Origin of the sequence: Spirochaeta isovalerica (assembly GCF_014207565.1) — a bacterium.
GTDB lineage: Bacteria > Spirochaetota > Spirochaetia > DSM-2461 > DSM-2461 > Spirochaeta_F > Spirochaeta_F isovalerica.
In genome coordinates, this window is the sequence record NZ_JACHGJ010000006.1 from 230687 (window position 1) to 288357 (window position 57671).

At 40.4% G+C, this 57671-nt stretch carries 54 protein-coding genes, 2 pseudogenes and 1 other annotated feature (2 of these 57 running past the window's edge); of the genes and pseudogenes, 26 read left to right on the plus strand and 30 right to left on the minus strand.

Annotation, left to right across the window (positions count from 1 at the left end; all coding sequences use genetic code 11):
* The 8 genes from HNR50_RS15635 to HNR50_RS15670 all read left to right on the plus strand — a co-directional run.
* On the plus strand, nucleotides 1–251 hold the 3' portion of the coding sequence (locus tag HNR50_RS15635; RefSeq protein ID WP_184747722.1) for a CheR family methyltransferase. 592 nt of this gene lie to the left of the window's left edge; 251 of the gene's 843 nt are visible here — the last part of the coding sequence; its start codon lies off the left edge, out of view; the stop codon is at nucleotides 249–251.
* Nucleotides 248–1294, plus strand: a complete 1047-nt coding sequence (locus HNR50_RS15640; RefSeq protein WP_184747723.1) for a protein-glutamate methylesterase/protein-glutamine glutaminase — start codon at nucleotides 248–250, stop codon at nucleotides 1292–1294. Before HNR50_RS15635 ends, HNR50_RS15640 begins: the two co-directional genes overlap by 4 nt.
* Nucleotides 1291–1770 carry a chemotaxis protein CheD gene (locus tag HNR50_RS15645; RefSeq protein WP_184747724.1) on the plus strand — a complete coding sequence of 160 codons (480 nt, stop codon included), beginning with the start codon at nucleotides 1291–1293 and terminating at the stop codon, nucleotides 1768–1770. Before HNR50_RS15640 ends, HNR50_RS15645 begins: the two co-directional genes overlap by 4 nt.
* A 13-nt stretch (nucleotides 1771–1783) precedes the next feature.
* On the plus strand, nucleotides 1784–2182 hold the full coding sequence (locus HNR50_RS15650) for a response regulator (protein WP_184747725.1): 399 nt from the start codon (nucleotides 1784–1786) through the stop codon (nucleotides 2180–2182).
* Nucleotides 2172–2627: a chemotaxis protein CheX gene (locus HNR50_RS15655; RefSeq protein WP_184747726.1), complete on the plus strand. Its 456-nt coding sequence runs from the start codon at nucleotides 2172–2174 to the stop codon at nucleotides 2625–2627. Before HNR50_RS15650 ends, HNR50_RS15655 begins: the two co-directional genes overlap by 11 nt.
* Nucleotides 2628–2696: 69 nt before the next feature.
* Entirely contained in the window at nucleotides 2697–3506 is an 810-nt protein-coding gene (locus HNR50_RS15660) for a hypothetical protein (protein ID WP_184747727.1), read from the plus strand.
* A 9-nt stretch (nucleotides 3507–3515) separates the two neighbouring features.
* On the plus strand, nucleotides 3516–4148 hold the full coding sequence (gene udk, locus HNR50_RS15665; RefSeq protein WP_184747791.1) for a uridine kinase: 633 nt from the start codon (nucleotides 3516–3518) through the stop codon (nucleotides 4146–4148).
* 61 nt (nucleotides 4149–4209) lie between these two features.
* The gene (locus HNR50_RS15670; protein ID WP_184747728.1) at nucleotides 4210–5061 is read left to right on the plus strand and encodes a hypothetical protein; all 852 of its coding nucleotides are present in this window, start codon (nucleotides 4210–4212) and stop codon (nucleotides 5059–5061) included.
* Here the strand turns inward: HNR50_RS15670 and HNR50_RS15675 are convergent.
* Nucleotides 5054–5782 carry an RNA methyltransferase gene (locus HNR50_RS15675; RefSeq protein WP_184747729.1) on the minus strand — a complete coding sequence of 243 codons (729 nt, stop codon included), beginning with the start codon at nucleotides 5780–5782 and terminating at the stop codon, nucleotides 5054–5056. The genes HNR50_RS15670 and HNR50_RS15675 overlap by 8 nt on opposite strands.
* A gap of 186 nt (nucleotides 5783–5968) precedes the next feature.
* Here HNR50_RS15675 and HNR50_RS15680 point away from each other — a divergent pair, with 186 nt between their 5' ends.
* From HNR50_RS15680 to HNR50_RS15690, 3 genes are read left to right on the plus strand one after another with little or no spacing between them, the layout of a single operon-like run.
* A complete protein-coding gene (locus HNR50_RS15680) occupies nucleotides 5969–6976 on the plus strand; it encodes an ABC transporter substrate-binding protein (RefSeq protein WP_184747730.1) in 1008 nt (335 codons plus the stop codon).
* On the plus strand, nucleotides 6964–7950 hold the full coding sequence (locus HNR50_RS15685; protein ID WP_184747731.1) for a FecCD family ABC transporter permease: 987 nt from the start codon (nucleotides 6964–6966) through the stop codon (nucleotides 7948–7950). The genes HNR50_RS15680 and HNR50_RS15685 overlap by 13 nt, the downstream gene beginning before the upstream one ends.
* On the plus strand, nucleotides 7947–8723 hold the full coding sequence (locus HNR50_RS15690; protein WP_184747732.1) for an ABC transporter ATP-binding protein: 777 nt from the start codon (nucleotides 7947–7949) through the stop codon (nucleotides 8721–8723). The genes HNR50_RS15685 and HNR50_RS15690 overlap by 4 nt, the downstream gene beginning before the upstream one ends.
* On the opposite strand, the gene HNR50_RS15695 is transcribed toward HNR50_RS15690, so the two are convergent.
* Together HNR50_RS15695 and HNR50_RS15700 are read right to left on the minus strand one after the other, a co-directional pair.
* Nucleotides 8707–9237 carry a nucleoside-triphosphatase gene (locus HNR50_RS15695; protein ID WP_184747733.1) on the minus strand — a complete coding sequence of 177 codons (531 nt, stop codon included), beginning with the start codon at nucleotides 9235–9237 and terminating at the stop codon, nucleotides 8707–8709. The genes HNR50_RS15690 and HNR50_RS15695 overlap by 17 nt on opposite strands.
* 7 nt (nucleotides 9238–9244) lie before the next feature.
* Nucleotides 9245–10582, minus strand: a complete 1338-nt coding sequence (locus HNR50_RS15700) for an MFS transporter (RefSeq protein ID WP_184747734.1) — start codon at nucleotides 10580–10582, stop codon at nucleotides 9245–9247.
* 106 nt (nucleotides 10583–10688) lie between these two features.
* Here HNR50_RS15700 and HNR50_RS15705 point away from each other — a divergent pair, with 106 nt between their 5' ends.
* Nucleotides 10689–11369, plus strand: coding sequence for a DUF554 domain-containing protein (locus HNR50_RS15705; RefSeq protein ID WP_184747735.1), 681 nt, complete (start codon nucleotides 10689–10691; stop codon nucleotides 11367–11369).
* On the opposite strand, the gene HNR50_RS15710 is transcribed toward HNR50_RS15705, so the two are convergent.
* The 3 genes from HNR50_RS15710 to HNR50_RS15720 all read right to left on the minus strand — a co-directional run bounded on the left by HNR50_RS15710 (nucleotide 11366) and on the right by HNR50_RS15720 (nucleotide 14729).
* A complete protein-coding gene (locus tag HNR50_RS15710) occupies nucleotides 11366–12643 on the minus strand; it encodes a hypothetical protein (protein WP_184747736.1) in 1278 nt (425 codons plus the stop codon). The genes HNR50_RS15705 and HNR50_RS15710 overlap by 4 nt on opposite strands.
* Before the next feature lie 81 nt (nucleotides 12644–12724).
* On the minus strand, nucleotides 12725–13117 hold the full coding sequence (locus HNR50_RS15715; protein WP_184747737.1) for a hypothetical protein: 393 nt from the start codon (nucleotides 13115–13117) through the stop codon (nucleotides 12725–12727).
* A gap of 118 nt (nucleotides 13118–13235) precedes the next feature.
* Nucleotides 13236–14729, minus strand: coding sequence for a sigma-54 interaction domain-containing protein (locus tag HNR50_RS15720; RefSeq protein ID WP_184747738.1), 1494 nt, complete (start codon nucleotides 14727–14729; stop codon nucleotides 13236–13238).
* Nucleotides 14730–14833: 104 nt separating this feature from the next.
* Between HNR50_RS15720 and HNR50_RS15725 the strand changes: the two genes are divergently transcribed.
* Nucleotides 14834–17998 (plus strand): EAL domain-containing protein, encoded by a 3165-nt coding sequence (locus HNR50_RS15725; protein ID WP_184747739.1) that lies wholly within the window; start codon nucleotides 14834–14836, stop codon nucleotides 17996–17998.
* A gap of 105 nt (nucleotides 17999–18103) precedes the next feature.
* On the opposite strand, the gene HNR50_RS15730 is transcribed toward HNR50_RS15725, so the two are convergent.
* On the minus strand, nucleotides 18104–19057 hold the full coding sequence (locus tag HNR50_RS15730) for a LysR family transcriptional regulator (RefSeq protein ID WP_184747740.1): 954 nt from the start codon (nucleotides 19055–19057) through the stop codon (nucleotides 18104–18106).
* 100 nt (nucleotides 19058–19157) lie between these two features.
* On the opposite strand from HNR50_RS15730, the gene HNR50_RS15735 reads away from it, so the two are divergent.
* Complete coding sequence (locus HNR50_RS15735; RefSeq protein ID WP_184747741.1) at nucleotides 19158–19316, plus strand: hypothetical protein; 159 nt, start codon at nucleotides 19158–19160, stop codon at nucleotides 19314–19316.
* On the opposite strand, the gene HNR50_RS15740 is transcribed toward HNR50_RS15735, so the two are convergent.
* The 3 genes from HNR50_RS15740 to HNR50_RS15750 all read right to left on the minus strand — a co-directional run bounded on the left by HNR50_RS15740 (nucleotide 19313) and on the right by HNR50_RS15750 (nucleotide 22238).
* Nucleotides 19313–19603, minus strand: coding sequence for a VF530 family protein (locus HNR50_RS15740; protein ID WP_184747742.1), 291 nt, complete (start codon nucleotides 19601–19603; stop codon nucleotides 19313–19315). The two genes, HNR50_RS15735 and HNR50_RS15740, sit on opposite strands and share 4 nt — an antisense overlap.
* Nucleotides 19604–19615: 12 nt before the next feature.
* On the minus strand, nucleotides 19616–20080 hold the full coding sequence (locus HNR50_RS15745; RefSeq protein ID WP_184747743.1) for a heme-degrading domain-containing protein: 465 nt from the start codon (nucleotides 20078–20080) through the stop codon (nucleotides 19616–19618).
* A gap of 106 nt (nucleotides 20081–20186) precedes the next feature.
* On the minus strand, nucleotides 20187–22238 hold the full coding sequence (locus tag HNR50_RS15750; RefSeq protein ID WP_184747744.1) for an alpha/beta hydrolase: 2052 nt from the start codon (nucleotides 22236–22238) through the stop codon (nucleotides 20187–20189).
* A 102-nt stretch (nucleotides 22239–22340) separates the two neighbouring features.
* Here HNR50_RS15750 and HNR50_RS15755 point away from each other — a divergent pair, with 102 nt between their 5' ends.
* The 3 genes from HNR50_RS15755 to HNR50_RS15765 are packed head-to-tail and all read left to right on the plus strand — an operon-like array spanning nucleotide 22341 to nucleotide 24664.
* Nucleotides 22341–23072 carry an IclR family transcriptional regulator gene (locus tag HNR50_RS15755; RefSeq protein ID WP_184747745.1) on the plus strand — a complete coding sequence of 244 codons (732 nt, stop codon included), beginning with the start codon at nucleotides 22341–22343 and terminating at the stop codon, nucleotides 23070–23072.
* 21 nt (nucleotides 23073–23093) lie between these two features.
* The gene (locus HNR50_RS15760; RefSeq protein ID WP_184747746.1) at nucleotides 23094–24221 is read left to right on the plus strand and encodes an ARMT1-like domain-containing protein; all 1128 of its coding nucleotides are present in this window, start codon (nucleotides 23094–23096) and stop codon (nucleotides 24219–24221) included.
* Between the two features lie 44 nt (nucleotides 24222–24265).
* Nucleotides 24266–24664: a bacteriohemerythrin gene (locus HNR50_RS15765; RefSeq protein WP_184747747.1), complete on the plus strand. Its 399-nt coding sequence runs from the start codon at nucleotides 24266–24268 to the stop codon at nucleotides 24662–24664.
* A gap of 7 nt (nucleotides 24665–24671) precedes the next feature.
* Here HNR50_RS15765 and HNR50_RS15770 read toward each other — a convergent pair whose 3' ends face one another.
* The 3 genes from HNR50_RS15770 to HNR50_RS22645 form a co-directional block, all read right to left on the minus strand.
* Nucleotides 24672–27434 carry a DUF1266 domain-containing protein gene (locus tag HNR50_RS15770; protein WP_184747748.1) on the minus strand — a complete coding sequence of 921 codons (2763 nt, stop codon included), beginning with the start codon at nucleotides 27432–27434 and terminating at the stop codon, nucleotides 24672–24674.
* 14 nt (nucleotides 27435–27448) lie between these two features.
* A complete protein-coding gene (locus tag HNR50_RS15775; RefSeq protein WP_184747749.1) occupies nucleotides 27449–28270 on the minus strand; it encodes a hypothetical protein in 822 nt (273 codons plus the stop codon).
* Nucleotides 28271–28551: 281 nt separating this feature from the next.
* Nucleotides 28552–28674, minus strand: a complete 123-nt coding sequence (locus HNR50_RS22645; protein WP_281389121.1) for a hypothetical protein — start codon at nucleotides 28672–28674, stop codon at nucleotides 28552–28554.
* A 419-nt stretch (nucleotides 28675–29093) separates the two neighbouring features.
* Between HNR50_RS22645 and HNR50_RS15780 the strand changes: the two genes are divergently transcribed.
* Both HNR50_RS15780 and HNR50_RS15785 read left to right on the plus strand, forming a co-directional pair.
* Nucleotides 29094–29531, plus strand: coding sequence for a hypothetical protein (locus HNR50_RS15780; RefSeq protein ID WP_184747750.1), 438 nt, complete (start codon nucleotides 29094–29096; stop codon nucleotides 29529–29531).
* Nucleotides 29532–29606: 75 nt separating this feature from the next.
* A complete protein-coding gene (locus tag HNR50_RS15785) occupies nucleotides 29607–29855 on the plus strand; it encodes a hypothetical protein (RefSeq protein WP_184747751.1) in 249 nt (82 codons plus the stop codon).
* A gap of 427 nt (nucleotides 29856–30282) precedes the next feature.
* Here the strand turns inward: HNR50_RS15785 and HNR50_RS15790 are convergent, their stop codons facing one another.
* Together HNR50_RS15790 and HNR50_RS15795 are read right to left on the minus strand one after the other, a co-directional pair.
* A complete protein-coding gene (locus HNR50_RS15790) occupies nucleotides 30283–33276 on the minus strand; it encodes a fibronectin type III domain-containing protein (RefSeq protein WP_184747752.1) in 2994 nt (997 codons plus the stop codon).
* A gap of 9 nt (nucleotides 33277–33285) precedes the next feature.
* On the minus strand, nucleotides 33286–33612 hold the full coding sequence (locus HNR50_RS15795; RefSeq protein WP_184747753.1) for a hypothetical protein: 327 nt from the start codon (nucleotides 33610–33612) through the stop codon (nucleotides 33286–33288).
* 445 nt (nucleotides 33613–34057) lie between these two features.
* On the opposite strand from HNR50_RS15795, the gene HNR50_RS15800 reads away from it, so the two are divergent.
* A complete protein-coding gene (locus HNR50_RS15800; protein WP_184747754.1) occupies nucleotides 34058–35029 on the plus strand; it encodes a YARHG domain-containing protein in 972 nt (323 codons plus the stop codon).
* Complete coding sequence (locus HNR50_RS15805; RefSeq protein WP_184747755.1) at nucleotides 35026–35943, plus strand: NADase-type glycan-binding domain-containing protein; 918 nt, start codon at nucleotides 35026–35028, stop codon at nucleotides 35941–35943. Before HNR50_RS15800 ends, HNR50_RS15805 begins: the two co-directional genes overlap by 4 nt.
* Nucleotides 35944–36552: 609 nt before the next feature.
* On the opposite strand, the gene HNR50_RS15810 is transcribed toward HNR50_RS15805, so the two are convergent.
* Entirely contained in the window at nucleotides 36553–37524 is a 972-nt protein-coding gene (locus HNR50_RS15810; RefSeq protein WP_184747756.1) for an exonuclease/endonuclease/phosphatase family protein, read from the minus strand.
* A gap of 353 nt (nucleotides 37525–37877) precedes the next feature.
* Nucleotides 37878–39048 (minus strand): annotated as a pseudogene (locus HNR50_RS15815) (IS3 family transposase).
* Nucleotides 38654–38770, minus strand: a sequence feature (AL1L pseudoknot). It overlaps the preceding pseudogene by 117 nt.
* Nucleotides 39049–39352: 304 nt before the next feature.
* On the opposite strand from HNR50_RS15815, the gene HNR50_RS15820 reads away from it, so the two are divergent.
* The 3 genes from HNR50_RS15820 (at nucleotide 39353) to HNR50_RS15830 (ending at nucleotide 41264) form a co-directional block, all read left to right on the plus strand.
* Nucleotides 39353–40543, plus strand: coding sequence for an RCC1 domain-containing protein (locus HNR50_RS15820; protein WP_184747757.1), 1191 nt, complete (start codon nucleotides 39353–39355; stop codon nucleotides 40541–40543).
* A 177-nt stretch (nucleotides 40544–40720) separates the two neighbouring features.
* Nucleotides 40721–41053, plus strand: a complete 333-nt coding sequence (locus HNR50_RS15825; RefSeq protein ID WP_184747758.1) for a hypothetical protein — start codon at nucleotides 40721–40723, stop codon at nucleotides 41051–41053.
* Between the two features lie 43 nt (nucleotides 41054–41096).
* The gene (locus tag HNR50_RS15830) at nucleotides 41097–41264 is read left to right on the plus strand and encodes a hypothetical protein (protein WP_184747759.1); all 168 of its coding nucleotides are present in this window, start codon (nucleotides 41097–41099) and stop codon (nucleotides 41262–41264) included.
* 159 nt (nucleotides 41265–41423) lie between these two features.
* Here the strand turns inward: HNR50_RS15830 and HNR50_RS15835 are convergent, their stop codons facing one another.
* Nucleotides 41424–42137, minus strand: a complete 714-nt coding sequence (locus tag HNR50_RS15835) for a phospholipase D family protein (RefSeq protein WP_184747760.1) — start codon at nucleotides 42135–42137, stop codon at nucleotides 41424–41426.
* Between the two features lie 322 nt (nucleotides 42138–42459).
* Here HNR50_RS15835 and HNR50_RS15840 point away from each other — a divergent pair, with 322 nt between their 5' ends.
* The gene (locus HNR50_RS15840; protein ID WP_184747761.1) at nucleotides 42460–43299 is read left to right on the plus strand and encodes a hypothetical protein; all 840 of its coding nucleotides are present in this window, start codon (nucleotides 42460–42462) and stop codon (nucleotides 43297–43299) included.
* Nucleotides 43300–43664: 365 nt separating this feature from the next.
* Here the strand turns inward: HNR50_RS15840 and HNR50_RS15845 are convergent, their stop codons facing one another.
* Genes HNR50_RS15845 through HNR50_RS15855 form a run of 3 tightly spaced genes read right to left on the minus strand, consistent with a single transcriptional unit; the run spans nucleotide 43665 to nucleotide 44559 of the window.
* On the minus strand, nucleotides 43665–43982 hold the full coding sequence (locus HNR50_RS15845; protein WP_184747762.1) for a hypothetical protein: 318 nt from the start codon (nucleotides 43980–43982) through the stop codon (nucleotides 43665–43667).
* A complete protein-coding gene (locus HNR50_RS15850) occupies nucleotides 43982–44419 on the minus strand; it encodes a hypothetical protein (RefSeq protein ID WP_184747763.1) in 438 nt (145 codons plus the stop codon). The genes HNR50_RS15845 and HNR50_RS15850 overlap by 1 nt, the downstream gene beginning before the upstream one ends.
* A complete protein-coding gene (locus HNR50_RS15855; RefSeq protein WP_184747764.1) occupies nucleotides 44419–44559 on the minus strand; it encodes a hypothetical protein in 141 nt (46 codons plus the stop codon). The genes HNR50_RS15850 and HNR50_RS15855 overlap by 1 nt, the downstream gene beginning before the upstream one ends.
* A 241-nt stretch (nucleotides 44560–44800) precedes the next feature.
* Here HNR50_RS15855 and HNR50_RS15860 point away from each other — a divergent pair.
* Nucleotides 44801–45879: pseudogene (locus tag HNR50_RS15860) on the plus strand (IS3 family transposase).
* 259 nt (nucleotides 45880–46138) lie between these two features.
* Here HNR50_RS15860 and HNR50_RS15865 read toward each other — a convergent pair.
* From HNR50_RS15865 to HNR50_RS15905, 9 genes are all read right to left on the minus strand, one after another.
* A complete protein-coding gene (locus HNR50_RS15865; protein ID WP_184747765.1) occupies nucleotides 46139–47110 on the minus strand; it encodes a hypothetical protein in 972 nt (323 codons plus the stop codon).
* A gap of 146 nt (nucleotides 47111–47256) precedes the next feature.
* The gene (locus HNR50_RS15870) at nucleotides 47257–48606 is read right to left on the minus strand and encodes a hypothetical protein (RefSeq protein WP_184747766.1); all 1350 of its coding nucleotides are present in this window, start codon (nucleotides 48604–48606) and stop codon (nucleotides 47257–47259) included.
* A gap of 45 nt (nucleotides 48607–48651) precedes the next feature.
* The gene (locus HNR50_RS15875; protein ID WP_184747767.1) at nucleotides 48652–49236 is read right to left on the minus strand and encodes a hypothetical protein; all 585 of its coding nucleotides are present in this window, start codon (nucleotides 49234–49236) and stop codon (nucleotides 48652–48654) included.
* Nucleotides 49237–49240: 4 nt separating this feature from the next.
* On the minus strand, nucleotides 49241–49912 hold the full coding sequence (locus HNR50_RS15880; RefSeq protein ID WP_184747768.1) for a DUF2290 domain-containing protein: 672 nt from the start codon (nucleotides 49910–49912) through the stop codon (nucleotides 49241–49243).
* Nucleotides 49909–51966: a DEAD/DEAH box helicase gene (locus HNR50_RS15885; RefSeq protein ID WP_184747769.1), complete on the minus strand. Its 2058-nt coding sequence runs from the start codon at nucleotides 51964–51966 to the stop codon at nucleotides 49909–49911. The genes HNR50_RS15880 and HNR50_RS15885 overlap by 4 nt, the downstream gene beginning before the upstream one ends.
* Before the next feature lie 27 nt (nucleotides 51967–51993).
* Nucleotides 51994–55194 (minus strand): type I restriction endonuclease subunit R, encoded by a 3201-nt coding sequence (locus HNR50_RS15890; RefSeq protein ID WP_184747770.1) that lies wholly within the window; start codon nucleotides 55192–55194, stop codon nucleotides 51994–51996.
* Nucleotides 55187–55720 (minus strand): hypothetical protein, encoded by a 534-nt coding sequence (locus HNR50_RS15895; protein ID WP_184747771.1) that lies wholly within the window; start codon nucleotides 55718–55720, stop codon nucleotides 55187–55189. Before HNR50_RS15895 ends, HNR50_RS15890 begins: the two co-directional genes overlap by 8 nt.
* Nucleotides 55717–56871, minus strand: coding sequence for a restriction endonuclease subunit S (locus tag HNR50_RS15900; RefSeq protein ID WP_184747772.1), 1155 nt, complete (start codon nucleotides 56869–56871; stop codon nucleotides 55717–55719). Before HNR50_RS15900 ends, HNR50_RS15895 begins: the two co-directional genes overlap by 4 nt.
* Nucleotides 56868–57671, minus strand: the 3' portion of a protein-coding gene (locus HNR50_RS15905) for a class I SAM-dependent DNA methyltransferase (RefSeq protein ID WP_184747773.1). The gene runs 732 nt beyond the window's last position; 804 of the gene's 1536 nt are visible here — the last part of the coding sequence; its start codon lies beyond the right edge, outside the window — the gene reads right to left on this strand; the stop codon is at nucleotides 56868–56870. Before HNR50_RS15905 ends, HNR50_RS15900 begins: the two co-directional genes overlap by 4 nt.

Below are 57671 nucleotides of genomic sequence, written 5' to 3' on the forward strand. Positions count from 1 at the left end.
TTCTTTTTAAGCGGCTCAATTTTATGAATGACAGCTTTCCCTTCAAGAACCGCTTTGATGTGGTATTCTGCCGCAATGTCATGATCTATTTCGATAATGTCACCAAAGAGACTCTGGTCAACAAATTCCACCGTTACATGCTTGATACTTCCTGGTTGTTTATCGGCCATTCGGAAACACTCGGCCGGAATAACAGCAACTTCAAGTATATTAAACCCTCTACTTATCTACGCGTCGGAGCCAATGGTTGAAGAACCGCATTAGAGTACTCATTATCGACGATTCCGCTCTTGCCAGAGAAATCCTGTCAAAGGGGCTCTCCCGGTATGAAGATCTGGAAGTCGTCGGGACAGCTGCTGATGTTTACGAAGGACGGGATAAGATCGTCTATCTCCAACCGGATGTTCTGACCCTTGATATCGAAATGCCCCGGATGGACGGCGTCGAGTTCTTAAGAAGGCTCATTCCCCAGTATCCCATTCCGGTTATCGTCGTGTCTTCTCTGACATCTGCAAATGCCAAAGTGACTCTCGATGCACTAGACTTCGGCGCAGTTGATTATATTCAAAAGCCATCGTCACGTTTCGGCAATAAACTGACCGATATGATGGATGAACTTCACGCCAAGCTGGTTCAGGCTTCGACTGTTGATGTCAACCGCATCAGGAAAAATTACAATTACAAAGTCAGCCGTCCGGGAACCGTTCTCACCGGAACGACCGGTAAAGTCATTGCTATAGGAGCCTCGACAGGAGGAACTGTCGCCATCAGGAAAATCGTCGAGGAATTCCCTCCCGACATTCCAGGTTCCGTCATCGTCCAGCATATGCCTGAGGGCTTTACGAAAATGTTTGCGGAAAAGCTCAATCAGTCATGCCGTGTGGAAGTTAAGGAAGCGGAAACCGGAGACAGAATTCTAATGGGACGGGTCCTGGTCGCTCCGGGTAACAAACAGCTCTACATTGTAAGACGGGGGGGCGATTATATTGTTCAGTGTAAAGAGGAAGAACGGATCAACGGGCATTGCCCGTCGGTCGAGCCTCTTTTTGATTCGGCGGCTAAACACTGCGGTTCCAATGCTATCGGCGTTATGTTGACCGGAATGGGAGCCGACGGGGCGGACGCCATGGTCAGGCTCAGGGAATCCGGAGCCAGGACGCTGGCTCAGGATCGGGAAACATCGGTTGTTTTCGGGATGCCCGGTGAAGCTTTTGCCAGAGGCGGAGCGGAAATCCTGGTTCCCATAGAAAAAATTACACAAACCATACTGCGTTTTCTCAAGGAGATGAAGTGAAGCAGCTGGAAGTGGGAATCGGCGGATTTGAAGTCTCGGCCGATAAAGACAGCACAATAAAAACATACGCACTCGGTTCCTGCGTGGCCCTTATCATTTATGATAAGGTAAATCATGTCGGCGGCATGATTCATATCGCCCTTCCCGATTCGGAAATCAACAGAGAAAAAGCGGAATCCCTACCGGCTTATTTTGCCGATACGGGCCTGCCGCTTCTCTTTAAAAAGATGAATGAAACAGGGGCGAAACGCTCTTCCAGCTGGATTAAGATGGCCGGCGGCGCCTCAGTGATAAAAAGCTGCGAATCCTTTGATATCGGAAAAAGGAACATTCTTGCCGTGCGGAAAATTCTCTGGAACAAAAAGCTGGGAATTGCCAAAGAAGATGTGGGAGGAGATTACAGCCGCACCGTCTCACTCAATATTGAAGACGGTACAGTAACTGTTAGCAATTCGGGCAGGAATTGGACATTGTAGACGGGAAGGGAAAATGGCATACGAAAGAATTTTGATAGTGGACGACTCAGCTACATCGAGAATGATAATCAAACGGTGTTTTCACATAGCGGGTTATGAAAAGTCGGAATACGCAGAAGCGGAAGACGGTCTGGCGGCTCTGAATTTCCTGAAAGATAATCCTGTGGATCTCATCGTATCGGATTTGAATATGCCCCGCATGGACGGCACGACTTTTATCAGGCGACTGAAAATGAAGGATAGCGCGGCCCATATTCCCGTTATCGTCATTTCCAGCATGGGCAACGATGCTGTTCGCGATGAACTGGAAGGTACGGCTGTTCTTTCGGTCATCAGAAAACCTCTGTCCCCGGCAAAAATCCTCGAAGCCCTGGGCGAAGGATCCGGAGAAGGAGAAGGCGATGAGTTTTGACCAACAGAAAATTATCAGGGCATTTAATGATGCTGTCATCGAAACATTCGCAGAGATGGCGTTTATCGATGTTGTTCCGGAACCTCACCGGGAAGGAAAAATCAGTTACACGGGAATCATGGGCCTGGAATTCAGCCGGCCCGGCAGGGGCCATATACTTTTTTACATGACAAAGGACTGCAAAAAAGAACTTGTCGAAAATATCTATGGAGAAGAATGGATACGGCTGAGCGATATGGAGATCGATGATTGTCTCCTGGAAATTCTCAATGTGCTGGCTGGAGATTTTCTAAAGAACCTCTTCGGAGAAAAAGATAAAGTCGTCATGTCATTTCCCAGGCTTTATTTCGATGAGGAGAATATTCCCGGCAACCCCGGTCAGTTCAGATTTGTGTACAATGCTGAAGGCGCTCTTTTTTTCGCCAGGCTCAGTCTCGAGAATTGATCATTTCTTAAGCTTCACAAGTCCCGGTAAATGGTATAGTATTGTCCGGAATATTTTAGAGGAGACACCATGAATCAGGACCAGGTAAAAGCACTTCTTCTTGAGCTCGACAGCGATGTCGAGGACTTTACGCTGATTTATTCCGGCAAGATGAGTAAAAAGGTCGATGGACTTTATCATCCGGAAAAGCAGGAAATCATCATACATAACAAGAACTTCACAGAGGATAACCCTCTGATCTATACGGCGATACACGAGTTCGCCCATCATATACAGTTCACCCGCAAGGATGTGGAAGTGACCAGCCGATCCCATACGGTTATGTTCTGGGACATTTTCCACAGACTGCTGATTAAGGCGGAAGAGAAGGGGATTTACAAGAATCTCTTTGCAACCGATGAGCGGTTTATCAAATTGACGGAAAAGATCAAATCCAAATACCTCCACACTAATGGCGAGCTGATGAAGGAATTCGGAAAGCTTCTCATCGAAGCCCTCGATCTCTGTCAGCAGAACCATGCCAACTTTGAAGATTACGTTGACCGGGAACTGGGTCTTAACCGGACGGCGGCCAAATCGATAATGAAAGTCTATGCCATGGATGTCAATCCGGAAATCGGTTTTGACAATATGAAAATCGTCGCGGGGATCAAAGAGGAAAAACAGAGGAAAGTAGCTGAAAAAGCCTTTGAAGAAGGTAAGAGCCCCGATATGGTGAAAGCGGAGATCAAAGAAGCCAAAGGCGAACCCGATGTCACTCTTCCCCGTCTTGAAGCCCAGAAAAGAAGAATCGAGAAAAGCATTCACAACCTGCAGCAGAAGCTGGCTGATGTGGAAATGCAGATAGATGAGTTCAAACACGAGCAGGGAGAGGATTAAGGAGAGATGATGAGCAGACCGCAGTTAATTGGAATTACAGGGGGATCCGGTTCGGGAAAAACGACTATCGTCAGGAAAATCTCGGAAATCATACCCGATTTCGTTTTCATCCCCCAGGATAATTATTACAAATCGGCGGAGTTCATCTCCAACAGCAACATCACGGCCTTCAACTTCGACCACCCCGAAGCCTTCGATACGGAACTGCTCCGCGACCAGCTCTCTGATCTGCGCACCGGTAAATCCGTCGATATGCCCCAGTATGACTTTGTGCACCACAGAAGAAAAGAAGAAACGATTCATGTGGAACCGAAAAACGTGATTATTCTAGAAGGGATCATGGTTCTGACCGACAAGAGAATACGGGATCTTCTGGATCTGAAGATTTATGTCGATACGCCCGATGATATCCGCTTCATCCGAAGGCTCCAGCGCGATGTCGAGGAAAGGGGGAGAACTTACGATTCGGTTATTAATCAATATCTGAACGTGGTGCGTCCCGGCCATTACGAGTTTATAGAACCCACCAAGAATTACGCTGACATCATCATCCCCGAAGGGGGATTCAATACAGGAGCCCTGCAGGTCCTCGCCTCTTTTATGAAAGATATTGCGGAGAACGGCAATATTTCCAATTCCTGATATGAGACCCGTGGCTTTTCACGGGTTTTTTTATAGGAATTTTTCCTATATCTTTATTTTTATGTCTCAACTAGACTATTTATTATTAAATAGAGGACTTGAGATGACAAAAACTTTTTATCTTTTATCGATTATCACACTGTTATTGCTTTCCGGATGTAATATTAGTGATAATTCAGACTCCGGCCTTTTTTCTTCAGGTCAGACAACAGATGCTTCAGCCAGAGTAGCCGATGTTAATCTTAACGGAATAAAAGTATCTTTTCGATCATCTGATATTGAGTTCTGGGCCTCAGAAGGTGACTTTACAAATCTTTTATCCCTAAAATACTCTGATGGGCAGGATCATGATCAGAATCTAGATCCGGATATGGAGTCCCAGATGAATGTATCTCTGGAAATCGGGCTTTCGGATTCTACAGATAATGTCGTTTTTATGCCGAATAATATACATTTTGATGATTTTATAGTATTTCCTGATTTTAAGGAAAAAATCTATGATATCGTAAGAATTGATATCGGTTCAGGAGCTATGACTTTTTCGAAAGACAACAGCAATATTTATATAGATAATAATTCAATTGCCAGGCTGGATTGTAACAGCATAGTTCTTATAGACCGGGATAGATTAAATGAAATCGAATATGTGCCGAGAGGAGGATCCCCGGATAATCTCTTTCTGACTAATTTATATGATTCTAATTCGAATAACATCGTAGATGTAGATGGCGCCCTTTTCATACCTTTCGATCCAATTGATCTGAGAGATATTGGAGAGATTCAAAGCTTTAAGTTTAAAATCGAATGGGATATGGATGATATCTTTACGAAATTAGAGAATGGAATCTACACTTTGAATAATAATGCGGACGGGACTCCCTTCGATTTTTCCTTTAGTATAGAAGTCAGATAGGTAACCTCTTTTTCAGATAAGCTATCTTCCTGAAAACTTTCTCCATATGCCGGGCTTCTCTCGGACTGAGCGTCGCCCGGGATAGAATATCCCTGAAATAAGCCCTCGTATCGAAGCGGTCCGGTTTATCGAAATAACCGATTCCCTCCAGCGTGTCGATTATGGTTCCGGTTAACCTGTCTACGGCATCCAGCTCCACCGGAATGAAACGCCCCACCTTTTCTTCGCTCTGCCGGTAGAAAACATAAGCGAGAACCTGAACGGCCTGTGCCAGATTAAGCGACGGATTAATCGGAGATGAGGGTATGTGGCAGGCTGTGGTGCAAGCGGCTAATTCCGATCCGTTGAGGCCGTTCTGCTCATTTCCGAATACAAGTGCAATCGTACCTTCTCCTGTCATGGAAGCTTTCTCCGCCAGTTCTTCCGGAAGGTAGGAAAAGCTTTTTCTTCTGTTGCCTCTCCGTCTCGTAATTCCGGCAGCCATGATTGTATGGTTCAGCGCTTCGGGCAGACTTGTGCAGAACTCCGCTGTATCGAAAATATGACCGGCATGTATGGCCATCCCTTTTACTTCCTTCAGGTTCAGCTCAGAAATATCACCAACAATGGCTAATCGGCTGAGGCCCATGTTCTCCATTGTCCGGCAGATAGAACCGACATTTCTTCCGCCTTCCGGCCGGCAGAGTACAATTTTTATACGATCGAGGAAAGGATTGCTCATGATTTTATGTATATCATGGAATGGTATTTTGTAACATAAATTTAAAATCTGAAAACCATTGTTTACGTCCGTGGATAATGGTGTATAATGGTTCCGAGGTCAATAACAATGAAAAAATTCTCAACTTTCTTACTTTTATTAATATTTCCGGCTTTTATCTGGTCTTCCGGCAAAACAGATCAGCAGATGGATAAACCCGGAGAGGAAGTTATAACCATAACTGATTCATCGGGCAACAAGGCCGTCTTCGATAGTCTGCCTCAAAGAATCACCTTTTCTGGCAAAGCTTCCAATCTTGTTGCGGATGTTCTCTATATGTTTCCTGAAGCTGCACAGAGAATTGTCGGCGTGGGTAATACGAACCAGTTCAGCGGACCCTTCGCCGCGGTACTCGATCCTGATTTTGAAGATAAGTTTTATTTTGAACACAGCGCCGGTCCCGAGCAGCTCGCCGTTTCCAGGCCGGATCTGGTCATATTGAAAAACTATCTGAAAGGCTCTCTGGGAGATCCACTGGGGCAGCTGGATATTCCCGTTCTCTATCTCGATCTGGAATCTCCCGAATCCTATGAAAAAGATCTGCAGGTTCTGGGGCAGATTTTCGGGAATCCCGACAGAGCCGATGAGCTCATCCGCTATTACAGAGAGGGTATGCGGTTCGTTACTGACCGGACCGCTTCCCTTGGAGATAAACCGGATGTCCTGTTCCTTTATCATTCGACAAAAGACGGAGTTTCAGCTTTTAATACGCCGCCGGAAGAGTGGATTCAAACGCGCATGGTCGAAATGGCCGGAGGCAGACCGGTCTGGGCGGACGCTCACTCAGGAAGCGGGTGGAACAAGGTCAATATGGAGCAGATTGCCGCCTGGAATCCCGATCAGGTTTATATCGTCGCCTACAAGGAAAATGTCGATGAGGTTCTCGATGAGATATATTCATCACCCCAGTGGAAAGAGATGAAATCCGCTCAGAAGGAAATGATAAAAGCTTTTCCTGTGGATTATTACAGCTGGGACCAACCCGACAGCCGATGGATTCTCGGGTTGAAATGGCTTGGGAAAATGATGCATCCCGACCTTTTTGAAGATTTGAATATCGAGAAGGAGGCAAGAAGTTTTTTCAAGGATCTCTACGGTCTCACAGATGAACAGTTTGAACGGGAGATTGCTTCCCGATTGGGATGGAAAGACTGAAAAAACTTTTTTATCTCTTTCTCATTCTCATTCTCCTGACTGCTTTTTCTCTTTTTGTCGGACGTTATCCCTCTCCCGGTGTCATGAATCCGAAGCTTCTTCAGACCGATGCGCTCGCATTGAAGCTGGTTATGAATCTCCGGTTGCCCAGGATTCTGACTTCCCTGCTCCTCGGTTCCGTTCTCGCCGGTTCCGGTCTGGTTTTCCAGATGATTTTTTCCAATCCTCTGGTTGAGCCCGGTTTTCTCGGAGTCTCCCAGGGGGCGGCTTTCGGTGCCGCTTTTTCCATAATCTTTTTCGGTTCCTCACTTATACTCATTCAGGGCTCAGCTGCTTTTTTTGCCCTTTCCGGTTTAGCTTTATCCTACTTTATCGCCAGGAGAATCCGTTATGGCGGATGGATTCTTAGACTCATACTCTCGGGTATTGCCATTTCGGCTCTATTCTCTGCCGGCCTGGGCCTGATGAAATTCGCTGCCGATCCCATGAGTCAGCTTCCGGAAATAACCTTCTGGCTTCTCGGCGGTTTATGGAGTGTCACCTGGAGAGACTTTTTCGTTATTCTTCCCGTATCGCTCATATCTCTCATTATCACTTTTCTTATGAGATGGAAGCTCAATATTCTCAATCTGGATGATGAAACAGCTTACTCACTCGGTGTCGCACCGGAGAGAGACAGAATCATTTTTCTTTTTACTGCCACAGCGGCCACAGCGGCTGTCATATCCGTGAGCGGTATCGTCAACTGGGTCGGATTGATCGTCCCCCATATCGCCCGCCGATATTTCAGAACCGATACGCGGTTCAGCATTCCCGCGGCAATGATGATGGGAGCTCTGTTTACCCTTATCTGCGATACGATCGCCCGGACTTTTTTTTCCGGAGAGATCCCGCTCGGCATTCTCACATCTCTTATCGGCGCCGTACTATTTCTTGTCCTTCTTACAGGAAAACAGACGGGAGTGAACCGATGACCGATCCCATAGTCAAGCTCGACCAAATTCGTTTTCATTATTCAGGCGGAGAGCGGGATGTTCTGAGGCAGTTATCTCTGGAAATCCGGAAAGGAGATATCGTCGCTATACTGGGTCCGAACGGAGTCGGGAAAACAACTCTTCTCCACCTCATACTGGGATGGCTGAAACCGGAAGAGGGATCGATCTCCGTCAATGGCAAGCCCATAAGCGAATACGGAAGAAAGGAAATGGGAAAAATGACCGGCCTCGTTCCACAGGATGAGCATATCACCTTCGATTACTCGCTTCTCGAATATGTCCTGCATGGCAGGTATCCCCATTTAAAATCTCTTGAAGCTCCCGGTCCCGAAGATAGAATCATTGCCCTCGAATCGCTGAAAAGGGTGGGTATGGATACTCTGGCCGAGCGGCCGGTAACCCATCTGAGCGGAGGCGAGAAACAACTTGTACTCATAGCCAGATCTCTGACCCAGGAACCATCGGTGGTACTCCTTGATGAGCCGATGAGCAATCTCGATATTGCCAACAAACGAATGATAATCAATGTATTGCGCTCGCTCAAGAAAGAAGGGGTGACCATACTTTTTACAACCCATGAACCGGAAATCGCCGCCACTCTCTGCGATTCGGTAATCCTTATGGGCCGGGATAAACATATCGAACAGGGCCCGGCCGATGCTATCCTGACAGGGGACGCGCTTAGCCGAATTTATGAAATACCAGTAGACATCGTAAGCCACGATGGCAGAAAAATTATAATGTGGTATTGAAAAGATCCGGCTCATTCCGGTTCATCCGGTTGATTTCAACAATCCGGCATCGGCTATTCCGGACATAATCCGTTCTGAATTCTTCAATCAGTTCCGGTCGTATTACAAGAAAAACGTCGACTCTGCAGGCCGCTTTGTCGAGCCGCGGAAGAATGGGATAAAAACCGGTTTTTTTGTTGAGTTCCAGCGGACCGATCTCGTCCAGAATGAAAGGGGATGTCTCGCTGTCCAGAGCACCGGCGAGCAAAGCCAGGGCTTTTGTAAAACCTTCTCTGCTGAAGAAAAAAGGTCCGAAAACAGGTCCGCGGAGATCTTTATCCATTCTGGCCAGTTCCCATTTCTCTCCTGACAAAACATTCATGGCCGAGAAACCGCATTTTTTTCCATGGCTATCAAAGACAGGCGGTGTAATTAAACCAGCAGGAGATCTATTGTCTCTCTTAAGGCGGTCTATAAAAGCCAGAAGGGCGGTTGTTTTACCGATTCCTCTGGGGCCGGTAATAATTGTCAGCATAAAATCCTTATCCCATTCCTCTTGTTCTTTCTCTCAATCTGAAAAGCTCACTGAGCGATTGTCTCAGGCTTTTTGCTCCCAGCCGTTCCATTCCGGCGGCGAAAAAGAGTGCCAGGGCCAGCAGAATGGTTAAAATTGAAAAGAGATATACATGACTTTGCAGGGGATCCACTCCGGCGGGATTCTGTAAATAATCCAGGAATACACCGGCAAGTGTGGCTCCAGCCGTTCCGGATATACCTGTGGCGAGAAACTGGAGGATTCCGAAATTCAACTGCTGTTCCGGTTCAATCATGGAAAAGAAATAGAGTTGGGTCGTATTGTCCGAACCATTGAGTCCCATGGTGGATGCATAAAAAATAACAATCAGGAAAATCCAGGAAAACCAACTGCCGATATAAGGCACGAAAATAATAGTCGCCGAAGAGAGGATCATCAGGATGATCCAGATCATGAGCATAGGCTTGGCACCGAGTCTATCGAGAAACTTGCGACTGATAAAACCCATCGATATGGCCCCGAGACTTCCGGCTACCGTGAGGAGTAGGACGTTTTTATCGGACAGGGCATAAACATCTTTGGCGTAGACCAGAATAAAGGGGCGCAGGATACCACCAACGAATCCGACAGTGAAGAGAGTCAGAAAATAACGGCGGAACTTCCGATCGCGGAATACCGACTTGAGGCTGTACATAAGCCCCTGGTCCCGATGTCCTTCGGGCCTCTTTATTTCGGGAAGCCGGGAGAGGGTGAAAACACCCAGATAACCCAAACCGATACCGATGGCAAAACTTATCATGTAGCGGCCTAGAGGCGCTTGTTCCCCTATGAAGAAAGCTACAATCAGGGAGCCGAGGAGAATGGCGATATCTGTCAGAATCCGCGACAGCGAAAGGTAGCTTCCTCTGTCCTCTCCCATGGAAATCTCCGTCAGAAGGGGGGAATAGCTGACCAGTCCGGCTCCGCGGAACATCTGAAATCCCAGATATCCGCAAACCACAATCCACAAAGCAGTATCAAGGGATCCCGGTTTATCCGACATGGCGATAAAAGGAGTGATCAGGATCGGACTGATGGCAATATACCGGACCATCCAGGCCAGAGTGAAAGCCCTGGCCATCCCCAGTCTCAGAGACAGGATTCTGCCGAGAGGCATGATAAAGTAGGAGATATAAAAAAAGCTCGATACAATGCCGACCATGGTTTTACTGGCACCCAGCCGGATTATAAACAGAATGATGACATTTCCCGCCAGAAACTGAAAGGAGAAGGTATTGATGACTGAAAAAGCCAGCCACCAGAATCGGCCGGTTTTTTTTTCTTCCGGGCTGTAGTATCCATCCATGGGACCAGTATAATAATCAATCGGGCGATTGTATATGAATAGATTTTGAAAAAAGGGATTCCTCTTTTTTCCTGTTTATGCCATTGTGATAGGCATGAATTTCCCTATGTTCGGTAACATTGTCAACGCTCTGGCCATCATCGCCGGAAGTCTACTCGGTCTTTTCCTTTTTCGCGGCAGAATGAAAGGGGAGATGAATGATTCTCTTATCAAGGCGACCGCGCTGGCAATTCTTCTCATAGGCTTGAAAAACGCCTGGGCGGGCGAGAATATGCTACTGATCATATTTTCACTGGTAATCGGCACTTTTCTGGGTGAGTTGATCGGTATTGAGCGCCGATTGGAGGATCTGGGGAAATTCGTGGAATCAAAGTTGAAAGGCGATAACATTGCCAGAGGATTCGTAACAGCCAGCCTGCTTTACTGCGTCGGTTCCATGGCCATCCTCGGATCGCTCGAAGGGGGATTGCGGAACCAGCATGATATCCTGCTGGCGAAAGCTGTGCTTGACGGCGTCATATCCATTATGTTTACATCCACCCTCGGCGCCGGCGTTATCTTCTCAGCTATTCCGGTCTTTATTTACCAGGGCGCCATCGTACTGGGAGCTGTCTTTGTGAAAGACCTTCTCACCGATCAGGTTATCGCGAACTTGAGCGGCGTCGGCGGACTTCTGATTGCTGCCCTGGCTCTGAATCAGTTGGAAGTCAGGAAGATCCGGGTCGGCAATATGCTGCCGGCGGTTTTTATTCCCGTCGTCTATGAGCTGATACTGAAAGCCATTTAGAGTTCCGTCAGATCGGGCGATTTTCCCTGAACGGCCCGATCCCATCTTTGCAGAAATTCCTTCCGCTTAAGAATCTTCGCGCCAAGAGCTGTTTTATAGGGCATATGGGGATGCCCCAGGTTCCAGAAGAATATGCCGGCAGATTCCAGTTTCCGGGCGAGCAGAACCATCTGCAATTTGCCGAAATTGTCGTATTGCTTTTCTCCTCTATGAAAGAAACCGCTGAGGCTCGTATAGGTCCTTCCAATCGTGTAACCCAGTTCTCCGGCAATAGCTTGATTATGGGGTCCCTCATGGAGAGATACGCCCCATATTCTGAAACCGGGATTCTTAACTTTTTCCTCTTCCGATGCCAGATTTCTTATCAGTTCTTTATAGGGAGGGGAAAGCCATGTCGAACCTTTCCACATCCTTTCCAGATTTTCCATAACAAGACCGGGGTCCGGATCGATTCTCAGGCGGATATTCTCAGTTTTCATTCTGCTTCCCGAAAGAATTTTCGCTGTTTTCCGATCGATGTGCAGATTCCTCCAGTCCAGCAGAGCATAAGCGGACTGCAGTTCCGGCAGAAGTTCAGTTTGATTGATTCTTTTACCTGAAACGGCTATAAAGCCCAGTTCGGCTTGTTTTCTGTAGAAAGCCGGAGACCAGTCCGATGAACGATAGTAAGTCAAGGCCGGATTGTCGGCCAGGTTGTCTCTGTGGGCGATTGATAGATTCTCTTCTGTCAGGTAATCATAACTGTCATCAGGAGCGAAATCAGTGTATTTCCATGTTTTGATCTGATGGGAAGGCCATGTTCTGTTAAAGAAATAGTTTTCCAATAAGCCGGGATTGATTAGCCAGCTCTCTGTCGGGGATTGACAGATTCCCGATTCATTTCTGATCTCATATTCACCAAGGCACAATTCCATTTTCGATGAATCGGTTTTCTTTAATGAATAATAGCTGCCTTTATTGTCTTTCTCGGTTGCCAGAAAGGCGCCGGGAATCCTGCAGGAGGGGGGAGAGGTCCGAAGGAAACTTAACAGATCTGCAGGAAGCATTGAATCCTCATCCATATGCAATTCGGCTAGATTCACTTCTGTTCCGTTTATGAAGCCTTCTGTCAGCTTGAGCTCGATTATCGCACCGGGAGGAAGCCTGTAAAAGAGAGCGGGAGATGAGGAATTTACCGCCCATTGGTAGCTGTCATCGAGATAATAGTGGATGATGGATATTCCCTCGACGTCCTCGATTGATAAAAAAGAAGCTTTTACATACCCGGTGTTCATGGAGGTATTGTACCGTATAAGAGGGGAATGTCAGTAAAAAAAATCCGCTCGGTTGAGCGGATTTGAAAATCTGTTTTGATATCAGTAGGTTTTTAATAAAGTACTTGTTCCCGAGAACGTATACTCTTCATCATAACTTGTTTCCGTGTCATCCCAATATTGATTATACAAAACAGCCAAGTCCGTATTTGGTGCGCCGTATGGTGTAATATAAATATCATATGCACCAGCTCTCGGAACGATAAAAGTTCCAGTTGTATATAGGTTTTGTAACATTGGGTCACTGTTATTGAGATAATCTCCAGCTGCTCTATCATATACGTAAACATTAATATACAAATAATCGAGGCTATTATTCCTTACCTGAATCGTTACGTATCCGTCAGGAGTTAATAACCATAAACAACCGGACAAAGAAAACAGCAATGCGCCGATCGCCAAAATTTTTACTAAAAAAGAAATTCTCTTTCTCATAATTCCTCCAAAGTGTTTTTATTCTATCATTATATATTCTAACGCTATATTTTCCATTTTCACCTGTAAAAATTTATAAAAAAGACTTAAATGAGCGAACAGGACCCCCGGGACACAATCATTTCAACCCGTACTTCCTGTACCAGTTGTCAAGGGTCTGATAATTCTCAATACCGAGGATTCTCGCCGCTTCGGATGTGTTGTCGTGGCTTTGCTCCTTGGCCAGCTTAAGCCATTTGACCTTATAATCATCGATTTTTCTGCCCAGATCAAAGCCAGGAGGAATATAGGTAAAATCTTCTTCACTTTCCTGTTCAGAGTCGAGCAAAAGAGAGCTTAAAGTTTCTTCTCCTGAAATAACAAGTGTTTCAGCCCAGATAATCAGCCGTTTCAGTGTATTCTTCAGTTCCCGGATATTTCCCGGCCATCGGTGTGACAGGAGAACTTTTACCGCGTCACCGCTTAATGTCCGCCTTTCCCAGTTCTCACCGGCCTCGCGGGTGAACTGATCATTTATCTCCGAGACAAAGGTTCTGATAAGCACCTCCAGATCTCCCTCCCGTTTACGGAGCGGAGGCATATTGATAATTCCCACAGCCAGCCTGTGAAACAGATCTTCGCGGAAACGGCCTTCACGTATTTCCTGCTGCAGGTTTTTATTGGTGGCGGCAATGATCCGGATGTCGACTTCTATATCCTTGTCGCCGCCGACCCGCCTTATTTTTCCGTTATTCAGTGCCCTTAGAAGCTTGACCTGGGAATTGAGTGGCAATTCTCCAATTTCATCGAGAAAAAGGGTTCCCTTATCGGCCTGTTTGAGGTACCCGTCGTGGTCCGCATCAGCTCCGGTGAAGGAGCCTTTCTTATGTCCGAAGAACTCTGATTCAACCAACTCTCCCGGAATGGCTCCGCAGTTGACGGGAATAAACTGTCCGCGTCTATCCGAAGCTTTGTGAATACCACGGGAAATGAGTTCCTTGCCGGTTCCCGATTCTCCGAAAATCAGAACCGGCACAGAGAAACCGGAGATTTTGACAGCATTGTGAACCAGATTTTTCATGTCATCACATTTATGTATGATATCTTCGAAATGCTTATCCCTGTCTACATCATCCAGTCTTCTGAATGCTTTTGAAATAAAATCAGCCTTGATATTGAAAGGTATGGAAACTTCATTCAGTCCCGATTCCCGGGAGGTCTCAATAAGTTTCGCGGGAAATTCACCCGATGAAAGAATAATCCAGATCGAAGCCATGGCAGGCGTTCCCGGACTCAGATGAAAGGTGCGGTTTTCCTCAGCTCTGTTATTTCTGAGTAGGGAAGAAACATTTTCATAAATGGATGTGAAGTCCGTCGGGCTCTTTAGATTGATATTCTGAAGTTCGATAACAATATCCTGAGGGAAGATATCTCTCTTTTTAAGCAGTTGAAACAGCCAGGGAATGTAGCTCCCCTCTTCGTTTTCCGGCCAATTGGAAAGTATCTTGACTCTTTTGTAACGACCGCTGAGTACTGCCTGTGCGAGAGGTCCCGGTGCCGCATCATTTTTCTCTCTGTAGCAGGTGATGTCTGTCCTGCCGATCCAGGAATACAAGGTCTCAATTTTATCCATATTTCACTATAGAATCAGATTTGCGGATATACAATGAGAATGAAAGTAAAAAATCGAACAACCCTTTGAAAAAAGGACTCCTTTTTATTAAAATTATGTAAAGTATGTTAAGAAAATTTGCAAACCTGTCCATAAAGACAAAACTTCTGTTAACAATCATTCCTCTTCTGCTGTCTCTCATTTTGCTCCGGCAGGTTTTTCTCCTTAGAAATATCAATAATACTCTCTCCAATGAACTGGAAAGCAGGCTGAATCAATCAAACGAACTTATTTATAATTTAGTGGATGAAACGTTTACCGGTTCTCTGAGAAATTACCTCAGAGGAATGATTGATGATGCGGTTTTCAGTTTTGAAGCTGTTTTTAAAGCTTATCTCAGGGGCTCTATTCCTTTTGAAACGGCAATGAAAAACCTGAGTCAGGGACTTTCCAACAGAGTTGTAGGCGATTCGGGTTATTTCTTTGTAATGGATAACCAGGGAAAGATTATATATCACCCATTTGAAGAATATATCGGGGCAGATTTCAGTTCTCTGGATTTTATCGCGGAGCAATTAAAAGTTCGCGAAGGTTACAGAGAGTACGTCTGGCAGAATCCCGATGAGGATGCTCCCAGTGAAAAAGCCATGTACACCAAATCTTTCGATACTATGAACTGGATCATCGGAATTGCCGCCTACAAGGAAGAATTTCCCGATATTATTGATTTTGAACATATGGGAGAGGGACTATTTAACAAAGGAAGCGGTGCCGACTCTTTTTTTATTCTCAATGCCGATGGCGAAGTTCTGCTTCATCCGACTCTGGCCGGCCAGAATATCGCCGATATTGGCCGTTTCCGGGGGATGATGAAAATCTTTTCGGATTACAGAGATGATAAGGTCTTATCCGGAAGCATGGATCTCGGGATAGCAGATCCCGATACCGGTAAAAATACGCGGTTCCGCCTTTCCTATTCCTGGATCCCCGTTTTTGACTGGGTCATAGTATCAGCTATGTCAATCGATGATTTTTACAAACCGCTTCGGGATTTAAACTTCATTTTTATATTTTTTGACTTCCTGCTGCTCTTGCTTGTCGCCGGTTCTCTCTCCATTCTGTTCTCCTTCGTTCTTAAACCGCTCAAAGATTTCACTTCCGATCTTCTCGAACAGGAAGAATTCAGGAACAAACATTTCAGGGGGAAAGGTGATGAAGTCGCAATTGCCAGCGAGGTTTTTCAGCTTTATGCGGAACAGATTAAAAGCGACAAAATCAAACTGAAAGAAGCCGTGGAAGAGAACCGGCTGCTGGCGGATTTCCCTTATCAGGTTAAGCAGCCTGTTATCCGTTTTAACAAAGATTATATCTGTAATTTCATGAACAAACAGGCTCAGAAGGAATTGTATCCCCTCCATACCGGGCAGGATATTTTGACTTTTCTGGACGTGGAGAGCATCGAATCTCTATCGGAAACCGACCGGAAACCCCTGGAAAAACAAATCCTCGGGAGACTTTATGAAATCCGGTCCACATCCATTCCCCAGCACAATGACTGTTATCTTCATTTTTACGATGTCACAACCAAAAGAAGGCTCTCCACGCTCCAGTCGGTCTGGCATCATGTTTTTGATACTTCCATAGAAGGCATAACCATAACCGATGAGAAAGGTAATGTCGAAAGAATCAACAGGAGTTTTACTCTTATTACCGGCTTTGAAGAAAAAGACATTCTGGGAAAATCAGTTAATATGCTGAAATCCCATCGACAGGATGAAAAATTTTATAAGGATATGTGGAATTCGCTCATTGAAACCGGTCATTGGGAAGGGAAAATCTGGAATAGAAAAAGCAATGGAGAGATCTATCTTGAATGGCTTTCCATCTCCGGCTTTATCGATAACAGGACGGGTCTGCAGAAGTATATGGCCATCTTCCATGATATAAGCGAGATGTATGAGAAAGAACAGGAACTCGAGTTCATGTACACTCATGATATTCTGACCAAGTTGCCGAGTCGCGGGCTTTTTTACGACCGATTGACCCAGATGGTGTCCTCTTCAAAAAGAACGCAGGAAACATGTGCGGTTATCATATTGGACCTTCACAAATTCAGCCGTATAAATGAATACATCGGTATGACGGGCGGTGATACCGTACTGGTTGAAATGAGCAAGAAACTGAAAGTTACATTACGGCAGGAAGATACGATCGCCCGTCTCGGCGCTGATCATTTCGGCCTTCTTCTCCCGCGCCTGAACAGTAACGAGCAGATCATAGATATTATTACCAGATTGCAGGAGAATCTGAGCGAATCTATATCAGCAGGGGGGAAGATTGTCAAACCTGTCTTAAATCTGGGAATCAGTCTGTATCCGAACGATGGAGAAACGGCAGAAGTCCTTATCTCCAAAGCCAATATCGCTCTGGAAAAAACAAAAAAACAGAAACCGGGCCATTTCAACTTTTTCGATTCCACGACTCAGAGTGAATTATCCAGCTGGGCAGAGTATGAAGAGTCTTTGAAAATGGCATTGGAGAAAGGCGAATTCGTTTTGCACTACCAACCGAAAGTCAGCTTCGAATCGGGAGATCTCGATGGTTTTGAAGCGCTAATCCGATGGAACAGAGGCGAAGGCGGTTTTATCTCTCCGGGATGGTTTATACCTAAACTGGAAGAAAACGGCATGATTGTCGATGTCGGTTACTGGATTATTGAAGAAGTGTGCGCCTTCATCAATAAAATGTCTGCAAAATTCTCCCGGGATTTTAAAGTGGGTATCAATATCTCCGCCAAACAGTTCATAAACAGCACTTTTCTCAGCGATGTGTTCAGCATTACAGAGAGTAACCGGATCGATCCCCGGTTAGTTGACCTGGAAATTACGGAAAACATCGCCGCCACAGAAGTGACGAAAGCGATTGAAACAATTCAAAGATTAAGAGAACGGGGTTTCTCTATTTCTATTGATGATTTCGGAACGGGCTATTCCTCTCTGAAATATCTGAAAGAATTACAGTTTACTACTCTTAAAATCGATAAATCTTTTGTTGATCCGCTTCCGGGCGATGACAAAAGCCTGTCTATTGTCCGATCCATTATTGACCTGGCCAAAAACCTGGACAAGAAAATCGTCGTCGAAGGTGTGGAGACAGAAGATCAGGCCAGGCTTTTTAAAGAACTGCAATGCGATATTCTCCAGGGATATTATTTCAGCAAGCCGCTGAGCGAGGAAGATGCGCTTCAGCTGGCGGGAGAAATGGACAAGCAGATTAAACCGATTGTCTAATCGCAGGGGTTTATAATTTTCTGTGTTTTGATACAGTCGCGACTCTTAAACTCATCGGGTTTGAATAAATTCGGTTTTTCCTGTGATTATCCCTGGCCGGAGAGTCTACTCATCGAGATTCTGATGACTCAGCATGGCACGGATTGATTCTATCAGAAACAGTGAGAAGGTTTTTTCCGTCAGAGTGGGAATCTTGTCCATAAGCTGAACCAGGGAAATCGTGTTGATAATACCCTCAGAGCCGGTTTCCACAGCCACCAGATTACCGGCATCGACTTCTTTTTTCACAAGATGGGATGAGAGGACACCAAGGCCGCAATGGTTAAGAATCGACGATGCCACGGCTTCATGGTTATCCACAGTCAGCACTCTGTTCAATTTGACTTTTTTCTTGGGAAAATGATTCTCAAACCAATGCCTGACTAGGGACATTTCCTCATCATAGCATATGTAGTTCTGCCTGCTGAGTGAAGAGAATGATACATCGCCTTTAAGCTTCGTATCATAATATTTTCTGGAACAGGCCAGTATCACCTTTTCCCAGGCTACCGGTTCGAAATGAAGGTAATCTGTAATCTCCCGGTCCGTCTTATCTGTCAGAAATTCGTCCAGCAGAACGAAATCGATGTTTCCATCCTTCAGGAGAGGGAGCAGAGTTTCGGGTTTTCCGAATTTAATGGAAAAAGTTACATCGGGATATTTCGTTCTGAAATCGGCCATAATAAGAGACAGATAGGTTTTCCCGAATTCCGCCGGGGCGCCTATCCGGATCTCTCCAAAGGGATATTCTTTGGATTGGAGAAGCTCTCTGTTGTAGATTTTCAGGCCGTTCATAAATGATTCCGTCAGTTCGAACAGCCGCTCCGCTGCTGCCGTAGGGACCAGCTTTTTATGAAGACGTGTGAAAAGAGAGCTCTTTAAATCGCTCTCCAGCTTTTGTATGTTCTGACTTACCGCGGACTGTGTCACATTGAGCTTTTCCGATGCGCCCGTAATGCTTTTTTCAGAATAAACATAATAAAATACCCGCAGCCGATCCCAGCTTTGAAACATTAGCATAACTTAAGCATAAGCTTATTTTATATAATTTTACTAATTAAATAATTTTTTATATTATATATACAGAAGATAAAACCTATTCAATAGAGGAGTTAAAGGTATGAGTGTTAAAGAACTATTCCTTCCTGAAGACAGCAGATTCGATTCAGTCGCCGGCATTGATTCACATATGAAAATTACAGCACAGGATGTCGTTAAATCGATATTCTGGGTTTCCGCCGCAGTTCTGATCATTGCCTACTTAAGCAAACTTATTTAGATTTTTTTCATACCCGGCGCCGGTGTTTCAGGCGCCGGGTTCTTCCCTTTTTCCCACCAGCGTTCATCTTTCTTTGCGTAATCGAGGTCGAGATACAGATCTTCGACTTTCTTTCTGGCCCAGTCGGTTCTGCGCAAAAACTTTAAGCAGGATTTTATCGAGGGATCGTAATTGAAGCAGTTGATTCTGATGTGGGAGCCCAGCTTCTCCCAGCCGAAGTATGCGACAAGCCGTTCGAGTATCATTTGAAGGGTCACGCCATGCAGAGGATCTTTTGATTGTGCCATAATATCCCCGGTTTACTTTTTCGTTTTGAGGTAGGAGGCTATGGTTTCAACAACAACTCTGTGATCTTCCTCCTGAGCCAGTCCTGAAACCGTTATCGTACCGACCGATCCGGTGCCTTTCAGAAAAATGGGAAAGCAACCGCCGTGAGGAGCGAATTGCGCTTCGGGAATCATATATGTCTCCTCTATCGTTTGGCCGCGCTCCTTCAGTTGAGTCCCTATATAGAGGGAACTGTGGCCGAACCTGTTTACGAGATTGGTTTTCCGACGGACCCAGTTGTCGTTGTCGGCTGATGTCCCTTCAAAGCTGTAGTGAAAAAGCTGATGGCCGTTCCGTGTGATGTCGATGGTAATCGCCAGGTTGTCTTTCCGGCCTTTCTCAACCAGCATGGTACCAAGTTCCCAAGCTGTTTCCGATGAAAATGATTCAAATTGGAGCGTATTCTCCTGCTCCAGAATATCCTTTAATGTATACATACCTGTTATTATAGAGCAATCTTAAGGCTCTTTGAATTGTAAAATACAATTGAATAAAAAAACCGGCGCAACTGAACGCCGGTCCTAAGCTAAAATCTCTGAAAAATTATGTCAGATTGATGTACATCGTCGAGCTTGAAACAGCCATCAGAGTAAAAACAATTGTGTTGAGAAAAGCTCCTGTGTACACATTATTTGTTTTTTCCAATGCTTTCTTGGTAATCACGGTGGCAATAAAAAGCATAACGACGAATCCTATGAGAACAATACTGTTGAGTGAAACAGTAGGAAATGACGCTGTACCAGTTATGAAAAGCTTACCGTACTGGGCGATAAGGAAGAGAATCAATCCGCCGATATTGATCAGATAGGAAACCAGGTAGCCTTTGACACCCTGTAGATATTTCGAGTTCGTATTGACTTGCAGGGCAACACCATTGGAAAAATAGTACAGAAAGAAGAAAGGCATATAACGCAGGGCGGACATAAAATGATCTGAATTGAAAGCTCTTACCGCTACCAGCCATATTCTGAAGTCCGTCTTGAACAAGAGATCGATGATAAAAAGAAAAACATAACCGGCTGATGCTGCAATGACAGCCAGAAGGAAAGATTTCAGTATATTGACCGGGGAGATTATCAGACCGTATTGCCTGAGATCCATCCCTGCGGGTTTGTTTATGGTCAAATAGGTGAGGCATAGGATAAGGAATGTCACCACGGCCACTAACATAGCCCAGAAAACGACGGCATTTGTCTGCGGCTCATTGAAGAAAGGACTCAATTGGAACAAATTGCCAGCTCCGACAGTTAATCCGAAAACCAGAAAAGCCGCAAAGGAAGTTAGAATCCATCCGCCGAATTTCTTTTCGTCCTTCTTTCTGAACCGGAAAAATAAAGCAACAACAACAGCCGCAATAAAAATAAGAGACGATACAAGTTTAATCTGCCCCAGACCTCCTGGGAGTTTGGCCATTAGCGTTTGAAAATAAACAGCTGGAAAGAGAGCGCTGAAAGCTATGATCGCCCAGAAAACAGCCTTTCCTGATTTTTTTACGGGACCGTCGAATTCGACAATGGGAGCGGATTTTACGGTGCTGAAGAACGGTGTTGTCATAAGAAGCTGTATCATCGGAATGAATAACAGAAAGAATCCGATAAGCGCGATGAATTCGGAATACTCTTTGAACCGCCATATCTGACTGGTTTCCTTAATAGACGTTTGAGGCAAGTACCTCTGGAAAGAGACATTATAAAACTCAATCTGATAAGCGGTCGTTTTTATAGAGAAATGATTCCAGGGATGAGTTTCTTTCGGTTGATAGATAATTCTTCTTCCCCCTCCCGCAGTCGAATAAAACACTCCGTCTTTTGCATCAGAGGGGTTACCGAGAAACTCCATACCGTCAGCCGTTTTCGCATAATTCTTTCTGACGATGGTCCGGCCTGTGCCATAGGCGCTGGAGTCGAAAAAGAACTCATCGAACTGGCCGCTGATGGCACCTGCTGTTCTATTTGCCAGACTGGCGTTATAGGCTTTGGCGTCAACGCCCAGATATGATGTCCAGCGGAAATCCGATCCCGCAGTCAAAACGGCGGATATTTTACGAACGGCTGCATTTCCTTCGGCAAGAGCTTTCTGATAGGCCTGTTCGTCCATCACAACTGCCATTGTTGAAGAAAACCCGCCCATGGAATGGCCGCTTACTCCGATAATTCCGTTACCGTTATCGTCTTTCAGAACATAGGGTTGATTGTACATATATTGAACTGCATCATAGATTGATGACGGCCAGAAAGCGAAGAAAGGATTGCTCAGAGGAACGCTGTTCAAATAGGAATCGCCATGGGCATACATATCCAGAGCCAGAACGACAAAACCCCTTCTGGACATTTCAATGGCCGGAGCGTCCTGCATTTCTTTGGCATTGAGATAACCATGGGTTGTTATGATCGTCGGTCTGGGATCGGCAGGGCCGGCACCTGCAGGGAGATAGAGAAGACCATTCAGCATACCCTTGTCGGTTTGAAAGGAAATTTCGGTTACCTGGACTTTATAGGCGGATGTGTTGAAAAAATGGGCAGAAATTGTTCCTGCCATTATGAGAAGAACCGCAATGGCCAGCCATGTTCCCGGATTCAGTTTTACAGATTTCAAATCGTTCTCCTTTATCGTATATGATATAAATTATTGTATGTGATAAATGTAAAACTTGTCAAAAGAATTGTCATTTCTTTTAATTCCAGAGATAATTAGCTTATGAATAAAGAAAAATCCACAGTTGTTCCGGCATTGGATAAAGGTCTGAAAATACTGGAAATACTGAGCCGTAATCAGGATTTCATGACCATGAGTCAGATTGCCAAGAGCATGGATTATAAGGTTTCGGAAATCCAGAGAATGGTGGAATATCTATTTCAGAACGGGTATATCAATAAGAATCATCAGGGCGGATTCTATATCAGCAGCAAGTTCTTCTCTCTGGCATCCCGGATAGATTTTCATCATATCCTGATCAGCAGAGCCACTCCGCTCATGAACCAGTTCGCTCTGAGCAGCTGTGAATCCATTCAGCTCTCGGTGCTGGTGGACCGGGAACTTCTACTTCTCGTTCATACGGAAGGAACCAGAACTCTTCGTCTGAGTATTAAGCCGGGAATGTATGACCCCATGGAGACGATTTCGGGAAAGGTTTTAATTTCCCATCTTTCCGAGATCGATCAGGACAAATTCAGTCTCAGCAGGGAAGATCATAAAAATTTGAAGAAAATTAAAAAATCCTGTGACACCAATGGCTATTGCGTCGGCGAGAGTTCCTGTCTTCAGGGCATATACAAATTGTCAACTTATATTCGCAGCACGGATTCTGTGAAAGCTGCGGCTCTGACATGCAGCTTTGCACTACCCAGGGAAGAGAAACTTGCCGAGTACAGAAAAAAACTGATTGATAAATTACTGGAAACAAAAGAGAAGATAGAAGAGCTGCTATAACCTTTCCCGGAGGAGCCATATATGAATGATCAGATAACGACAGCAAAGGAAGGATCTTTTGCCAGATTTACCATTGAAAAACGGGTTCCTTCCATTCTCAGCGATCTGGTTTCCCATAACCGGTTCTCTTCTGCGGTAGAGTTTTCTCTGAAGGCATTCATGGAATCAGTTCCCGCAGGATCGCTCACGACTCTGGATACTTCATATCCTTTTTCTGCCGGAATAAATGCATCTCTGGAAAATCATTGCGATTACAACTGGCTCAATGCCCCTTTTCTGTTTCTGGAAAACTACCTCTATCATAAGATTGCCGAAATATGCGGATTTTTCTCCAACAGGCATGATTATTTTCTCTATAAGAAAGAGGCCGATATAAGAGGGGGGCGGGAAAAGATTTCCAGGGAACTGCAGAGAATCAATTCGATTCATTCTTTTCCTGAGATCTCTCTGCTCAATCTGATGGGGAACAGAGCGGATCTCAGTCAGAGCTCTTTGTCATATTCGGCCGATTCCAAATCGGAACTCCTGATAGATCATCGTGAACAGGCTACAGACATAATAGCTGAGTCCCGGCAGGTTCATATCGTCCTTGATAATGCGGGAGAAGAGCTCTTTTATGATCTTCTGATGGTTTACTGGTTCTTTAAAAATACCGGAATCCGAAAAATCCATCTCCACTTCAAACAGTTACCCTATTTTGTTTCAGACGCCCTGATCAGTGACTATCGGCACCTTTTGAAAATTCTTTCAGAGGATAAGACAACGGAATGGTTCGTCCGGGATATGAATCGGTTCGAGGAAGAGGAAATGTTGGTCCTAAGCGATAACCCATACTGGAGCAGCGGTGAATTGTATTCCCAAATACCAGAGAGGCTGGCCGGGGAATTCTCCGACGCTGATCTTGTTATTTTCAAAGGCGATCTCAATTACCGGAGATTGGTGGGGGATAATGACTGGAAATGGGACACTGAAACAGCATCGCTTGTCAATTATTTCCCATCAGATATTCTCATCAGCCGGATACTGAAATGCGAAGTGATGACGGGATTGGACCAGGAAGCCGTACCGGATAGAAATAAAACCGAATGGATGTTCAGCGGTAATTACGGACAGCTCGAGCTGGTGAGATCACATAATTCTGGACTTTAATTCCCGGCGGGTATAGATTATATTGATATATAAGAGTTTACAAAATGATTAACAACCATATTCCAAAGTGGGATGATAGTTTTTCTGTCGGAAATGATAGAATTGACCATCAGCATCAATATTTTCTCAGTCTTATCGAATACCTGGATGAGTCTGTCGATTCCAACACTTCACCGGCTTTTGTTAAACATATGCTTGATGAGATACTCCTGTACGCCAGATTCCATTTCTGCAGCGAGGAAAACATGATGGAGCAATATGAGTATGCCGGATACAATAGACATAAGAAGCTGCATGAACAGCTCCTTCACGAAGTGACCAGAAAAATCATTCATTTCAGTATGAATAAGGCAGAACTGGCTGATATAATAGAATTTCTGCTGAGCTGGTTCTTAACCCATACGATAAATGAAGACAAGATGTTCCACGAATCACTTAAGTAGATTCTCTTTACAGATTCTGTAAACCGTCCAGCTTCTGTTTCAATTCAGTCAGTTTCTCCCAGATCCAGTCGGATATGGTAAATTCTCCCGCCGATTCAGCCCGGGTCAGCATGTCCTCAATTTCATCGGGATCACCTGCTCCGGAGAGGAGGAGCGACACGGCGTAATAATACTGGTTATAGGAATTATCGGGAGAATTGCTGTAAACGATTTCCAGGTGAGGCAGCGCCTCTGATGGAAATCCCTGCTTGAGTTTAATAACGCCGGTTACGTAATGGGAATTGTAGTAAAACCATTCTCCTTGAAATTCTTCATCTGCGGGTTTTGCAAGCAGTTGCAGAGCGGAGTCGAAATCTTCCTGAAGATAATACAGTCTGCTTCTGAGATACTGGTTCTGCGGAAGATCCAATGCCCATTCTTCCATTCTGCCAAAAGCTTCCAGAGCCTTGTCGTAACTTCCCTCTATTTCTTCAAGCCGTGCCAGCTGCTGGATAAAAGGATAATAAAGCGGGAAATCTTTAATTGATTGCATAAGCGCAGCTTTTTCTTCTTTCAACTGTCCCGCTCTTTCGGCAGCAAGCAGAAACATTTCCCGTATCTGAGGATAATCTTTCCAGCCCGCAGGCCCCATTCCGGCGTATTTTTCAAATAGATTCGGGTATTCTCCCAAAGCTTTCTGGGTATCCAGCACCCAGTTAAAAAGCTCTTCCTCTTCTGATAGCGACAGAACCTCATCGAAATTGACGGGTTCGGCGGAAATGATCAGTTCCTTATCAGACCAGAAGCCGTTCCACGGACTGTTCTCATCGGAAAAGATTTCATTCATATAATCCAGAGCTTCGCGGGTTTTCTCCAGTTCCGTTCCCTGTCCGGAACTCCAATAAAAACGGCCCAGCACATAAGATTGGCCGAAATCTTCCCAGCTGGAATACTCGGTTTGAATCAGCTCCTGGAAATGGTGAATCAGGTTCCAGGCTTCATCTTCCTTTATATACCCTAAGGTGTAGGACCATCTGATCAGGTAGATCGCTCTTCCCCAGTCCCAGGCGTGTAGAAGCCTGGAGCCGAAAAGCTCCTTCAATCGCTTGACCGTATACACTCTCTTCAACTGGTTCATTCGCAAACCTTCCCGCATTGCCGCTTCCCAGAGAGGCATTCCCGGATAATTATCAATCGCATTGAGAACCGATCGCAGGCTGGCTGAATGACCTTCTCTTTCCAGTCGCTGCAGATCGGAACGCAAATCCTCACCGGAGAAAATGCCCCAATCCCGGGCCAGAGATGTCTCTTTGAGAGAATTGTATTTCCAGTGGGATATGGGATAGACGGGGAGGGAATCGTAATTGGTCAAATGTATTTTCATCATGATACCGCTCAGGGCCAGCGCCGCGGCATCTTTCTGGAAAGAAGAATTGTCCCATTCCAAGACAGGTGATTCACCCGGCCAGGGTGTCAGTTTCGAAATTCCGACGATATTCCCATCAGCATCATATGCCCGGACAACAATTCCGTAGAGGCATTTCAAGGCAAGATCTTCCGGCCAGACAAACTGGTCGGGACTGTTTATAATCATTTCCTTCAAAGGTTCTGAATAATTAATCAGATTGGAATAGGTTGTTACCGATTCGGGCTCAAAGGGGATGGAAGGGTCGTTGACAATATCATATTCCACAAAAGGCGGGCTGGATTGCTTTCGCTCGGCTTCTTTGTAGAGATAGAAAGATACTTTGTATTCCTCTGCGAAAGGAGCTTCGTTCCATGAAAAGGTCTCATCTTCCAGTTTGAGCGTTACAGGAGACTGGAGGTTAAATCTTAGCACTTTCCCCCATTTGTCGCTGAGCGTCATATATTTCCGGATTCGGTCGCCTTTGGAATCGTTCATGAAAATGGGAATTAAAACCAGCACATCTTCCGGCCATGAAGAATCTTTTTCTATAACGGAAAAATAGCTGTCTCCCGTCGAGATGGTCCGGAGCGTTTCCAGTTTTCCCTCGTCATTCTTATATCCTATAAAAAACTCGTAATCGACTACGCTTTTATTCCATGAGGTGAATTCTATCCTAACTTCGTTTTGAGCCACAGCCTCGCTCCCGGTAGGAATGAATATGGGACTCTGGGCGATCAGTTTTCCAAGGGGGTTAAAGGCCGAAATGCTTATCCCGATTTCATTGAGATTATTTATGTCCCGGGGAATGACAAACTCCGAGATATCTCCTTTCATCTGAAACAGGGGATTGTCAATCTGCAGAGAATCTTTCAGATACTGACTGTACCTTTCTGTTTCTCCATCTTTCCATGAATTGACGAAACCGGTTACGATTTTCCAGGGGGAAAAGCTCTCACTGAACCTGAATCCTTCAATCTGATAGGTAGAGGCATTTTCAACAGAATTCCAGGTTATGACTCTGCCGTCCTGTTTATATTGAATGCTGTCGAGCAGATTAAAGCGAAGAACCTTTCCCCTTTGGCCTATTAGCGGGTATGTGAGAGCCTGACGGATTTCCGGGTCATAAGCCCAGATTCTCAGAAAGGGCCTGTTGGAGGGCATCTCCTCCCAGGGAATTGATATGCGGCCTTTTTCATCGGTTCTGTATTCTTTTGTTATCTCTTCTGCCGAATCATCGCCCGGATCAGGCACCACTTCAACTTTGTAGTTTCCAACAGGTTGGAACTGCCTGTATATTTCGATAATGACTGAATCCGAAGGATCATTTGCGAATAAACCGGATAAAGAGAATATGATTAAAATAGCTATTATTGTTTTTTTCATATGTCCGGCCATAATCAGTATAAATCGAGAAAACCTATAATGGTCAAGATTAGAGTATTCTCATATGTCCCGATGTAGTAATTGATTTTTGCCCTGTTGCCGTCGAAAACATATTCTTCCAGAGGTTTCTGGATGAAAAGTACATATTCTTTATCGTCCTCAGTGGCGATGATCTTTTTGTCATAATAGGAGTTCAGATTGGAGTTGCCCAGATGCATACCGAACATCTGAAGATATTTCCTGTCCAGATCGTTCAAGTCCTCCATTTCGCCCTTGAATCTTATTACAGATCGTCCCGCGATATATTTTACGCTGGTTCCGAAATCGAATTTGTCATCGGGAGTATAATCAGGCTCGGTCATCCGGTAGTTGATGAATGATAATTTATAGAAGGGGAATTTATTATTAAAATTCATATCGGTGGTCGTATCGACTATTTCATCGCCTTGAAACCACTCGGTTTTTATAACATTATCCTGATCGTCTAGATACTCGATTGTTTTTGTAATGGCGTACATGCTGCTGTGCTCTTCGGAAAAATACATCTCATATTTTTCGCGGATGCCTTCGGAATTGAAGAACTCGAGCTGGCGGACGATACCTCTATCGCTTCTGAAGTCCTCCGTCGTCTGAAAAATCAGTTTTCTTGCGGTTCTCTTTTCATCAAGATAAACCGTTTTTGATTCGATCATCGATGAGTTCGGATCGCTTTCAGCCAGTTTTATCAGATAGGTCTCTCCCCCGAACTCATTCATGGCGTCGAGAAGTTCCGTGCTCTGGCTGTAAAGAAAATATTGTGTTAGGAGAATAATGGTCAGCAGGATTGATTTTTTCATGAATTGATTGTACCTGTCCTTTTTAAATATTTCTATAATTCTCAAGATAGCTATCCAGGATATTGATTGTTTGAAGGTCATATCGGATAAAATTGTAAAAATCCTCAGTAGGAATCGAGAAATGATCATCTTCATCCCAGCCAAGGTATGTGAGATACTTCTTTCCAAAAAAATGAGTCTGATAATACTCGATTTCTTCCAGGTAAGAATCAGTTATGTCTTCATAGGCAACTTCTATTGTCTTCTCTAATATGGAAGTCATATCAAGTTTTGTTTATTTGTCACTCAAAACGGAATGAATGGAAAATCTCAAAGAAGTCTTCAGTCTGAAAGATTTCCATATCGTCGAAGAGAATGGTCTGACACATTATCCCCAGACCTTCTTTTACATAAAAGTTCGCCATGATAATCTGACACTCCTCAGTATAATCTGTAGTCTCGCTTGTAATCGTCGCTGTAATGCCATAGTCTCCGTTAAACTCAGCTCTGACATCGCTGTCATTGAAGTATCAGAGCTGTATAGCGTTTCAAATTGTAATCCTTTGAGATATGATTTTTGCTTCTCAAGCTATCATGATGATTTCCGGCTGTCCTTAAAAAAGAACATGCCTTTTACCAATATCATGATACAATCTCCGGGATACATCACACAAGGAAATGAAATGCGCAAACTCTTCTTATTTTCAATTCTGTTATCAATGAGTTTTACATCATTTGCTCAAAAGTTCTCAGAGCCTTTCGACTTTTATATCTACTCCTTCGACGAGGCCGGAGGACTTTTCAATTTATTCCGGTATTTCGATCAGATGGAAAGCGGAGAGGTATGCTTGCAGCCTTTATTCCGATGAGTGACTGGCTGCCGATGCAGTTTACGAACAACGAAACAGGAGAAAAAGATCAGAACAAAATAACACTTATGACCGGCGGCCAAACTACAGCCATGAATATCAGGTTTGAGAAAAAAGATCTTCTCTCCATTCCTGAGATCGGAAGCTTTCATAACCCTGAAAATCTTGTTTACGAGCTTACTGAAGAAAGTGTGATTACAAAAAATAACGCAGATCTAACAGTGCTGAGGATCAATGAAGAGCAGGATAATCCTTTTACTTTTTCTTTAACCCTTTATGATTTTGAAGAGTCGGTAGAATATAAGATCAGCTACTTCTATAATATTTCTCAAATAAACCTGAATTATGATATATGGGAACATCTGAAGGCTATCGTCCTTTATACAAGCTTCCTCTCTTATCTGGAGAAATAATCGATGGATGAAAATGAATCAGTCATCTTGATAACAGGAATAGACACAGGAACAGTGAAAAGTATTCAAAGGAGGTTGGAATCATCAAATATTCCCTCTGTCCATGTATCTTCGGGGAACAAAATACCATATCCCGTCGGTGTTCGAGTCATGTTGAAAGACCTTGAAAGATCAAAGCAGATTCTCAGTTCTTTCGGACTAAAGCCCGATGAGTTTTCCCCGGCGGATAGAAAGATGGCTACGAGACATATCATTATTATGTTATCTATCGGCGGTTTGGCTATTGTATTTCTGGTGCTGGTAATATTGGGAGTCATTGGATAAGTAATAAAAAAAGGACCAAATCAGACGATTTGATCCTCTAAAACGATCGGGCTGAGTGGATTTGAACCACCGACCCCATGTCCCCCAGTGTGAACAAGGATAGTCTTCTGTTGACTTAAATATAAGCATAATAAGAAGTTAAATCAATACAATTTTATACGTTTGCTTGTATTTACTAGCATTTTCGATAAAAAGAACTAACAAATCGACTAACACTTATAAGAACCTAACAAATGATGTGATGTGTAATAATATTCACTGCATATAACAATGTCTCTAAACTGATCTTACAAGGACTTGAATTTTATTAGGCTCATTATGTCATACATATAGTGCTGTATAGAGCCGTATATGGATGGCTTATGTAGTAAGTTTTCCATATAAAGCTACTGGGTTCATATAATAAGGGCGTCGATATTGGCGTCAGCTAATAAGATTTGTAATCAATCCATATTTGAAAAAAGTCAATATAACCTTCAGCGCCAGATTCTCTATCTCTTACAGATAAATACCAAACCTGATTTGGAGAATCACCATTCCAGTCGTGTAGATTATAAGTCGTTCCGACTATATCATCAATTCCTCCTAGATAGTCATCAACATCAAATAACATACAATCATGCCAGTCGTTATCGTAATATGCGGTTATCCAGACATCTAAATCTCCAGGGAAAGTATGGCGTATTTCATAATAGACAGTAACATTTGTAACTTCTGAATTACTGGGAAATGAATTTGACATATCTATGCTACTACTCATTGTTGTGTAATCAAGTATTGGGTAATCGTTTTCACCTGAATTATTATAGTCAGTCACAGTCCCTGTTGAATAAACTGGAACTTCATATTCATATGACTCATTAATAATATCAGTATGTAATGCACAACGGACTAGTAATTTGATATTTTTTGTACCCTTTGAACTCCATGAATGGTAAGCATATCTTGATGTTGACCACTCAGAATATGTACCATCACCCCAATTAAATCGATATTCTAGGGAATGTCCAAGGTTACTACTTATTGTTTTGTCAGCTATGAATGTACCTGTTTCACCAACTTCTAATTCATCAGGTCTTAATGAAATAAAAGGGGTACTAATAATTTCTGGTGGGGATAGAGTATTTCCATCTGCGAAATCCCAACCTCCCCAACCATATGAATTACCAGCCCTTACTTCATATTGGTAATATGTATTCGAGTCTAAATTACTATCTTGAACATGAGATGTGTTTTCAACTATATCAACCACATACTCTCCAGTTGATAAATTCCAACGTCTAATCCCATATCTTGTTGCATTAGTTGTACTATCCCAACTTATTTCAAGTGAAGACTGAGTCGCATTATCAATAACTAAATTTGATAACTCACCGGGAATTGAGCCTGAAAAGCACACTGGTACCCCAATTTCAGTATTTGATTTTGAAAAATAGAAATTAGAAGCAATTCCTAATCTATTAATGTATACATTTGAATAACTAGAATCTGTATAAATAGTTAATTGAAAAGAGCTATCTGAAGTAAAAACTAATTCAGGATATAATGAAGTAGAATCATCATCATAACTAATTGTTCCTCTAAATGTATCAGATGAGTATCTCTCTGCAAGAATCAATTCGGTCGTGAAAAAATTATCGGAAAACCAATATTTGATATCAGGTTCATTGTAAATAGAATCCGTGTATGAATATGAAGTAGTATTAAACTCACCATCTGCTATTTCATTAATATCCATTGCTATAGCAGGTTGATCACCAATTGCAGAACAATACCATGTCCCTGGTAAAAGACTCATATTATATTCATTATCAGATGTTGTCGAAATTTCTGTTTGATTAGAATACCATGTTCTCCATCTTGGCGCATATGCAAATACACGGTAATAATAATACTCATTTTGATTTATATCATCATCAATAAAGAATAAGTCATCCGAATCTGTTTCTCCAATATCCTCATAATTAGAATCGTTCATTTTTCTTTGTATAAAAAACTTTGTTATTGGAAAAAAAGGATGAGTATTTTTATCCCAATTTAGTTGAATAAAGTTGCTATAATTATCGTATGAAGCTGTTAGATTTGTGGCTCCTCCAGGAGCAGGAAATATTGGGTAATATATCATATCATCCCATGTATAGTGCAGATTAAAAAAAGACTTGTTTGCTATTTCAACCTCGTATCCTATTGTTAAATCAGTTGAAAAATCGATATCTAGTCTTTTATCTTGATATGGCGCTGAATACATATCTCCATATGTAATTCCTATACCTCCAATTACAGATATGTATGGGCCTGTAGCAGATAACGCTTTAAGTTTAATTTTTGCTCCAATGCCAATACTTCCATCTACAGCAAAAGTTGTATCAGTAAAATCGAAATTCTGCGTAGCAATAAAGTGGCTATTACTATCAGCTTCAAAATTTCCAACATTACTTTCTTTATTATATGTATATGTTCCTCCAACAAGTATTTCTGCTGATTGATTGATTTCTGCAGTTGCATCCAATTTTAACCCGCCTGATAAATTCGCTTGTGGCATTATTACTAATTTTAAAATAACACCGCCAGCTACTACATCTAATGGGACATACATTGGTAGTAAGTTTAATGTTGCTGCTGCAGAGACGTCTACAGATGAAATTATATTCAAATCAAATTCTTCATTCCCAGATATCCTATATTGCATTCTTGATCTACTTTCATTTGATGATATATCCAATAATAAAGATAAATTATTATATGAAACAAAGCCTTTTATTAGAAAAGCAGCTTTTCCACCAACAGATAATTTAAAATCGTTATTAGGTAATATTCCTTCAAGCACAGATAAATCCAAAAGATCTACACCAGCACTTGGAAAATATCCATCAATAAACTCATATACAGAAGTTGGTATATCTTCATAATTGTATGAGTTTGAATCATTCAAATCATAACATTTACCATCCAAATACAGGAAATTTAACTCAATATTTTGATTTTCAATGGTAAATGATCCTCCAAATTCTCGAAACAAGGAAAATAATTCATTTACAATAAAACCTTTAAATTTTCCAATATATGAACCTGAGACTCTAGCTGAAGATGAACTCGATATGTTTTCAATTTCTGTAATGTCTAGTGCAAAGCCTTCAGGATATTCGGTTGTAGGTGGCATTACAACAATATTCCCAACTTGAATATTTGAAAATTGAGTATTTGGATTTATTAAAGTTAATTCCAAAAAATCATCGTCTTTTGTAATTGTGAAATCCTCTGAAGATATTTCATCAATAACTGTTACATTATTTTGAAGTTCTACTCTCTCTAGAAAAGGAGTCATATCTCCTTTTGAGAAATCGCCTGAACCTGTCACTGGATTCTTACAAGAGACTAGAAGTAAAATGAACAGTACAAGTATGTAAATTAACTTTTTCATATTCTTTCCTTAATCTTTAATATTAAATTTATAAATATCGAAACTGGTAAGATCTACATCTTTATAAGTTGCATCTTCAGAAGCATTAAAAATCATCCAAAAATCATATATTTCTTTATCTAAGATAATCGTTGTTGATTCATTAATGTCCAGATCAGAATCAAGTTCCTCCAATCCCCAATCAGATGCTGTTGCTTTTTTTATTTTGATTGAATTACAGACATCAGAAGATTCATTTTGAATAGTGAGTACGACTTCTTTGTTTTGACATGAAGATAGTAATAGTATGAGTAGGATTGAAAAGAGGAAGACTGCAGTATAAAGACGAAATCTCATACTACGACTCCTAAAAGAATAGTTTTATGTAATTTGTACAAACAATAAATCGGTTGCACTAAATGAAATCAAATATCAATTCTGAAAAAGGGAAATGGCAGGTAAGCATAGGCTGTGGTGTATATAAAACGGGTCATCTCTTAAGATCTTGGGCATTAGGATATTCTTAACATTCATTGTTATACAGTTTGAATAACTTTGCAATAGGAAAAATTCCTATATAAGAATACATATGTAGTAATCATTCTCTGTGCATATAACATCACATTCTGTCTACAACTCATCAGGTTTTTCCTTAACAGAAACGATTTAGAAAAAGATGAGAAAAGGCAAACTCAAAAAGAGAAAATTGTTTAGAAAAATGATAGACCTCATACAAGAGAAAGCCATCGTCAAATTTGAACCATCATGTTAAACTGCTGCATATTTGTCACGGAGATATTCTATGAAAAAACTGTTGGTACTCATTTTGTTCATTCTCGGTTTTTCAATATATGCAAATGATACAGCTGTTGAAGGAGCGGGTGGGGCTTTACATATAACAACGACTGATCCTGGGATAAGTATTGAGAATGAAATCATCACTATCATGCTATATCCCAGATATTACCATATCTCAGTTAGATATGATTTTCTCAATCATGGAGACCGTAAAGTTCTTGAGACCGGGTTTCCTGAATATAAATATGGGACCGGAACGACGACCAAGATCAGAGATTTCTCTATGATTTACGACAATGGAGAGATCATTCCTGCTGAATATATTCCATCAAGTCAAAAAATAAAATATATGACTGTACTTGGTTGGTATAAGAAAAACATCGAGTTCGAAGAAAAAATAATTACGACAGTTCAACTCGAATATGAAGCCGATTATGGAATCTATGGTTTTTTTGAATCTGTAGAATATCTAGTGGGAACAGGTCGTACATGGGCTGATCCAATCAAATCTCTCACAGTTCGAGTCATCAATAATTCTGGTAAATGGATACGTGATCTCGATATTGAAAAAGTGCCTTATGATTATCTGTATATTTCAAACGGCATTTATGAGGTCACTCTAAAGGATTATGAACCTGAATTGGAAGACTTGATCAATCTGACATTATCAAATACCCCCTTATATGAGTTTGGGATAGGAGGGTATTGGGGATATCCCAATGACTACTTCTCACTAAAGGATGAAAAAGTCTCTGACAAAAGCTTAAGATTTCGAGATCGGAATCAGTTACGGATTATGAGGAATGCTATCTTTGCTTTCCGGGGATATACGTTTAAGTCTCAATATTTACAAGATTTTTTCGAGAAATCTGATTGGTATCAGCCAAATCCTGAATTTTCTGAGACAGTCTTTACGGATCAGGAGAAATACAACATCAATTTTATCCGGGATTATGAGTCTGAGTTGAGTAGATGACTAGAACTCTCTATATACTGATTGCAATTCTTATTTTAAATAATCTTCTTTTCTCTAACGATTTGCAGAAAGGGAATAAAATCCTCTCCAATGCATCAACAGAAATCCCAATCTTTCTTTTCGTTCATGAAAGAACGGCATTTCTTCATGAAATGGATGATTTATTTATTCGTCGTGTCTACTACAATACTTTGAAAGAGGATAGTCTAGGCTATTCTCATCTGTTGATTGATGAGAAGGATTATATCCTCATTCCTGGATATTATGATTTCGAAATTTCATCGCTTGAAGAAATTGAATTAAATGCAACATATGAAGATTATGTACAACCCAGCATAAGTCTTTTAGGAATCCAAAATCAGGATAATCCTTATTATGAGTATGGGATCTCTGAAATTCAGGCCAGCTCATACCTTACAGAAACATTGAGAAATGGTGTTGTTGATTACTCTGAAGATCATCTTCTTGACCTATATATTCAAGGTGAAGGTCGAGAACAATTCAGGTTTTGGAATAGAGCATCTATTCCTTGGGTGGAAGGCAAGTCTGATGATGGAAAAGGAGAGAAAATCTCCCTATCTCTAAACAAAAAGCAAGATTATTTAGTCATTTTGAATGGTTATATCGATTTGTATAAGAGACATCTGTTCAAGTACAATAACAGATTAAAGAGAATCAGGTTATCATCTTCCAATTTTAGATCGTTTGAATATGAGTTAAATGATACTGTTGAATTTACAACAATATTTTTTCCAAATCCGACTAATAATGTTGAGATTGAAATATTGGATGTCTATCCTGGTGAAAAGTGGAATGATACATGTATCTCATACCTGGGTGCTGGATTAAGATATGAAGAAGATGCCCCGTTTTTAGTAAGAGAAGTGGAGAGGTTTAGGAGTCTGACCCAATGACTTGTATATATCATCTGTGTAAAGTCCGCTTCAGTTTGGGAATGGAGACTCTTAATATAATGCTGTTTGCAACTGTGAATAATGTGGAGATGATCTTTTGACTAAAGCTAAGTAAAGGGAAGGTCTAATCCTCCTGATCATCGGTCTTGTTATACAACTGTTACTGTTTGCATTCGAGTATAGGAAAATTCAATCTTTTCAGTGGGAGAAGCAGTACGCATCGATTTCATCAATTGAGACTGATACCTATCTGGCAAATACTAAAACAGGGACTGTTGAAAGAAATCGATATAATTTGAGAGTTACCTATTCTTTCAATAGTAAGACTTATACAGCAGAACTTATCACTGGACACCTAAAAGATAGGCATTCAGTCCAAATCCGTTTCAATCCTGATAAACCAGAAATCGTTATTTTGGAACCGAAATGGTTTTATGCTCCAATATGTATAATCATATCTCTCATTTGCATCGTCAGTGGTTTATTTGAACTCTTCAAGAAGTGAGGCTTTATGAAAATGCTACAAAGAAAAGTGTATTTATGTCTTCTGGAACATAATCCATTGTCATTTCATATTTATAATTCTCTTTATCGTATTCTTTCATATCATTAATCATCATCCTCTACATTAAACAACCTGATAACCACAGGGTTATGGTCTGAATAAAGCTGACTGAACTTGTCGTGATATATATAAGGATTACCTATATAAGGTTCAGGTTCATCCCAGAGAGCTTCCATTTCACTGACAAGGTTAATGACCTCAAACCTATATTCAAGATCAATCTCTCCCGAGCTCTCAGTGACATTGTACATGAAATGGTCATAGGGTTTACCAATACCATTCTCATCAAGTTTTGTTGTAGTAGTCATGCAGTCAAGATTCAGTGATACATACCCTTCTGGAGTTACTGATTCAACTTCCTCTCTCGTATAAAGATTCATGTCGCCGACTATGAAGATGTCTTTCTCTTTTTCAGAGTTTAAAACAACCCATTCCTCAATTGTATGCAATTCACCCGCACGCCTCTCTCTTTCCTTTCTGGAATCACCCGGTTGAAGATGAACAGAGATTAGTGAAAAATCAAAACCTTCACTTGTTCGGAATGGGAAGGCATAAGGAACTCTTTCAAAGTTAGGGTGGTTACTACGATCATCTGCAAGGAATCCAGATGGGAGATCATTAGCAATTTCAACTACCTCAGGTTTATAGAAAGCAACCCACCACTCAGTAGATGATGTCTTCTTATGAATTACATCTATAGTTCCAGTATCCTCTTCAGATATAACATAGGAGAATCCATTCTCAGTCATAAGAAAAAAGAAAATCTGAGCATCCTCATCTCCTGTATATTCTTCACCGTCAGGATATACGCCGTAATAGGGAGCGGATACTAGTTCTTGAATAATTACAATGTCATAATCTTTAAGTATTGAGACGAGATCTGCATAACGCTTTGATTTATAATGACCTAGCCATTTTATATTGAAAGAGCATAATGTGATTGTATCCGGACTTTCATTAGAATATAGGAAGAATACATTGGCTAATATGAGTACAAGTAATAGCTTCTTTTTCATAAGTAAGTCCTATCAATCCAGAACGACATCGACTAATTTAGGATACTTCATCTTTGCAATTGATATGGTATCCCAGTATATCGACTCCCCTGACTGAAGTACATTGTCTTGATTGAGACTTTACCATCATCAACGGTTAAAGCCCAGAGCCCTGCTCCATCTTGATCAGTCATGCTCACATAAGCTCCGATAACATATACTTTATCGCTCTCTACGTATCCAAAATAATCCGGTTCCCATGCGTGTTCCGAGAAAGTCTCACCTGTTAATAAACCACCCCGTGAATCCCGGAGACAGCTTTATTTGAGTCCGGCACTTACAGCCAGACTTTCTTCCTGTTCATAATACATCATTTAAAATTTTTTGGGAGATAAATATCCCAGAGGTTCCATAATCCTGCGATTATTAAACCAGTTCACCCAGTCGAGTGTTGCTACTTCCACCTGTTCAATGGACCGCCAGGGACCATCTTTATGAATAACTTCTGCCTTGTAAAGACCATTTATCGTTTCAGCCATGGCATTGTCATAGGAATCGCCTTTACTCCCAACTGATGGATCAATCCCAGCTTCAATAAGCCGTTCAGTATATGAAATAGCCAGATACTGAGATCCACGATCACTGTGATGAATTAGCCTTTCCGTTATCTTTCTTGCCCACAATGCCTGATTGAGGGCATCAAGTGTAAAATCTGTTTTCATAGACATAGACGCTCTCCAGCCGACAATCATCCGCGAAAAGACAACGATAATAAAAGCTACATAGACAAAACCCCTCCAGGTCGATACGTAGGTGAAGTCGGCAACCCACAGCTCGTTTGGTCTGGAAGCAGTAAAATCCCGGTTCACAAGATCATCAGGACGGTTATCTTTAGCTGGAATCGTTGTTCTGACTTTCTTGCCGCGAATAACACCACACAGCCCCATAGAGCGCATCAGACGCTCTACTGTGCATCTTGCGACAGGAGTCTTTTCTTTATTCATGGCCTGCCAGACTTTCTTGGCTCCATAAACACATCTGTTTTCAAACCATACCCGATGGATCTCATTTTCCAGAATATTATCGCATTGTACTCTCGGTGGCTCCCGGTCAGGATCTAATTGACGAGATTTCATTGCGTAGTAGGTAGAGGAGCTATCTGAATATTCTTGCAGAGAGGCTCGACTCCATGATCTTCCCTGTTCTCATCAATGAAACCGATCATTATTTCTTTCGGCGGTCGAGCTCCGCCTGGGTGAAATATGCTGATGCCTTTCGCAGGATTTCATTGGCTTCGCGCAACTCTCGATTTTCCCGTTCAAGTTCTTTGATTCGAACACGGTCATCGCTGGACAAACCATCTTTCAATCCCTGATCGATTTCTGACTGTTTAACCCATTTCCTTAAGGACTCTGGAGTGCAACCTGTATTTGACACGATAGACATTATTGCTGTCCACCGAGATTCATAATCTTTTTCATGGTCAAAGACCATTCTCACTGAACGCTCTTTAACTTCTTGAGCATACCTGATTCGTTTTCCCATAACACAGCCCTCTCATATCATTGTGTCTCCGGAAAACCCGGGGTGGTTCATAGAGACTCCTTATATATGTTTTGAATAGGTGTACCGAAAAGATATCTTCATTATAGAACGTTCAGATATTTTAACAGACTTTTCGGGACTCTTTATTCAATTTCTCATATCTAATTAGTGGAGTCCTGAAAAGTGTACTTTCTTGAACTTGACTATCAAGAATCTAATTAACAGCTGAAATGGAGAAAAAAACTATTCAGTTTCAGAATAAACGGTATAATTATAAAATGAAAAAATCAGATAGGAGTTTCATATGTTCAAATTTCAATCTTCTTTTATTTTCATTTTCAGTTTACTAATCTCAATTTTGTTTTCAGGTTGTTGCACATGCGTTGATAAGTATATTGCCGAACAAGAAAGCATTAATGAGGAGATCTCATCTCAAATCGATAATAACCAGAATAGTATAGAAATCATTTCAATTTCTGCTGGTGGAAACCACACGATGGTTCTTATGAATGATAACTCATTATGGGGATTTGGTATGCAGAAAAACGGAGAATTAGGAGCAACTGGAATAAGTTCGATGAAACCGCAGCCTCTACATTATGATGTCAAAGCTGTCTCTTCTGCTGTACAAAGAACTTTTTTCATAAAACAAGATAATTCATTATGGGGAACAGGAGCAAATGATTATTCTCAAATTGGCGTTCCTGATAAGCTAAATTATTATGAACCAGTAAAGATTATGGATGATGTTGTAAAAGTCTCTGGAGGTACTTTTCATACGCTTATCCTTAAAAATAATGGAGAGTGTTGGGGTGTTGGTTCAAATGTATGGGGTCAGTTAGGCTTAAGTGATAATATTCAAATACTTGACGAACCACAGCTTTTACTGAAAAACGTAATTGATATAGAAGCTGGAGATATGCATTCATTAATCATCAAAAAAGATGGTTCTTTGTGGGGAACAGGTAAAAATGCAAATGGACAACTTGGAATTGGTTCAGGAACCCCAGAAGATATATTTAATTTTTCAAAAATTGCAGAAGGTGTAAATTTAATTGCTGCTGGGTATGGATATTCGCTTTATGTAACTTATGATTCAAAATTGTGGGCAACTGGAAATTGGCAACAATTGATGGGTTCAGAACTTAATCCTTTCTTTACGCCACAAATTATTTTAGAGGATGTTTCCTATATTACTGCCGGATCACATCATTCACTAATTATTAGAACTGACTGTTCTTTATGGGTCTGTGGTGTTAATAAAAATGGAGAATTCGGAGATGGAACTTATATTGACCGTATAGCCCCTGATCAAATTCATATTGAAAATGTTAAGATGGTGTCAGCAACAGGTTCTTTCAGTGCATTTTTAAAAGAAGATGGAACTCTATGGATGTCAGGTTACAATCATAGTGGACAGTTAGGAGATGGCACAAATATCGATAGAAATTATCCAGTTCAGGTAATATTTCAAACATTAGAAGAACAGGAATAAACTCCACTATTAAAGTCTTCTTATGATACACTTGAAAGTTGATGCGGATACTGACATTCTTTTTCCGATAAACTAATCTGAACGAAAAACACTGATGAATAACCTGAGTAATTTTTGCTTAGGTTTTTTATTGTCAAAAAGCATTATTTGCTTAAATATTAATTGAGGAGAGGTCATATGAAAAAAAACATCTTTCTTTTAATCTGCATTTCTATAAGTTCCACTCTTTTTGCATCTGATGAATCTCTGAATGGGAGCTGGGGGGTTATTGTAGGTGATTCTGCCTATGAAGCTTTAAGAGTTGATGTAGATGAAATAATCATCATTGATAAACTCTTTCGATCCGGTGAATATGAAATCGGAAACGGATTTATTCATATTGAAGATTTTGATGGAGAAGAAGTCATGATTCAGTATCATTTCTTGGAAGAGGATAAATTACTCTTCATAATTACTAATTTAGAAAAAATAACCGAATCGATTACCCTCATTTTTCAAAGATTAGAATGACTAAATACTTAACGTATGTTGCGGTTTTATATATACTCCTCCTATGGCAAACAAACCGAAGAGGCATGATATCCAGCTCGCAAAGGAAATACTGAAGCGGTGGTATCTTCAAGCAAAATATAGAGGTAAGACTACTGCGATGGAAGAGACTAAGCGGATTTATGAACTTCTTCAGTACTTTGAGGATGTCACTGACTGGAGGATTCTCTGAGCTTCTCTCTTAACCATTCAATCCGTTTTTCAAGGATGAAGTATTCTGCTCGATCCTTACATGCCCTCTGTTCTTTTTTCCATTTAAGGATATGTTCTTCAATTTGGTTAGTGTTCACATTGATAGTTACAGCATGAATGCAGCTTATACTTCAAAAAGTTAGAAATTATCCTGCAACTCTTTGTAACAGCTAAAGCATAGAGGTCTTTCTTTCGTGGAATTATTCTGTCTGCCACATTTCTGACAGTAGTTTTCTTCATATAATGGATTTTGAAATTGAACCCATACAGAATAGCATTTATCACAGTATGGATAATCAGTTGCTATAGTAATTCTGTCGCGACATCTGATACAGAATCCTTTTAAATGTTCTTCATTAGTATTATATCGATATCTTTTATTGTTCTCTGTTTTGAATCCACGACTCTGTCCCCAGCCTTCTATTCTTTCTTCTTCAGCTAAGTCTCTGATTGCTCTCAATTCATCTAAAGCATCCTCAAAAAGATCCTTATCCTTCTTCCTATCAATAAAGATACCCATTTCTCTGTTATTCTCCTGGGAGAACTCAAAGAAATTCATGGAGGTAATAATCATCGAATTCTCATTGGCATAACACTTAGCGTGTAATTCGTGCAGATAGTAAAGATAAATATTGTTTAGATTTGTGATTTTATCATACTCATCTTCATTTAATTCACTTTTTCCGTAGATGATAAATATTTCAACATTTTTATTATCTGCTTCGAGAAGTCTCTCATAGAATATTTTTGAAATTTTCAGGAAGGGGGAACATATTATTATCCGCTCTTTAGCAGTTCTTATAATTCGTTCAATTCCAGCAGAAGCGCCAGTTGTAGTTAAGTATTCAGCCATTTATGTACTCCGTGAAATGATTGAAAATCATATCCTATTTTCCCTATATAGGCTATTAATATTTCACTCTATAAACACATTGCACAATAAGGCATCTCTCAATGTCTTTTTGTGTTTCCCTAAATATAGAGAATAAGTAGACAATTTTTTCTTGACAAGATCTCAGATATTATCGAGTATAATCAAGAAGGTATCCTGCAGTATGCCTAAGCTCATCCCGGTAAGCAAAGTCTAGAGTGCACTGCTTGATATTATTTTATGTTTCTATACATATTCACTTTTATATCTATACTTATCCGGGAAAGTTCATTAGGAGTGATATATGATATTCGACTTTACTAATTATATTAAAGATCTTACTTTTCAATTAGAAAACCATTATCAAAAAAAACTTAAATTATCTCATAAAGAACTAGTACATTTTTTTCATCAGTATATTATTGATGAGACTGATCCTATATCTTTAAAAGATAAAATTAAAAAAATAAACTATAACAATATCAACAGCGAATTCCCCTATATAATTGGTAAAATCAGTTACTGGAGAGAAAAAGCTATCAGTAAGAATATATTTCATCCTAGAGATGATGTTCAGCCATCGAATAGAAGAAGAAAAAAGCGTATAATTGATTACTTAAATGATGAACTAAGGTATAGCTATAATCTCTCAGGATTTTTATCAGACTATGCCTCAAAAACTCATTATCGTGTTGAAAGTGATATTCTCTACGGAGGTAAGCTTACGATCCCTTCAATTCTGGAATATAATTACTCTAATAATCGAAATACTTGTGTAGGTAAAGAATTTACTTTTCCTGGTCTAAGAGATTTAAGAGTCATTAAAGATCAAGAAGCATTCCCATCTTACTTCATTAAGAATACTAGATTATTGGAAGTAGTTATTGATAAGTATTTCAAGAAGGTCAAGACAGAGCCTGTTGTAGAACTTTTAAGTTATTTAAATAAAAATACAAAATCAAAAATTATTATCAGGCTTTCAAAAGAGAACTTTTCTGAGACTGTTTATTTTGATCTTATCAATAGGTTAAGTTCATCGTTCATCTTTAAAACTACAGATCAAAATAGCTTCATTGATGTATTTTATTGTTTTAATGAGAATGAGATATTAAAGCTTGAAGAGCTAATTAGTCTGAGTAGCTAGTAAAATAAGTAGGGACTCATATTGTCGAGTCCCTACTTATTCAGAAAATTTACATTAATTTACAACTTATTATTTTGATTTATCATACAGTGGTTTATTACAAACTGGGTAAATACATAATTCAGCTATTATTACAACATTAGCAATATTTCAAACTGATACTGATTTAATGCATCACATAAATGGATAGAATCAATTTATCCCGAATATAATGAGTTCTCTACAGTCACAGTGAAAACAAATATATCAAATAAGTGTTTCCAATTAATATAGTTTTCCAGACATCAGTCTCACACCTACATTCGACCACTTGTAGAATTACTTTTCCGTTTTTTTGCCTATCAATTTTATTCTATATTTCTTAGCTAGTTCTGTTTGTCTATGCCTTTTTCTGAACTAGCTTTTAGGACGTTTTCTGCAAGATTTGCTTGATCCCAAGTTTCATCATCACTCTGACTTTCTGAAAGAATAAATTCTTTTTTGTAAAATATCCAATCATCATTAATGCTTTTTTGAAGAGTGTCTCGGCTTCTTCTTCTTACTGCAGCTCGTTTATATTTAGATGGATCTTTTTGTTCCTCGACTAATCCTTCTCTTTTAAATAATGATTTATGAGATTTTTTTTCTTTATCATCATTCTCGGAATCATCTAAATCATCTTCTTCAATAAAATCATCTTTCATTATATCCACCTTTTATGTAAGCGTTGTATGTTTCTGTATTTCGATATTCCTTTAAATTCATCTTTATTTCGATCAACAACATTTTCAATTAAATCAAAGTACTCCGTCTTCCATTCTTTTTCTCTGATATAAGTTTTGTCTATACAGAAGCAAAATCGATCCAAAGCATTTAGATAGTTTTCTTTAGCTGCCTTTAAATCTCCCCTCAATGCTTCTCGTAGATCTGGATTATTATTTAACTCTTCTTTATTAAGTAGAATTTCTCTAGATACAGAATTCAATTGAGTTTTTCGAGTATTGAATTCGTTTTCGAGATTGAGAACCGTTGTGATTGTATTTGTTCTTACCAAATTTCTAATTTCAATTATAGCAAAAACTGGGAGCGACAGACTGGCTAATGGAACTATATAGTAAATAATGAAATCTAATACAGCCATCATCTTTGAGTATATTCATTCCCAGAATTATTTAGGATGTCTTGAGCTGCATCCTGATTGTTCCATGTCTCAGAGTCGGATTGATCCTCTCTTAACTCACCCCAGTCTGTTTGATCCTGCTCTAAATATTCATCACTCATCTCATACCTCTTAAAGTTGTAATACAGATATTATTGCTATATGCTAGGTTGTCTGTCAATTTATAAACAATTTCTTTATTGTCTAATTTTTTTTATACTTATATTTTTAGATACTTAATCGAGTATTTGTTAGATTCTCTGCTTTATATAAAAATCATTATTTAGACTTATTGTAATCCCCCCGAAACTAGTGGTCGTCATAAGTAGAAATTATCTTTATTCTATTTGAAGGAGTTTCTACATGAGGACGTCACGTTATACCGATAGCCAGATTATGGCTATACTCAAAAAAGCTGAAAATGGAGTTCCAGTAGCCGATCTTTGCAGGGAAAATAACATTAGTACAGCCCTTTTTTACAGGTGGCGATCAAAATACGGAGGTATGGATGTGTCTCTATTGTCCAAGATGAAAGAGCTTGAAGCCGAAAATGAACGACTTAAGAAAATGTATGCTGAGGAATACTTTAAAGCTGAAATAGTACAGGACGCTCTCACAAAAAAGTGGTAAAGTCATCATATCAAAAACAGAAGGCACAGCATTATGTTCTACAACGAGAAATTTCAATCAATTTAGCCTGTAAGGCATTTCGAATCAGTGAGACATGCTACAGATTCCAACCCAAAATATCAGAAGAAAAAAAGCTAATAGCAGACTGGTTGATCCGATTGACGACTACTTATAAGCGCTAGGGTTTCGGTTTATGTTTTCTCTATTTGAGAAATGTTGAGAAGTTTCACTGGAACCATAAACGCGTCTACAGGATCTACAGAGATCTTGAATCTTAGGATCAAACCAAGGAAAAGATTGAAGAGAGACAAACCTGATGCTTTAGATGGCCCTTCTAAGCCGGATCTGGTATGGTCTATGGATTTTTTGACAGATTCTCTAGCGGATGGGAGGAAGTATCGAACATTCAATGTTATTGATGATTACAATCGGGAAGGATTGGCCATTGATGTTGATCTGTCCTTACCGGCTCCAAGAATCATCAGATCTCTTGGTCAACTGCTTGAATGAAGAGAGAAGCCTATTGCTATTTGATGTGATAATGGACCAGAATACATCAGTGCGGAGCTTCAACATTAGGCAGAAAAGAAAGGGATAGAACTATTATTCATCTAACCAGGAAAGCCAACACAGAATGCTTATATTGAAAGATTCAATAGAACTGTTCGTCATGAATGGTTGGATCTAGTAAATTTATAATCGATTGATCAGACACAAAAACTTGCTACAGATTGGTTATGGTCATATAAAACGAACGTCCTAATTCAGCAATCGGAGGCATTCCTCCAAGGATGAAAACACCGGTTGCTTAAACTAATCTACTTATGAAGCCCATCAAAAATGGGGGGATTACACACTGAGTAAAAAGCCTAGTACTGCAATTCCCTTGAAAGGAAGTAATATATTTATCATAGACATTCCTTGTCGTCGTTTGATTCGATTCTATCAAGACTCATTCTATAGGTCAACGAATTGTATCAATCTATTATTTATCTCAGAAAAGGTGCTATTGTATTTCTTAAAACCGCCATTATTGTATAACATAATGGCGGTTATGTATTATATGGATGACTAATAAAATTCTGCTCCAAAGCCCATCGGGTCAATATATTCATTGATTTCTGCTGTCACATAGGCAAGAAAAAAGTCATCATGATTCCATCCAGCTTCATCTTCATTCTCTCCAAAGACTATTTCACAGTATTGAATTAAGAACTCCTGCATCCCGTTTATTGTTTCCTCTATCAAATCATTTGAAAATTGGATGAAGAAGCAGGCTAAATCACCTTGTTCATATTCACTTTCAACTAAGACTTCTGGACAATGGTCTTTGACTGTTTGATAGGTAGAACCACTGTTATGTTTGAGAAAATTCCAAATTGCATACATTTTTTCGTAATGCCGGTACGATTTGAGTTCTTTGATTGATAATTCGGATGCGTTATTGGGCCCCTTGAAGGCAAGTAGAACTCCTCGATTGTATTTGTCATCTTCCCACCCATTTTCTGTAAGCAGCTTGATGATAGTTGCATCAATTTGCGCTGCTAATTGGTGGTAGTATTGAGCATAGAGGCTGAAGTAGAGATTATTGCGTTTATATTCTGCGTATTGGTGTGACAATGCTGATTTAATTCGAGCATTGACTTCTGCCTCATCAAAATCGACATATCCCATTTGAAGATTATCATCATCAATCGGGGTGAAGTCATGTCCTTTGATTTCCGAAAGGAATTGGTCGATGAATATCTTCTGAGTGTTGAGCCACTCATTCTTTATACGTTGAAGTTCTTTCTTTATCACATTGATATTGTAATCGAGAGCCCTTGATTTCGCTGGTTTATAGAGCAGACTATTCTTATTTGATTTGAGGGTCTTTCTCTTATCGTGAATATGAAAGTAATCGCAAAATCTTTCCATATTTACAGAGACAGTTTGGTTTTCTGTATTCAGGTTCTTGATGATAACACCGTAAAAACGGCTATCATCCTGGTGATATTGTTCACACCATTCAACTGAGTACTTCTTTGGTTTTGGGTTATTCATGTTTTCCTCCATAATTTAGGCGACTAAACGCCACAGATAAATCAATCTTTCGTTATGGAGCACCAACATCCATCAAAATCGATTGATGAAATCATAACTATAAGAGTCATGTGGATGATTCAAAATAGCATTAAAGTCGGAAGTTTTCAATAGGGACATATTTCAACTACTCTACCTTGAAGATTTTTCAAATTAATTCTGAATCTAACTATTGTCAGAAAATCTTTCTGGTTCTTGATAGAATCAACGACTTTTTTACTTTCCAAAATTTCTTTGATAATACTTTCAATATGTGCAGCATCTTCTAATCGACTCCCAATAAGTCCAGATTTTATAAGCTCAATAAAGGCTGTGTTAGTCAAATAACTCTGGACATTATCATAGGTGAAAACTCTACCTCCTTTAGGTCCTAAGGTATTCTTTGATTTAAGTAGATGCTTCCAATATGATTTAGGTAGATACATTCCGACGGATAGTGATCCATTTATCCTATTCTGTTTACTCTTACAGAGCTTAAAATAGAATATGTCATCATTGTATTTATAGTCTTCATCTTTTCTAAGTAATTGAGAAGATTCGAATGAATCCATTAAATCAAGCTCTTTTTGATGATTTGAGTCAGCATCTGGACGATATACCCATTTGGCATTTTCAGCGATTAATCTTTTATACTGAACCATGACAAAGCTTTTGCTGAATTCATCATAATATAGAAGGTCCACACCTATATTTTCTTCGATAGGGGTTCGATTCGCATACACTATATGTACTTGCCTTGAACCATTTGAAAAAGTAGCCTGACCTGAAATATCTTTCTTTGTTAAATTCCAATTATCGAAAATGTTGGAATCATTCATAATTTGTAAATCTTCTCTTACATCGATTGAATTGATGCCACTCAAGAATCCCTGAGTACTCTCGTGTCCTTGTTCAAAGAAACCTTTGTATGAATCAAACAAGCCAGACGCTTTCAGAGCAAGAGAGATGGCTTCTATCTCTGATTTCTGATTAAAGACTATTCTATCTACCGAGTCAGCGACATTCTCCTGATCATATGAGTCCATCAATTTCTGGTATTGATTTTTTACACTTTCATTTTCATTATATATGTATGAGAAAAGAGCTTCACCAAATTTACTTGGTAGAAGAAATTTTGATTTATCAAAGAACTTTTCTGTCGATTGATGGAATGATTTTTCAAGTTTTTCAAGAAGAGTTGATTTTGTAATAGGTTCCAATAATTCGAGAGCTTTTATTATTTTGAATCTTCTTTTTTTTGATGCAGTTTTATTCCCTCGAATACTAATTCCGATATAATTGATTTCATCAGGTTCAGTAGAAATGAAAGTCATGATTTGTTGACTTACTTTTATTTCCAGTTCGTCAAGAATGTCAGTGTGATATAGCCTTTCATGGATATTATTTCTGAATAAATCAGAGTGGTTTAGATCGCTATAATTTAAGGACATTAGCGTCCACCTATCTGATTTTCTCATAGTAACCTCCGGTCTTAAATCTCCTAAAAGGTAAAATTTTCCACATTACCGCCACCCATCCAGAAGACTATACAATTCATGTACCAGAGCAGAACGTCTATCTCCCCTGGGGGTGTCTTCCAGTTCCTTCTCAATTTCAATATGCCGATTCAACACCTTCTGAAATCTTTCCGAATGAAACCTCTCCCGAATCCAGGACAAATCATCATCTGTAATGGCTTCCAGAATCCTCTCCGGCGTATATTCTAGGAAGTCAGCTCCATTCCAATTGGAGGAATGAGGTATTTCTTCTGGCATCTCCTCTCCCAGAAGGTGAGGGAGGAGATAGATGTTGGAGAGCATAGTCCTGGCGAGGATGTAATTACCATCCTTCCCCATTCGGTGGAGAATCAGCGCCCAACACAGGAGTGCAAATGGCTCACCGCTGTCGTCTGGAAAATCTTTCTGGAACCAACGAATATACTCAGAAGATCGGCGGTTGTCACCCAAGAGGAAGTAGAGATAGAAGAGGTAGTACCTGGCACCGCCTCCATCATCGATGAAACCGTACTCCCGTTTAAAGGCTGAGAGCTGGGAGCGGATTTTGGTGATACGGTTGGATATACCCTTTGGTGTTTTGGGGATGGTCATATATTTAGCCTTTGTTTGCTATCTCTAAATAAAAGATTTTCTGCTCATCCGCATGAATAGTATTTTCTCCTGTATTTATTTTTTTTGAAAATAGGGCTTCGGTTGAGTATCTTTTGTAAAATGCATTGTAAAAATTTAATAAAACGAATTTTGTGAATGAGTAAGGACAAATAGGTCTTGAAACAGGAATACGGCAGTTTTCTGTATGTCCGAGATGTAAATGAGATTTTGGTTCGAGAACGAGTTTATGCCTCTCATCATCTTGATCGTAATCAAATCGTAAAGGCGTTTTCAATAGGTATGTATCAACGACTTCAAGATATAACTCATCGATTTCATACTCTATAAAAGCGGAATCATAATCCTCGAGTAATGGGCTTGGATAGAATGCCAATCGATGCTCAATAATCTTTCGTCTGTCGGTTTTGTAATAGTATTGAAGCAATCCTCCATCGATTAGTTTAATTGTGTAATTTTTCGATTCTTCTATTTCAGAATAAATAGTCAAATAATCTATATTTGAACCAAAGCCAATACCTGGTGTATAGTTAGCCCAAGAAATCAGACTTTCTTTTAGAATAGGTTGATTTTGATCTGTTGCAAGACCTTTCTCAATCAAAAACAAGAGAATTTCTTTTATAGCTTTCAAAATTTCAGTTTGCTTATTTTTTTTCAACTTAAATGATCCAAAAGAGATTTTCTTATATTCTCTGGTATATCTTCTTTTTTTATGGTTCCTTCTTTCAAAGAAGAAAGTATCAAATTTAATGATTCTTTTGATGTTTCAACAGATTTTTGTTCCTGAGGAGTCATATCTCTGTAAACAGTTTCCATTAAAGCTAATTCTTCTTTGGTCGGGTACTTGAAATCTAATGTGAAATCTTTTTCTCGAATTTTTTCATATTCTTCAATTAACCCCTCCATTTCTTCACCATATCCACAGATACGAACCCATCCTTTGCTTCTTGTAATTGCAGTAAATAGGATATTCCTCTTCTTTTGTAAATTATAACCAGAGTAACAAAATTGAGAGTCAACTATGTATATGAAAGCAGCTTCGTTCCCTTTTGCTCGGAATATACTTGTAAATGTTATTGAGTCATTTTGAAAAAAAGCATCTGGTGATGTATTCACACCTGCGATATGAGATTTAATGCCTTTTTCTAAAAGCATTTTTCGAAGTGGTCCCATTTTTTCTTGCACTTTTCTGGCATCTGAATAAATAACAATTATATCATTACAAGATAGTTCTTCATTCTTAAGATTGTTTTCAATATCGTTTGCCACCCACTTAACCTGCTCATCAAATCCAGAAAAAAGTTCACATTTAATAATTTCAGAATCTTTATCTATCTTTTCTAAAAATAAGGGTGATGAATCTGAAGTTCTTTCGAGTCTAACGTCTTTTCCTAATTCTAATTCTCCACGGGTTACTTCATACCCCACATCAGACCATAATGTTTCATTGCTAAACATTTGAACTGGTCCTTCATTCCTATAGATTCCAAAACCAAGGGCATGTGCTGTAACTAATGTTGGTCGTGAATTCCGGTAGCATTTATATAGGATTATGTCTTCTTTCGGTTTACCAGCATTATTGCGCAATTCTGTTCCTTTCCCAAAGATTTCTTCGATATCGAGATTTTGAGGAGTCCCTAATTGCTGAAGCTCATCATATGCCCAAACAAGACGCTTATTATCTTTTACAAAGTTATGGCAAAGTTTGATGAAGGACTCTGGAACATCTTGAGCCTCATCGATTAATATAATATCAAACTGTGGATTTGGTTCTACTGTCGCTTCAAGAGCTGTTGAACAGGCAAAATCAAAAGGGTCATCAAATCCACATTTGGATTTTGCGGATCTGAAATCATAGTATTCAAGACCATGCGATTTACAATAATCATAGTAAATTCCAGGAGAATTACTACTTCCCCAAGTTTGAAGGATTTTAAGATTTTCTGTTGGTTCCTGTGAGATTTGTTCGATAGTGAATTTGGTTATTAGTGATTCAAACTGTTGTTTAAGTGCTCTTGTATGGTAGGTTACTCCAATTTTCCATTCTGGGTAGATTGAATGTAAATATGCAACTTTCATTGCCAATACTATAGTTTTTCCAGAGCCAGCTAATCCTCGAATTCTCTGAAGGCCTTCACTTGTTTCCAATACTGCTTTTGCTTGTTCTCTATCAAGAGTAGCTATTGCAGCATTTACTTTTGCAATTTTAGCCCCTCGCGAATTATCTTCTGTAAATGTTTTAATTTCTGCTTTCTTAATTTTTGTGGCAACTTGTATTACAGATACTAAAGATTCAAATATTTCAGGATGTTTCCATCTTTCTTTTTTTTCAAGATATGGCTTAACATCACCCTTATCATATAGGCATGAATCGTTAGAGCCGCTACAACCTGGTGCAAATGAAATTACATCAATATCAACAAGCAAATTTCTTCTGTTTGTGAGTGATTTATTCTTTAATAAATTGGCTTGTAAAACATTAAATAGCTCGTCTTGAATTTCAATTCTGTCTGAAAAATCCGTCCCTTCAACAAGGTCGAAAATTATAACTCCAAATTCTTCAGAGATAAAAAGGGCATCTATCGCTGTTCCAAGACCTATAAGAGGATATCCCAGAAAAAGCATTCCATTGTAATCCATATCTTGAAATGCATTATCTAATAGCGAAGATGAACCTTGTTTCTTTATTACACCTCGAATAATTTCTACCATCTTGTTATCCTTTTCATAGTACTTCTATTATGCGCCTACTAACTCTTCAGCTATCATTTCTGCCTGTTTTAAAACGGTATCCGTAGCCAGTTTTTGCATATCTGGTGGATAACCATAACGGCGAAGAATACGCTTTACAATGACCTTCAATTTTGCCTTCACACTCTCTTTAATAGTCCAGTCGATAGAGGCATTCTCCCTAACCTTATTAAACAGTTCAACAGCCAGCTCCCTAAGCTTGTCTTTCTCCATAACCTCTTTGGCACTGTCATTATTTGAGATGGCTGTATAGAAGGCATATTCATATTGTGTAAGTCCCATTTCTTCCGGTTCTTTATCCATCTCATGGATTTCTTTAGAGAGGTTGATGAGCTCTTCAATTACCTCAGCAGCAGTAAGAATCTTGTTGTGATATTTCTTGATGCTATTCTCAAGCATCTCCATGAGGCTTTTACTCTGGATGAGATTTGTCTTCATACGTGTTTTAATTTCATCATTCAGAAGCTTCTTCAAAACCTCAAGAGCTAAGTTTTTATGCTCCATATTCTGTACTTCAAGGAGGAATTCTTCTGATAAAATGGAAATGTCTGGCTTTTTAATTCCGGCAGCATCGAAGACATCAATAACCTGGTCTGTAACCAAAGCCTGGTCAACAACCTGTCTGATTGCAGTTTCAATCTCTTCATCTGTTGAACCAGAACCTGTTCCATCAAACTTAACAAGACGAGCTTTTACAGCCTGGAAGAAGGCAACTTCATCTTTAACATCCATAGCCTGTTCATGGGGAACAGCTATTGAAAAGGCTTTAGAGAGGGAGGTAACTTCATCTATATATCTCTTCTTACCATCATCGAGCCCGAGGATGTGTTCTTCTGCTTCCAGGATTAGAGATAGCTTTCTACCAGTATCAGCATCGAAGTAATCTTCATAGGGGAAGCCGTGGAACATCTGGGATACGACTTCTAACTTCTCAAGTAGAAGATTGACTGCTTGTTCCTGGGCAACTGCCGGATCACCTTTTCCTCCTGAATCAGAGTAGAAGGAGAGTGCTTTCTTTAAGTCAGCAGCAATACCGAGGTAATCGACAATCAAACCACCAGTCTTATCCTTATATACCCGGTTTACCCTGGCAATGGCTTGCATCAGGTTGTGACCTTTCATTGGTTTATCAATATAGAGAGTATGCATCGAGGGAGCATCAAATCCAGTCAGCCACATATCTCGAACGATAACCAGTTGTAATTCATCATCAGGGTCTTTCATCCGGTCTGCAAGGTCTCTTCGTTGCTGCTTGGTTGTATGGTGTTTGGATATCTCAGGACCATCAGAAGAGGCAGAGGTCATAACAACCTTTACAACACCTTTGTTCAAATCATCGCTGTGCCATTCCGGTTTGAGGGCAATAATCTCTTTATACAGTTCAGCTGCAATCCGTCGGGACATGGTAACAATCATTCCCTTACCATCTATCACATCATTTCTTTGTCCGAAGTGACGGACGATATCTTCTGCTACATGTCTTATTCTGTCTTTACTTCCGATGAGGGCTTCCAACTGCGTCCACTTTGCTTTTGCCTTCTGGGTTTCAGATAACTCATCAGTTCCAATCTCATCATCTAAATCCTCAACCAGCTTCTTGCCTGTAGCACTGAGGGCTATCTTTGCCAGACGGCTTTCATAATAAATACGGACTGTCGCACCATCTTCTACAGCTTGGGCAATATCATAGACATCGACGTAATTACCGAAGACTGCCGGAGTATTCACATCAGTACTTTCAATAGGTGTTCCGGTAAAACCGAGATAAGTTGCATTGGGGAGGGCATCCCTCATGTATTTGGCAAAGCCATAAACAATCTTCTTTCCGATAATGTTTCCTTCATCATCTTTGTCGTCGATAGTTTTAGCCTTGAACCCATATTGAGTTCGGTGTGCTTCATCGGCAACAACGATGATATTATTTCTCTCAGAAAGAGTTTCATAGACATTGCCTTCTTCAGGTTGAAACTTCTGAATAGTGGTGAAGATTACTCCACCAGAAGCTACCTTTAAAAGGTCTTTCAACCTATCCCTGTTTTCAGCCTGGATGGGTTCCTGTCTGAGAAGCTGCTTTGACGCTGCAAAGGTATCAAAAAGCTGGTCATCCAGGTCATTACGGTCTGTAATAACCAATACTGTTGGATTATCGAGAGCCAGTACAATCTTTCCGGTGTAGAAGACCATGGATAGAGATTTTCCTGACCCTTGCGTATGCCAGACCACTCCACCTTTTTTATCTCCTATAGGTTGGTCATTGAGAGATTTTAATGATGAAAAATTTCCTAATTTCTCTGTATACCCAGAAGCTCTGAGGGTTGATTCAACAGCTCTGTTTACTGCGTAGTACTGGTGATAGGCGGCAAGCTTCTTGATGGTTTGCTTTTGATTGACCCCAGTCTCCTTATCAACCTTTGTATTCTCTTCAAAGACTATGAAATGCCGGATAAGATCGAGGAGTGTTTTCTTATTCAACATTCCCTTAATCAAGGTTTCCATCTGGCTGATGGTAGAGGATGCTTCAACCACACCATCAGATGTCTTCCAAGCCATGAAACGACTCATGCCAGAAGAAATTGTTCCGGCCTTAGCTTCCAGGCCATCTGAAATGATAAGAAATCCATTGTAAGTAAAGAGTGTCGGGATGGCATCTTTGTAGGTCTGGAGTTGCTTGAAGGCTGAATGGATTGTTGCATTTGCATCAGCAGCATTTTTCAGTTCTATGACGACCAAAGGTAGTCCATTTATAAATATAATTACATCAGGTCTCTTGTTTAGATGGTCTTCTATGATGGTGAATTGATTGATGGCAACAAACTCGTTGTTATCAGGCTTGTCAAAATCAATAAGCCAGACTTTATCACCCTTAGCATCGCCTTCATGCTGATATTCTACAGTGATTCCTTCGGTGAGTAATTTATGAAAAGTTTCGTTATTAGAAATCAATTCCGGTGAATTAATACGCTGTATTTGCTTTATTGAATCTTCTTGGGCATCATAGGGGATGGTAGGATTTATCTTCTGGATGGCCGAACGAAGTCTGCTGACGAGAATAACTTCTTCAAAGGTCTCTCTTTCTGGAATGTCAGAGTCGGGTGCTATTTCTGGCCCATAGATGTATTCAAATCCTTGTGTTTCAAGGAGTTCTATTGCATATCCTTCTATAGCTGATTCAGTTATTTTACTACTCATATGCTACCTCAGTATTTGGAACAAACCGAAGTTTGAGTATTCGTTCAAAACCATCAAATAACCAATCCATTTTTCTTCTCAGTTTATTGAAGTCTATCCAGTACTCACCATCTTTAAACCCTTCTCCATATCTGAAGGTAAATGATCCTGAATCATGTTCATGGAAATCTATTATGATTTGTTTTGCTTTATCCGGTATAGAGACATCATGTTCCATTGAATTCTGTACTACATGATTTAAGAGTTTCTTCAAGTTATGATTGTATTCTTTAGGTCTGAAATCATTATCCCATTTTGAAAGAATGACCTTAAGATAGAGTTCTAATGTGTGTCTATAGAGAAAGAGTAGAGGATTGATCACTTCATATGGTTCCATTTTGTCTTGAAAATTGGAGAGGAGTATTTCAATGGAGGATCGATAATAGAATACCATATCAGCATTGTCGACAGTTGAAGCCATTCCTCCCCACAAAGCTCCATGATTCCAAGTCTCATCTAAATCATTAGGAACATCTTTAAAAATCATATCTCGACCTTCACTTCTCCAGACATCAGTTTGGGTAGAAGGGTATCTCTTAGCGCAGTTAATTTTGTTACTTGTTGAAAATTGTAATGTAGACGTTCAGTGATAGAACTGAAGTTATCATTGATTACTGAGATAATTTCAATCGATGGCAATACTACAGAGAACTCTTTTAGATGGTTATTATTAACTCGTTGACGTCCACTTGAACCTTCCATACATCCTTCAGCATAATCTCTAAAGGTTTGGTTTTTAGACAATGCATATGTGACAAATGGATGGAATCTTTCTTTTGCCCTCATTACAATAAATTCTGTTGATCCCCAGCCTACGGAATCTTCATTGAGAAAAGTTACATAACATGTTTTCCCATTTTCAAGACATGGTGTGATTCGAGCTAATAACGTATCAAAGTTTCTGAATTTAGTTCCTGAATTAAACTCCCTTTCATACCAATTTGTTGGGTGAAAAGATGAGGTCTGAACTCTTGCCATCTCTAAATAATCTGCCATTGATCCTTTAGGAAGACTTTCACGAGGATTAAAGTCGATTATTTCTGTAACTTGAACTTCTTTTCCGTCTTCATTTTCCACAAACCACTGCCGAAATAGCGACTCAGCCATCGCTTCCAATGTCTTATTCTGGCGGTGGAGGAGGTCAATTTTATCATCGAGGGATGAGAGAACTGAGGCTATGGCTTTTTGTTCTGGGAGGGGTGGGATTGAAACAATATGTTCCTTGAGAATATCCGTTTTGAGATTAGTAAAAATTGACCCATTTCCTTGAATAAGAAGAGCCTCTCGTTCTTTTATCAAGAGATAATAAAGAAATAGTTCATCAACACCATCTAAATCTCGAATGAGGAGCCATCCATCATGTATACAAGCACGAATTTTCATGAATCGTGGCAATCCTGGCGTCGCACTATTAGATAAAATCAAATCTCCAGGAAAAACAACTCTACTTTTAGATTCACCTTCAACTTTTATGCATTCCTTTGTTTTTGTTATAAAGCGAGAAGCATTCTCTGTTGCATCAGCAATTTTTACCCATGGTGTTCCTTCTTGAGATAAATAATCATGTATAGGTCTCGGAGAACCTCCTCGAGTTATAGTACAGAACTCTGAAATTTTACATTCCTGCCACTCACTCATACCAGCTTCACCTTATTCAGATTCTCAAGTATGAGAGTATTCAACCGTTCTTCTTCTTTAAGCTGTTTTTCAAACTCAGCTTTCAAAGAAGTAAACCTTTCATTGAAATCGAAATCATCCTCTTCTTCAGGAAGACCAACATACCGACCAGGTGTTAAGACATAATCCAGTTCCCGGACTCTATCCACTGATGCTGAATTGCAGAATCCCTTAACATCTTCATATCCACCAACAACAGACCGCCAATTGTGATAAGTCTCAGCGACCTTCTGAATATCTTCCTCTGACAATTCCAGAGTCCGTCGATTTATCAGATGACCTTCATTCCTTGCATCAATGAAGAGGATTTCATCCTTTCTATCCCTAAATCCACCATTCGTCTTATCCCGGCTTAAAAACCAGAGACAAGCAGGGATTTGAGTATTAAGAAACAACTTGGCAGGGAGATTGACAATACAATCCACAAGTCCGGCTTCAATCAACTCTTTACGGATATCACCTTCACCAGAAGTCTTAGATGTGAGAGAACCTTTTGCCAATACAAATCCGGCAGTGCCTTTGGGAGATAAGTGATAGAGGAAGTGTTGAATCCAGGCATAGTTGGCATTCCCAGAAGGAGGTGTACCATATTTCCAACGTCCATCCTGACGAAGTAGATCACCAGACCAGTCACTATCATTAAATGGGGGATTGGCAATAACAAAATCTGCCTTCAAATCTTTATGGCTATCATTCAAGAAGGAACCTTCATTGTTCCATTTTACCTGTGAGCTATCAATTCCTCTGATAGCCAGATTCAT

Coding starts and splice junctions, on each gene's coding strand:
- HNR50_RS15650 (WP_184747725.1), top strand. CDS start 1,784: ATGGCATACGAAAGAATTTTGATAGTGGACGACTCAGCTACATCGAGA.
- HNR50_RS15655 (WP_184747726.1), top strand. CDS start 2,172: ATGAGTTTTGACCAACAGAAAATTATCAGGGCATTTAATGATGCTGTC.
- HNR50_RS15660 (WP_184747727.1), top strand. CDS start 2,697: ATGAATCAGGACCAGGTAAAAGCACTTCTTCTTGAGCTCGACAGCGAT.
- udk (WP_184747791.1), top strand. CDS start 3,516: ATGAGCAGACCGCAGTTAATTGGAATTACAGGGGGATCCGGTTCGGGA.
- HNR50_RS15670 (WP_184747728.1), top strand. CDS start 4,210: ATGTCTCAACTAGACTATTTATTATTAAATAGAGGACTTGAGATGACA.
- HNR50_RS15675 (WP_184747729.1), bottom strand. CDS start 5,782: ATGAGCAATCCTTTCCTCGATCGTATAAAAATTGTACTCTGCCGGCCG.
- HNR50_RS15680 (WP_184747730.1), top strand. CDS start 5,969: ATGGATAAACCCGGAGAGGAAGTTATAACCATAACTGATTCATCGGGC.
- HNR50_RS15685 (WP_184747731.1), top strand. CDS start 6,964: ATGGAAAGACTGAAAAAACTTTTTTATCTCTTTCTCATTCTCATTCTC.
- HNR50_RS15690 (WP_184747732.1), top strand. CDS start 7,947: ATGACCGATCCCATAGTCAAGCTCGACCAAATTCGTTTTCATTATTCA.
- HNR50_RS15695 (WP_184747733.1), bottom strand. CDS start 9,237: ATGCTGACAATTATTACCGGCCCCAGAGGAATCGGTAAAACAACCGCC.
- HNR50_RS15700 (WP_184747734.1), bottom strand. CDS start 10,582: ATGGATGGATACTACAGCCCGGAAGAAAAAAAAACCGGCCGATTCTGG.
- HNR50_RS15705 (WP_184747735.1), top strand. CDS start 10,689: ATGTTCGGTAACATTGTCAACGCTCTGGCCATCATCGCCGGAAGTCTA.
- HNR50_RS15710 (WP_184747736.1), bottom strand. CDS start 12,643: ATGAACACCGGGTATGTAAAAGCTTCTTTTTTATCAATCGAGGACGTC.
- HNR50_RS15715 (WP_184747737.1), bottom strand. CDS start 13,117: ATGAGAAAGAGAATTTCTTTTTTAGTAAAAATTTTGGCGATCGGCGCA.
- HNR50_RS15720 (WP_184747738.1), bottom strand. CDS start 14,729: ATGGATAAAATTGAGACCTTGTATTCCTGGATCGGCAGGACAGACATC.
- HNR50_RS15725 (WP_184747739.1), top strand. CDS start 14,834: ATGTTAAGAAAATTTGCAAACCTGTCCATAAAGACAAAACTTCTGTTA.
- HNR50_RS15730 (WP_184747740.1), bottom strand. CDS start 19,057: ATGCTAATGTTTCAAAGCTGGGATCGGCTGCGGGTATTTTATTATGTT.
- HNR50_RS15735 (WP_184747741.1), top strand. CDS start 19,158: ATGAGTGTTAAAGAACTATTCCTTCCTGAAGACAGCAGATTCGATTCA.
- HNR50_RS15740 (WP_184747742.1), bottom strand. CDS start 19,603: ATGGCACAATCAAAAGATCCTCTGCATGGCGTGACCCTTCAAATGATA.
- HNR50_RS15745 (WP_184747743.1), bottom strand. CDS start 20,080: ATGTATACATTAAAGGATATTCTGGAGCAGGAGAATACGCTCCAATTT.
- HNR50_RS15755 (WP_184747745.1), top strand. CDS start 22,341: ATGAATAAAGAAAAATCCACAGTTGTTCCGGCATTGGATAAAGGTCTG.
- HNR50_RS15760 (WP_184747746.1), top strand. CDS start 23,094: ATGAATGATCAGATAACGACAGCAAAGGAAGGATCTTTTGCCAGATTT.
- HNR50_RS15765 (WP_184747747.1), top strand. CDS start 24,266: ATGATTAACAACCATATTCCAAAGTGGGATGATAGTTTTTCTGTCGGA.
- HNR50_RS15770 (WP_184747748.1), bottom strand. CDS start 27,434: ATGAAAAAAACAATAATAGCTATTTTAATCATATTCTCTTTATCCGGT.
- HNR50_RS15775 (WP_184747749.1), bottom strand. CDS start 28,270: ATGAAAAAATCAATCCTGCTGACCATTATTCTCCTAACACAATATTTT.
- HNR50_RS22645 (WP_281389121.1), bottom strand. CDS start 28,674: ATGGCGAACTTTTATGTAAAAGAAGGTCTGGGGATAATGTGTCAGACC.
- HNR50_RS15780 (WP_184747750.1), top strand. CDS start 29,094: ATGCTTGCAGCCTTTATTCCGATGAGTGACTGGCTGCCGATGCAGTTT.
- HNR50_RS15790 (WP_184747752.1), bottom strand. CDS start 33,276: ATGAAAAAGTTAATTTACATACTTGTACTGTTCATTTTACTTCTAGTC.
- HNR50_RS15795 (WP_184747753.1), bottom strand. CDS start 33,612: ATGAGATTTCGTCTTTATACTGCAGTCTTCCTCTTTTCAATCCTACTC.
- HNR50_RS15800 (WP_184747754.1), top strand. CDS start 34,058: ATGAAAAAACTGTTGGTACTCATTTTGTTCATTCTCGGTTTTTCAATA.
- HNR50_RS15805 (WP_184747755.1), top strand. CDS start 35,026: ATGACTAGAACTCTCTATATACTGATTGCAATTCTTATTTTAAATAAT.
- HNR50_RS15810 (WP_184747756.1), bottom strand. CDS start 37,524: ATGAAAAAGAAGCTATTACTTGTACTCATATTAGCCAATGTATTCTTC.
- HNR50_RS15820 (WP_184747757.1), top strand. CDS start 39,353: ATGTTCAAATTTCAATCTTCTTTTATTTTCATTTTCAGTTTACTAATC.
- HNR50_RS15825 (WP_184747758.1), top strand. CDS start 40,721: ATGAAAAAAAACATCTTTCTTTTAATCTGCATTTCTATAAGTTCCACT.
- HNR50_RS15830 (WP_184747759.1), top strand. CDS start 41,097: ATGGCAAACAAACCGAAGAGGCATGATATCCAGCTCGCAAAGGAAATA.
- HNR50_RS15835 (WP_184747760.1), bottom strand. CDS start 42,137: ATGGCTGAATACTTAACTACAACTGGCGCTTCTGCTGGAATTGAACGA.
- HNR50_RS15840 (WP_184747761.1), top strand. CDS start 42,460: ATGATATTCGACTTTACTAATTATATTAAAGATCTTACTTTTCAATTA.
- HNR50_RS15845 (WP_184747762.1), bottom strand. CDS start 43,982: ATGAAAGATGATTTTATTGAAGAAGATGATTTAGATGATTCCGAGAAT.
- HNR50_RS15850 (WP_184747763.1), bottom strand. CDS start 44,419: ATGGCTGTATTAGATTTCATTATTTACTATATAGTTCCATTAGCCAGT.
- HNR50_RS15855 (WP_184747764.1), bottom strand. CDS start 44,559: ATGAGTGATGAATATTTAGAGCAGGATCAAACAGACTGGGGTGAGTTA.
- HNR50_RS15865 (WP_184747765.1), bottom strand. CDS start 47,110: ATGAATAACCCAAAACCAAAGAAGTACTCAGTTGAATGGTGTGAACAA.
- HNR50_RS15870 (WP_184747766.1), bottom strand. CDS start 48,606: ATGAGAAAATCAGATAGGTGGACGCTAATGTCCTTAAATTATAGCGAT.
- HNR50_RS15875 (WP_184747767.1), bottom strand. CDS start 49,236: ATGACCATCCCCAAAACACCAAAGGGTATATCCAACCGTATCACCAAA.
- HNR50_RS15885 (WP_184747769.1), bottom strand. CDS start 51,966: ATGGTAGAAATTATTCGAGGTGTAATAAAGAAACAAGGTTCATCTTCG.
- HNR50_RS15890 (WP_184747770.1), bottom strand. CDS start 55,194: ATGAGTAGTAAAATAACTGAATCAGCTATAGAAGGATATGCAATAGAA.
- HNR50_RS15895 (WP_184747771.1), bottom strand. CDS start 55,720: ATGATTTTTAAAGATGTTCCTAATGATTTAGATGAGACTTGGAATCAT.
- HNR50_RS15900 (WP_184747772.1), bottom strand. CDS start 56,871: ATGAGTGAGTGGCAGGAATGTAAAATTTCAGAGTTCTGTACTATAACT.